Origin of the sequence: Vagococcus acidifermentans (assembly GCF_003987655.1) — a bacterium.
GTDB classification, from domain to species: domain Bacteria; phylum Bacillota; class Bacilli; order Lactobacillales; family Vagococcaceae; genus Vagococcus_B; species Vagococcus_B acidifermentans.
Genome location: NZ_NGKC01000002.1, coordinates 230,686 through 274,586, shown reverse-complemented (window position 1 = coordinate 274,586; position 43,901 = coordinate 230,686). Strand labels below are relative to the sequence as shown.

Annotated in this window: 39 protein-coding genes and 1 pseudogene (1 of these 40 running past the window's edge); 4 read left to right on the top strand and 36 right to left on the bottom strand. The window is 46.1% G+C overall.

Annotated features, from left to right (window positions below; translation table 11 throughout):
* A partial coding sequence (locus CBF27_RS03455; protein ID WP_126812459.1) for an LPXTG cell wall anchor domain-containing protein occupies positions 1 to 839 on the top strand: 839 nt, incomplete at its 5' end.
* 33 nt (positions 840 to 872) lie between these two features.
* Here the strand turns inward: CBF27_RS03455 and CBF27_RS14090 are convergent.
* The 4 genes and pseudogenes from CBF27_RS14090 to ahpC form a co-directional block, all read right to left on the bottom strand.
* Positions 873 to 1,632: pseudogene (locus tag CBF27_RS14090) on the bottom strand (transposase).
* 106 nt (positions 1,633 to 1,738) lie between these two features.
* Positions 1,739 to 1,924: a hypothetical protein gene (locus CBF27_RS14080; RefSeq protein ID WP_170174991.1), complete on the bottom strand. Its 186-nt coding sequence runs from the start codon at positions 1,922 to 1,924 to the stop codon at positions 1,739 to 1,741.
* 176 nt (positions 1,925 to 2,100) lie between these two features.
* Positions 2,101 to 3,636 carry an alkyl hydroperoxide reductase subunit F gene (gene ahpF, locus CBF27_RS03445; protein ID WP_126812457.1) on the bottom strand — a complete coding sequence of 512 codons (1,536 nt, stop codon included), beginning with the start codon at positions 3,634 to 3,636 and terminating at the stop codon, positions 2,101 to 2,103.
* Between the two features lie 11 nt (positions 3,637 to 3,647).
* Positions 3,648 to 4,211, bottom strand: a complete 564-nt coding sequence (ahpC, locus tag CBF27_RS03440) for an alkyl hydroperoxide reductase subunit C (RefSeq protein ID WP_126812455.1) — start codon at positions 4,209 to 4,211, stop codon at positions 3,648 to 3,650.
* A gap of 432 nt (positions 4,212 to 4,643) precedes the next feature.
* Here ahpC and mafR point away from each other — a divergent pair, with 432 nt between their 5' ends.
* Positions 4,644 to 6,098 carry a global transcriptional activator MafR gene (gene mafR, locus CBF27_RS03435; protein WP_126812453.1) on the top strand — a complete coding sequence of 485 codons (1,455 nt, stop codon included), beginning with the start codon at positions 4,644 to 4,646 and terminating at the stop codon, positions 6,096 to 6,098.
* 42 nt (positions 6,099 to 6,140) lie between these two features.
* On the opposite strand, the gene CBF27_RS03430 is transcribed toward mafR, so the two are convergent.
* From CBF27_RS03430 to CBF27_RS03350, 18 genes are all read right to left on the bottom strand, one after another.
* Positions 6,141 to 8,723 (bottom strand): HAD-IC family P-type ATPase, encoded by a 2,583-nt coding sequence (locus CBF27_RS03430; RefSeq protein WP_126812451.1) that lies wholly within the window; start codon positions 8,721 to 8,723, stop codon positions 6,141 to 6,143.
* 104 nt (positions 8,724 to 8,827) lie between these two features.
* Positions 8,828 to 9,556: a hypothetical protein gene (locus tag CBF27_RS03425; protein ID WP_126812448.1), complete on the bottom strand. Its 729-nt coding sequence runs from the start codon at positions 9,554 to 9,556 to the stop codon at positions 8,828 to 8,830.
* A 207-nt stretch (positions 9,557 to 9,763) separates the two neighbouring features.
* On the bottom strand, positions 9,764 to 10,564 hold the full coding sequence (gene proC, locus CBF27_RS03420; protein ID WP_126812446.1) for a pyrroline-5-carboxylate reductase: 801 nt from the start codon (positions 10,562 to 10,564) through the stop codon (positions 9,764 to 9,766).
* A gap of 171 nt (positions 10,565 to 10,735) precedes the next feature.
* On the bottom strand, positions 10,736 to 11,383 hold the full coding sequence (locus CBF27_RS03415; RefSeq protein WP_126812444.1) for an amino acid ABC transporter permease: 648 nt from the start codon (positions 11,381 to 11,383) through the stop codon (positions 10,736 to 10,738).
* Positions 11,380 to 12,225: a transporter substrate-binding domain-containing protein gene (locus CBF27_RS03410; RefSeq protein ID WP_126812442.1), complete on the bottom strand. Its 846-nt coding sequence runs from the start codon at positions 12,223 to 12,225 to the stop codon at positions 11,380 to 11,382. The genes CBF27_RS03415 and CBF27_RS03410 overlap by 4 nt, the downstream gene beginning before the upstream one ends.
* Before the next feature lie 245 nt (positions 12,226 to 12,470).
* On the bottom strand, positions 12,471 to 12,638 hold the full coding sequence (locus tag CBF27_RS14075) for a DUF6903 family protein (protein ID WP_170174990.1): 168 nt from the start codon (positions 12,636 to 12,638) through the stop codon (positions 12,471 to 12,473).
* Complete coding sequence (gene gnpA / locus CBF27_RS03405; RefSeq protein WP_126812440.1) at positions 12,628 to 14,793, bottom strand: 1,3-beta-galactosyl-N-acetylhexosamine phosphorylase; 2,166 nt, start codon at positions 14,791 to 14,793, stop codon at positions 12,628 to 12,630. The genes CBF27_RS14075 and gnpA overlap by 11 nt, the downstream gene beginning before the upstream one ends.
* A 9-nt stretch (positions 14,794 to 14,802) precedes the next feature.
* Positions 14,803 to 15,666 carry a carbohydrate ABC transporter permease gene (locus tag CBF27_RS03400; protein WP_126812438.1) on the bottom strand — a complete coding sequence of 288 codons (864 nt, stop codon included), beginning with the start codon at positions 15,664 to 15,666 and terminating at the stop codon, positions 14,803 to 14,805.
* Positions 15,667 to 15,677: 11 nt separating this feature from the next.
* Positions 15,678 to 16,571: a carbohydrate ABC transporter permease gene (locus CBF27_RS03395; RefSeq protein ID WP_245985932.1), complete on the bottom strand. Its 894-nt coding sequence runs from the start codon at positions 16,569 to 16,571 to the stop codon at positions 15,678 to 15,680.
* A 62-nt stretch (positions 16,572 to 16,633) separates the two neighbouring features.
* Positions 16,634 to 17,962: a carbohydrate ABC transporter substrate-binding protein gene (locus tag CBF27_RS03390; protein WP_126812436.1), complete on the bottom strand. Its 1,329-nt coding sequence runs from the start codon at positions 17,960 to 17,962 to the stop codon at positions 16,634 to 16,636.
* A gap of 92 nt (positions 17,963 to 18,054) precedes the next feature.
* A complete protein-coding gene (locus CBF27_RS03385) occupies positions 18,055 to 18,870 on the bottom strand; it encodes an AraC family transcriptional regulator (RefSeq protein ID WP_126812434.1) in 816 nt (271 codons plus the stop codon).
* Between the two features lie 136 nt (positions 18,871 to 19,006).
* Complete coding sequence (locus CBF27_RS03380) at positions 19,007 to 20,398, bottom strand: oxaloacetate decarboxylase subunit alpha (RefSeq protein WP_126812432.1); 1,392 nt, start codon at positions 20,396 to 20,398, stop codon at positions 19,007 to 19,009.
* A 53-nt stretch (positions 20,399 to 20,451) separates the two neighbouring features.
* Positions 20,452 to 20,595, bottom strand: coding sequence for an OadG-related small transporter subunit (locus tag CBF27_RS03375; protein WP_126812430.1), 144 nt, complete (start codon positions 20,593 to 20,595; stop codon positions 20,452 to 20,454).
* Between the two features lie 34 nt (positions 20,596 to 20,629).
* A complete protein-coding gene (locus CBF27_RS03370; RefSeq protein WP_126812428.1) occupies positions 20,630 to 21,751 on the bottom strand; it encodes a sodium ion-translocating decarboxylase subunit beta in 1,122 nt (373 codons plus the stop codon).
* 44 nt (positions 21,752 to 21,795) lie between these two features.
* A complete protein-coding gene (locus tag CBF27_RS03365) occupies positions 21,796 to 22,203 on the bottom strand; it encodes an acetyl-CoA carboxylase biotin carboxyl carrier protein subunit (protein ID WP_126812425.1) in 408 nt (135 codons plus the stop codon).
* Positions 22,187 to 22,555 (bottom strand): hypothetical protein, encoded by a 369-nt coding sequence (locus CBF27_RS03360; RefSeq protein WP_126812422.1) that lies wholly within the window; start codon positions 22,553 to 22,555, stop codon positions 22,187 to 22,189. The genes CBF27_RS03365 and CBF27_RS03360 overlap by 17 nt, the downstream gene beginning before the upstream one ends.
* 281 nt (positions 22,556 to 22,836) lie before the next feature.
* Positions 22,837 to 23,517 carry an AroM family protein gene (locus tag CBF27_RS03355; protein ID WP_170174989.1) on the bottom strand — a complete coding sequence of 227 codons (681 nt, stop codon included), beginning with the start codon at positions 23,515 to 23,517 and terminating at the stop codon, positions 22,837 to 22,839.
* Complete coding sequence (locus CBF27_RS03350; RefSeq protein WP_126812418.1) at positions 23,507 to 24,454, bottom strand: DUF1177 domain-containing protein; 948 nt, start codon at positions 24,452 to 24,454, stop codon at positions 23,507 to 23,509. The genes CBF27_RS03355 and CBF27_RS03350 overlap by 11 nt, the downstream gene beginning before the upstream one ends.
* 99 nt (positions 24,455 to 24,553) lie before the next feature.
* Between CBF27_RS03350 and CBF27_RS03345 the strand changes: the two genes are divergently transcribed.
* Complete coding sequence (locus CBF27_RS03345) at positions 24,554 to 25,351, top strand: IclR family transcriptional regulator (RefSeq protein ID WP_126812417.1); 798 nt, start codon at positions 24,554 to 24,556, stop codon at positions 25,349 to 25,351.
* Here CBF27_RS03345 and CBF27_RS03340 read toward each other — a convergent pair.
* The 14 genes from CBF27_RS03340 to pcrA form a co-directional block, all read right to left on the bottom strand.
* The gene (locus CBF27_RS03340; protein WP_126812415.1) at positions 25,348 to 27,312 is read right to left on the bottom strand and encodes a S9 family peptidase; all 1,965 of its coding nucleotides are present in this window, start codon (positions 27,310 to 27,312) and stop codon (positions 25,348 to 25,350) included. The genes CBF27_RS03345 and CBF27_RS03340 overlap by 4 nt on opposite strands.
* 10 nt (positions 27,313 to 27,322) lie before the next feature.
* Complete coding sequence (locus tag CBF27_RS03335; protein WP_126812412.1) at positions 27,323 to 28,573, bottom strand: M20 family metallopeptidase; 1,251 nt, start codon at positions 28,571 to 28,573, stop codon at positions 27,323 to 27,325.
* Positions 28,574 to 28,588: 15 nt separating this feature from the next.
* Positions 28,589 to 29,392 carry an ABC transporter ATP-binding protein gene (locus tag CBF27_RS03330; protein WP_126812410.1) on the bottom strand — a complete coding sequence of 268 codons (804 nt, stop codon included), beginning with the start codon at positions 29,390 to 29,392 and terminating at the stop codon, positions 28,589 to 28,591.
* Positions 29,393 to 29,406: 14 nt separating this feature from the next.
* Positions 29,407 to 30,417, bottom strand: coding sequence for an ABC transporter ATP-binding protein (locus CBF27_RS03325; protein ID WP_126812408.1), 1,011 nt, complete (start codon positions 30,415 to 30,417; stop codon positions 29,407 to 29,409).
* A 23-nt stretch (positions 30,418 to 30,440) separates the two neighbouring features.
* Complete coding sequence (locus CBF27_RS03320; protein ID WP_126812406.1) at positions 30,441 to 31,304, bottom strand: ABC transporter permease; 864 nt, start codon at positions 31,302 to 31,304, stop codon at positions 30,441 to 30,443.
* Complete coding sequence (locus CBF27_RS03315; protein WP_126812404.1) at positions 31,304 to 32,260, bottom strand: ABC transporter permease; 957 nt, start codon at positions 32,258 to 32,260, stop codon at positions 31,304 to 31,306. Before CBF27_RS03315 ends, CBF27_RS03320 begins: the two co-directional genes overlap by 1 nt.
* A 141-nt stretch (positions 32,261 to 32,401) precedes the next feature.
* Positions 32,402 to 33,991: an ABC transporter substrate-binding protein gene (locus CBF27_RS03310; protein WP_126812402.1), complete on the bottom strand. Its 1,590-nt coding sequence runs from the start codon at positions 33,989 to 33,991 to the stop codon at positions 32,402 to 32,404.
* A 194-nt stretch (positions 33,992 to 34,185) separates the two neighbouring features.
* Complete coding sequence (locus tag CBF27_RS03305; RefSeq protein ID WP_126812400.1) at positions 34,186 to 34,701, bottom strand: GNAT family N-acetyltransferase; 516 nt, start codon at positions 34,699 to 34,701, stop codon at positions 34,186 to 34,188.
* Positions 34,702 to 34,868: 167 nt separating this feature from the next.
* On the bottom strand, positions 34,869 to 35,897 hold the full coding sequence (locus CBF27_RS03300) for a diacylglycerol kinase (RefSeq protein WP_126812398.1): 1,029 nt from the start codon (positions 35,895 to 35,897) through the stop codon (positions 34,869 to 34,871).
* A gap of 26 nt (positions 35,898 to 35,923) precedes the next feature.
* Positions 35,924 to 37,354, bottom strand: a complete 1,431-nt coding sequence (gatB, locus tag CBF27_RS03295) for an Asp-tRNA(Asn)/Glu-tRNA(Gln) amidotransferase subunit GatB (protein WP_126812396.1) — start codon at positions 37,352 to 37,354, stop codon at positions 35,924 to 35,926.
* Complete coding sequence (gene gatA / locus CBF27_RS03290) at positions 37,351 to 38,823, bottom strand: Asp-tRNA(Asn)/Glu-tRNA(Gln) amidotransferase subunit GatA (RefSeq protein ID WP_126812394.1); 1,473 nt, start codon at positions 38,821 to 38,823, stop codon at positions 37,351 to 37,353. The genes gatB and gatA overlap by 4 nt, the downstream gene beginning before the upstream one ends.
* Complete coding sequence (gatC, locus tag CBF27_RS03285) at positions 38,823 to 39,128, bottom strand: Asp-tRNA(Asn)/Glu-tRNA(Gln) amidotransferase subunit GatC (RefSeq protein WP_126812392.1); 306 nt, start codon at positions 39,126 to 39,128, stop codon at positions 38,823 to 38,825. The genes gatA and gatC overlap by 1 nt, the downstream gene beginning before the upstream one ends.
* An 87-nt stretch (positions 39,129 to 39,215) precedes the next feature.
* The gene (gene ligA, locus CBF27_RS03280; RefSeq protein WP_126812390.1) at positions 39,216 to 41,246 is read right to left on the bottom strand and encodes an NAD-dependent DNA ligase LigA; all 2,031 of its coding nucleotides are present in this window, start codon (positions 41,244 to 41,246) and stop codon (positions 39,216 to 39,218) included.
* A gap of 11 nt (positions 41,247 to 41,257) precedes the next feature.
* A complete protein-coding gene (gene pcrA / locus CBF27_RS03275) occupies positions 41,258 to 43,498 on the bottom strand; it encodes a DNA helicase PcrA (protein ID WP_126812388.1) in 2,241 nt (746 codons plus the stop codon).
* Positions 43,499 to 43,697: 199 nt separating this feature from the next.
* On the opposite strand from pcrA, the gene CBF27_RS03270 reads away from it, so the two are divergent.
* On the top strand, positions 43,698 to 43,901 hold the 5' portion of the coding sequence (locus CBF27_RS03270; protein ID WP_126812386.1) for a GNAT family N-acetyltransferase. 201 nt of this gene lie beyond the right edge of the window; the window shows 204 of its 405 coding nt (coding positions 1-204); the start codon lies at positions 43,698 to 43,700; the stop codon falls past the right edge of the window.

The following is a 43,901-nucleotide window of genomic DNA, read 5'->3' as shown; positions in this document are numbered from 1 at the left end:
ACACTGTCAGTTCTTGGGCGCCATTCCAAAGCAAGTTGCAGAAAGCGCAATCTGTCTTGAAAGATGAGGATGCTACTCAAGCTGAAGTTGACAAAGCTGCCAATGAACTAGTCAAAGCGTTGAGCGGGCTGGTGATAAAACCAGCTGTTGATAATAAAGTCAACAAAGACTTGTTGAAACAAGCAGTAGAAATGAATACTGGATTCACTGAATCTGACTATACACCTGAAAGCTGGGATTCTTTCGCTGATGCTCTAGCTAAAGCAGAGGCTGTATTAGCTGATGAGGAAGCGACACAAGCAGAAGTGGATGCTGCAGCAAATGCTCTTATTAAAGCATCTTCCGAATTGAAACTTATGCAAAATGAAACGGTTCCTAACCCTGATCCAACTGATCCTGTAGATCCGACTGATCCTGCAGATCCAACTGATCCTGCAGATCCAACTGATCCTGCAGATCCGACTGATCCTGTAGATCCAACTGATCCTGTAGACCCAACTGATCCTGTAGATCCAACTGATCCTGTAGATCCAACTGATCCTGTAGATCCAACTGATCCTGTAGATCCAACTGATCCTGTAGATCCAACTGATCCTGTAGATCCAACTGATCCTGTAGATCCAACTGATCCTGTAGATCCAACTGATCCTGTAGATCCTGCAGATCCTGCAGATAGTGCAAAAGCAAAACCTGCTGTCAAAACAACAACAACGACAGTTACGAAAAAAGTGTTGCCGCAAACTAACGAAATTGGCAATTACAAATTAACTGGTCTTGGCGTTGCCTTGTCAGGTCTAGCATTGGCTCTTTACTGGTTGAAAAAGAAAATTGCTGAATAGTAATCAGCACTTCGTCAAATCGGACCGATAGTATCACCTATGAACATCGGAGTAAGGAATAGTTTTCCTTCTCCGGTGTTTCTTTATTTGAATCAACCCACTGGTGCGCATATTGGTAAAGCTCCTAAAGCCATAAGCTATTCGTTTTAAGGTCTTAATATGCGTATGCAGGTTCTCTAAACGCCCATTAGAATACGGTGTGGTAAAGGCTAAGTGAATGCCGCTCTCGTATTTAAAAAAGGCTTTTTTGATATGCTTCAACTCCCCCGGCAGTTCATTTGGCGCGTCTTTAAGTAGATTGAAGAACTGGTCAGCATCTTTGGCATGATAAGCTGCAAAGAGTTGTTGGTAGTAATGATAAGCCGTTTTTAATTCAGAAGAAATCAATAATAAGCGGTCCACGACTTCAGCATCAGTCAAATAACTCCACCCAAAGTTTCGTCCCTTTTTAAATGTGACGTAATCCAACTTATCCGCAGACTTCAAGAGTAATTTGTACAATGATTTTAATTGTCGATACAGTTTGGCTTGGGCAGCATTCGTTTGATCAAGGTGCTTCATGACACGTATCCGAACAGCGTTAAACCCTTTGTTTAAGTGTTGAATCATATGAAACCGGTCCGGCATTTGGGAAACACTCCCTCATCAACGCAAAGTAGAGAGCGTTCATATCTATCACGATATAGCAGACTCTGTCACGCGCCTTGCGGTCAAAGCGCAGGAAATACGCGACCAAGTCTTTTTTCCTGCGGCTCGGTAAAATGTCAAAGAGTTTGCCGGTATCGCCGTCCATGCAGGAGAAGGAGTATTTTCCGTAACATGATGGTAACGAACGGAATTCATCGAATAAGAGACACGTCGGTAACTAGTCTTTCTTCTGGTTAATTTCGCCAGTCAATTCAGATAATGTGCGCAGGATGGTTGTGCTTGACACTTGGCAACGGGCAGCGGTTAAACGAGCGAATCAAGTCAGTTTCAGCAATCATCACCTTCTTCCCTTTGTATACATCTTCATGACAGTTGTGGATTTGGATATATTTATCTTTCACTCCGAGTAATTGTTTGATAGGATGAGATGTCGACATATAAAATCTTCCTTTTTAGATAGTGTTATGGTGATTCTATTCTAACGGAAATTTTGTATGTCGGCTTGTTTTTTTACAAAAATAATGAGACTGATAGAATTTTTCTATCAGTCCCATTATTTATAGCGGCTTGGTTCATTTTTAATACTGACCCAAATTTCTTAAACCTTACTTCCCTATATATTCCTAATCATATAATCAAACGCGCCAAGAGCCGCCGTTGCACCGGAGCCCATTGAAATAATGATTTGTTTATACGCGCTGTCCGTGCAGTCGCCTGCAGCAAACACCCCCGGCATGCTGGTTGCGCCGTGCTTGTCGACCAGAATTTCTCCCATCCGGTTGCGCTCCACAGAATCGCCGAGCCAGTCAGTTACCGGAACGAGACCTATCAAGATAAAGACCCCGTCCAACGCCAGATGTGTTTCCTCGCCAGTCTCGCGGTCAGCATAGGTTATACCGTTGACTTTATCAGTACCGGTAATCTCTTTGGTTTGGATATTGGTCAACACTGTCACATTCGGCAGTGAATACAATCTGTCCTGCAGCACTTTATCAGCTTTTAATTCCGGCATAAATTCCAAAACAGTCACATGGTTGACGAGACCGGCCAAATCGATAGCCGCTTCGATACCCGAGTTGCCGCCGCCGATAACTGCAACATTTTTACCTTCAAACAGCGGGCCATCACAATGCGGGCAGTAAGCCACCCCTTTGTTTTTGAACTCCTGCTCACCGGGAACACCGATATTGCGCCAGCGGGCACCGGTTGCCAGGACAGCTGTCTTGCTTTTAAGTACTGCGCCGTTTTCCAAGGTCACTTCGACCAGGTCTTTTTTCTCAATGCCGGAAACACGCTGCGACTTCATGATATCGACGTCATATTCTGACACGTGCGCTTCAACTTGGGCCATCAGCTTCGGTCCTTCGGTGTATGTCGTGCCGATAACATTTTCGATACCGAGTGTTTCGAGTACTTGTCCACCGAATGTTTCAGCCACTAATCCTGTGCGGATCCCTTTTCTGGCAGCATAGATAGCTGCACTCGCCCCAGCTGGACCGCCGCCGACCACCAATACGTCAAACGGGTCTTTTCCTTCAAATTCTGAAGCGTCCGCCGGTCCTGCTATTTTCTCGAGAATTGCTTCAATCGTTGTGCGTCCGCTTATAAACTCTTCGCCGTCCAGCATCACAGTCGGTACAGCCATGATGCCTTTTGCCTCGACTTCATCTTTGAACATGCCGCCTTCAACCATCGTATGTGAAATATTAGGATTCAGGACGCTCATGATATTTAGCGTCTGCACCACATCCGGACAGTTGTGACAAGTTAAACTGACATATGTTTCAAACGCCAGCTGTTTATTGATTTGTTTAATTTGATCAGCTGCCGCCTCATCAATCTTAGGTGCCCGTCCGCCTACTTGAAGAAGTGCGAGAACCAGCGAAGTAAATTCATGTCCAAGAGGAATGCCGGCAAATACAATGCCGCTGCTTGCCTCGCCTTCCCGATCAACGGCAAAACTCGGTGTCCGCTTCAAACGTCCTTCTTTGACTGTTATTTTAGGTGTCATATCAGCAATTTCGTTGATAAACTCCGCCATCTTTTGCGAATTTTCGCTACCGTCCAGACTGACCGTCAGCACGAGATTATTTTCCAATAAATCAAGATATTGTGCCAATTGGCTTTTTAACCCTGCATCTAAACTCATGGCAATTCTCCTTAAATCTTACCAACCAAATCAATGGTTGTTGTCAATGTTTCTTCGCCCTCTTTCCACTTGGCCGGACATACTTCGCCCGGATGTGTGCGCACGTATTGGGCTGCTTTAATTTTATCAATCAGGATGCTTGCATCGCGTCCGATACCGTCTGCATTGATTTCGATACTTTGGACCACTCCGTCCGGATCAATGATAAACGTGCCGCGCTGCGCGGTCCCTTCTTCTTCGTCCAACACGTCAAATATACGTGAAATTTTATGAGAAGGATCACCAATCATAATATATTCGATTTTACCGATTGCGTCTGAATGGTCATGCCATGCTTTATGGGTAAAATGAGTGTCAGTGGATACAGAATAAACTTCCACTCCCAGTTTTTTCAAGTCATCATATTGTCCTTGCAAGTCCTCAAGCTCAGTTGGGCAGACAAATGTGAAATCAGCCGGGTAAAAACAAACAATGCTCCAGCGTCCTTTAAAATCTTCTGATGAAACGTCGATGAATTTTCCTTGGTGATACGCGTGTGCTGAAAACTCTTCAATTTCTTTACCAATTAATGACATGTAAGATTCCTCCCGATAAATTATTGTTCTTTGCAGAACGATATGTAAAATAACTTACAATATTAATTATGAAGCTTCAAAAAAAGAAAGTCAAGACATTTTTGTAATTATTCCCTTTTTATAATTATTATAATTATACTCCGAGGTACTACGGCTTTATTTTAACATCTTTGAATATAATTATCATAATCATTCTCATTTGCATAAACTAATTTATTACAACTGACAGCAGCTCTTCACTCTTATGCATGATTCACAGATAGTGCGATAATCTTTTAAAAAAACACTTTTGTCAATTTTGTCATGTATAAAAATTAGCCATCATCCTGATTTTTTGATAAAATTTTCTAAGGAATAAAGACTCACTATTTGTGAAAACAAGCACATACCTACACCCTGCTGTGCGGCCTATGTGTGTCTGGAGGAAACACCATGTACTTTTTAGCAAAACAACTTATCACTGAAAAAGATATCCGCAGAAAAATCGCCATCATCGAATGCCTTGTGAATCAAGAAAAAGCCACCGCCAAACAGATTGCTGCGCTTGTCAAGACAACCGAACGAACTGTCTTTAATGATATTTCCCACATGCGGAGCGAACTGCCCGCAGGCTGGGTAATCGAAGCAGAGGGCAACAACGGCATGCAGCTGGTCAATTACGGCAGCACGCCGGCAAATCACATCTGGGAAAATTTCATGAATGATTCCCTCGGTATCCGTATCGTACGGGAATTATTGAAAACAAGTCAAGTGCCGGTCCAGCTGTTCGCAGCCGAAAACGGTGTGTCTTTTGAAACACTGCGGCGCCATATCACCAAAATGAATATGCAGCTTGACTCATTCCATTTAAGCATCCGTTTGACAGCAAAGACACTCTATTGGAAAGGAGATGAAATAAACATCCGGATTTTTTACCACCGCCTGCTGCTGCCGTTTACCCACAACAACTTCTTCTTTGACGATTATCCTGTTCACGAAAGCAACTATCAGTTCTTTTTGAAACAGCTCAGACGAAACGATCTTGACGTTGCAACTGAGACAGTGTTCGGTACTTGCTGGTTTTTCATCAATACGATTCGCATAAAAGCGGGGTGCCGTTTGTCTGATGATATGGCAGCGAATTTCGACGACCCGTTATTCGTGCTCTTTAAACAATACTTGGAGACATTGTACGAGTCGGAGGGGATTTACATAAAAGACGACGAGCTGTTTTTTGCTTTTTTCTGTTTTCTGGAAAGCTGGGGATATAATAAAACACTGCCTCCCGTACTGCAGCAAACTATCGTGTCGCATTACCAGCATCTCATTTCCTACTGCGACGCAACTGCCGGAAAAATCAGCGCACATCTTGGTAAAACCGTTAATTTGACAGCTTTGACTGACGGCCTGCTTTTATTCTTTTTAAAATACGCGGAGTCGCATATACTTGCAGACCGCTTTCTGTTGGAACATCAGGAACTGATTGAATTCAGCCAAGACAAATTTCCTGAACTGTTCCAGTTTATAGATCATCTGATAAACCACAGCAACAGCATAATCAGAGTGGCTGATTCAGCACCTGTCGTCAGCACATTGCTGCTGATCACACAAGACGCATTGCTTTCTGTCAATCAAACATGGTTGACCGCCTACTTTGTCTTTCAAGGCGAGCCTGCCTGGAAAAACTATCTGTATCAGGAACTTCAAGGCTTGTTAGGAAGCCGCGTCGCATTGGCAATGACAGAGCTGGACGAGCTGCCGCACTTGCCCGGCGGTGACAGCGATATCCTTATCAGCAACATGCTGATTGAATCCTCTTTGACATTGCCTGTCTATTATATTTCATCCATCCCGACCCGCAACGAATTAGACCGTTTAAAACGGGCTGTTTCGTCCTTGTATTTATAAAAACCGAGCAGCTTCAGCCATTGGTTAGCTGAAGCTGCTCGGTTAGGCAAGTTTTGTCCTGCTCTTTCTACCCGCCAGATACTTGGTAATCATTTTTTCGGTTTCAACGATGACAAAAAGAATCGCGCCAACCAGTATCAGTTGAATCTGCTGTTCTGCCGACAGCGGGACTGTGCCGAGAAGCGCATTGCCGTACGGGGTATTGACAGAAAAAAACTGCAGTATGAACAACGCGCCAAACGAGATGAATAATGCTTTATTACGGAACATGTTGCGATTGATTGCTGGATGGAGCAGTTCACGGCAGCTGAGCATGTAGCATGCTTGAGACAAAACAATCCCTTGCAGCAGTACTGTTTGTCTGACCGCAGTGTCCTCGAATTGGGAAGCAACAATAAAACAAGGCACAGTAACCAGCAATGACACATAAAAAATCCTGAACAGGCTGTAGCCGGACAAAATCGGCTCGTTCACAGGGCGCGGCGCACGAGTCATTGTATCGCGGGCAGCCTTTTCAAAACCAATTGCATAGGAAAGTGCCACAGTCGTAACCATGTTGACCCACAATACTTGAGTCGGGCTTAACGGCAGCGGCATGTTTGTCAACAGTGCAACCAGAACAACCAGCCCCTGCGCCAAAGAGGAGGGCAGAAAAAAATGAATGGTTTTGGTTAAATTGTCGTACAGGCGTCTGCCTTCTTTGACCGCCCGGGCAATTGTGGCGAAATGGTCATCGGCAAGTATCATATCTGCCGCCTGCTTGCTGACATCACTGCCTTTAATCCCCATAGCAATCCCAATATCTGCTTTCTTTAGTGCCGGCGCATCGTTGACGCCGTCCCCGGTCATCCCGACGATTTCGCCATTTGCCTGAAGTGCATTGACGATTCGCAGTTTCTGTTCAGGTGTTGTCCGGGCAAAAATATCCACCTCTTGTACGAGGCTCTGCAAAGAAGCATCAGACATGCTTTCGATGTCGCTTCCTTCCAGTACGCGGCAAGTATGCTTCATCCCCAGTGTTTCGCCAATGGCCCGTGCGGTGTCCTTATGGTCTCCCGTAATCATTTTCACGGCAATCCCTGCCTGCAAACATTGCTCAACCGCAACGATTGCCTCCTCTTTCGGCGGATCGATTATCCCCGCCAAACCAATCATCTGCAAATCAGACACATCCTCATGCTCAACTGTCTGTCCCGAAAAATCCGGTTTGACGGCAAATCCCAACACACGTCTGCCCTTTTTTGTCAACCGGTCCGTTTGTGTCTGCCAGTAGTGCCGCTCCTGTTTTGTCAGCCGACTTTGGGCCAGCAATTTTTCCGGTGCGCCTTTTACATAGAGGCAACGTGACTTATCCGGCAAATCATGTAGTGTGGCCATAAATTTATGCTCCGAATGAAACGGCAATTTGTCGATTGCCGGTAAAAAATCGCCGGATAGTGGTTCTGAATACATCAGCAATGCCCGCTCTGTCGGATTTCCCGATAACTCAGACAACTTCTGGCAGCTGTCAGTCCGGATGTCCTGACAGCTGCTCATCACTGACAATAAAAGCTGTTCTGCTTTTGTTACCGCGGCACTGGTATCAAGCTGGCCGTTTTTGGTAATCACATCTGCTACTGTCATATCGTTTTTGGTCAGTGTCCCTGTTTTATCCGAACAAATAACAGTCATAGCACCCAGCGTTTCGACCGCGGGCAAATGTTTGATGATGGCATTCTCTTTAGCCATCGTGTTCACACCCATGGATAAAATCATCGTTAATACTGCCGGCAGTCCTTCTGGTACAACCGCCACAATCAGTGCAATCAGCGCTGACAGCAATAAATTAAATTCCATCCCGTACCTGAAGACCGCAAACACGACGACAAAAGCGATTAAAACAAGCAAGCCTTTGACAATCAGTTTATTTAAGTGTGTCATTTTTTTGATTAACGGCGTTGTCTGCTGCGCCACAGATAAAAGTGCCGCATTGATTTTGCCAAGCTCAGTTTTATCGCCGGTAGCAACGACAACACCGCTAGCTGTCCCCGACTGAACAAGTGTTCCTGAAAAAGCCATATTTATACGATCCCCTAAAGCAACATCTGCATCAAACATCATCTCTTTTTTTTCTATAGGAACTGACTCGCCAGTCAGGACAGACTCTTCAATCACCAACTCTGATGTGCTGATTAATCGTAAATCAGCCGGCACAACGTCACCCGAACGCAGCAGTACGATGTCGCCGGGTACCAGAGCCGCGGTATCGACGGTGACTTGCTTGTTCTCTGATAAAATAATGGTTTCCATACCCATCATTTGCTTTAATCCGTCAAGGGACTCTTCTGCTTTCCGCTCTTGAAAGTAGCTGATACACCCGTTAATGAGGACAACTGCAAAAATAATCGCCATCTCAATGTAATCGCCGGTCAGTCCTTTTAAAATTCCGGCTGCAATCAGCACGATGATTAACACGTCGACAAAGTGCTTACCGATTTTTTGCCATGCTTTCAGCGGCTCTTTTTCAGATAACTGATTGCTTCCCGCAGCTTCCAACCGCTCTTTTCTTTCATCAGCTGACAAGCCTTTAAGTGATGTGCCAAACTCGTTTAAGACTGTATCAGTTTCTTTTTGATGCCATGTCACGTGCGTCAACCCTTTCTCTTATCTCGTTACACCAACAGTATAACGCTGTATTATTTGAAAAGATGCGCGGTTTTTTCATAGTTTCATGAAATTTTCTGCTAGATTTAATTATCAGTCTGTTTTTCCGCTGTCTCCAAATAGCTGGCAGGAAATCGCCATTTCAAGTAAAAACACATGAAAAACACCACCGCCAGCAGCGACATACTGTAAGATGACGCCATCATGTATAAGCCTGTCACCAGCTGCAACGACCCGTAAAAACCAACCAGCACAGAGATACCTGCAAACATCGGGATGCTGCCCAAAAGTATTCGGCAACCCCACTTTTTAAGCAGTCGAAACCACTGCTGTCCGCCAGCAGCTTGTCTTTTTTTCATCAGGAAAACATAGATAAAATAGCCCGTCAAACTGAACCGGACGAACAAAAGTATGAAAAACTTGCACAAAGAAACGAGTCCTAAGCAAATAAAACTGCCCGCAAGACCAATAATCAGAAAAAAAAGCATGACTTGCAAAAAGAATATCAATGACTGTGTCAACTCGGACTTGCGTGATTGTTTAAGAAAGAGGAAAAAGCCTGAAAAACTGACAAAAACGACGAGTATGCCAAGTACAAGCAAGTCAACTGTCACTGACGACTGACTCGTGAAAAACAGCCGGTTTAATCCGAACCAGCTAACGCCATTAAGTACAGCAAACACACGATTGATTTGGACAAGCCGTTTTTGCGAAAAACCGGCGATTTTCGCAAAAAGCCAAACACCCTCAAATTCCCGCTGTTCAAATTGAGCCAAGCTGAAAGGATGCAGTTTTTTCAGAATGGTTTTTATCACCGTCAATCTCACCCGCCAGATTCTTTTTCAGCTGAACAACCAGCTGTCTTGCTCCATTGTAAAACTTTTTTTGACTGATTTCTTATGTTTTATTCGTGCAAAAAATGAATTTATTTATAACTGGACAAGCAATAAAAAAACACGCAAAAGCCCCCGAAACAACTCCGTCTCGGGGGAATGCCTGTCATTTTTGATCGTTTCAATCAATTACATGTTTCGGTTCTTTTCAGCAGCCACGCGTACAGCTTCAGCAGCTGCTGCCCGGAAACCATTTTGTTCCAAAGAATTAACAGCCAAAATGGTCGTTCCTCCCGGTGAGCACACCTGATCTTTCAACTCGCCCGGATGTTTGCCTGTTTCCAGCACCATCTTGGCAGAACCCAACACCGTCTGGGCGGCAAATTGATAAGCCATCGGCCGCGGCATCCCTTCAGCCACAGCACCATCCGCCAATGCTTCGATAAAGAGATAGACATACGCCGGCGAAGAACCGCTGACGCCGACAACAGCATCCATCAATTTTTCATCAACCAGTTCCGCTTTGCCGAAACTCTGGAAAATGGCAAGGACCTGCTGCCGCTCATCGGCCGTTAACTGTTTATTCACACTGATGGCAGACATGCCTTCACCGACCAGTGCCGGTGTGTTCGGCATCACACGCACAACTTTATGTTCCGGAGTCAGAATATCCGTCAACTGTGTCAGCGTGATACCTGCCGCAATAGACACCACCAGCTGCTCTTTAGTGATACGGCCGGCGATTTCACCGAGCACTGCCGGCAAGATATTCGGTTTCACCGAGATAACCAGAACGGCACTTTGTTTTGCCAATTCTTCTGTTGAGGACACAGGCGTAATGCCCAATTCATCATGCAGCTGGGTCAATGCAGCCGGATTGACATCAAATACAAAAATATTGGGTGCCTCATATAATCCGGAACTGATTAACCCGGTAATGATTGCCTTGCCCATATTGCCGCCGCCTAAAAATCCAATCGTCTTCTTCATTTTCTCGTCTCCTTCATTGTTTCGCTATTCATTTCTATTATAGCCCAGAACGCTCTGATTTAATATGGCAATTCCAACTGAATTGTCTGAAACAATGAAAATTAGCCGGAGAGATACACACAAACAGGTTTCCGACCATTCTCCCGAAAAGTCAGAAACCTGTCTTGTTTGTTATGAATAGCGGTTTATGCTGATTTCAATCCGTTTCACCAGACGCTCAATCCCGATACACAGCAGCCAATAGATCACGGCAATCAAGACATAGAGACTCATGTAATTAAACTCCCGTCCGCCGATTATTTTAGCTTTTTGGAAAATATCAGGTATCGTAATCATCGCGGCAAGGGATGTGCCTTTCAACAAATCAATCGCCACATTCCCCAATCCCGGCACAGCGAGCCGGAAAGCCTGCGGCAAAATAATCAGGCGCAAAACAGCTGGTTGAGTGAACCCTAAAGACCTTGCCGCTTCCCACTGCCCTTTGTCAATCCCTTGGATAGCTCCGCGGTAAATTTCCGTTAAAAAAGCGGCGCTGGTCAGCGTAAAGCAAATCAAGACTGCCGATAATGCTGACAAGCGTACAGGCAAACCAAAGTAGAGTAAAAACAGCAGCACCAGTGCCGGTATGCCTCTGAAAAAAGACACGTACAGCCGAACGGCAGACCGAATCAGCGGATTTCTCGCATACCCGACAAAAATCAGTACAATGCTGACCAGATTGCCTGTTAAAAAACTGGCAAATGCCAAACCTATTGTATACGGCAAGCCGGTCAGGACAAAAGGCAGCGACTCAATCATTAATTTAATGTCTAATGTCATTTGCTTTCCTGAAGCGGCGTAATTTCTTGAAACTCTCCGGTCAACTCTTGCGACACGTCATCGCCAAAAAACTGCTGCGCCAGTTTGCTCAGTGTCCCGTCATCCTGCATGTCCTTCAATGTTGCATCAATTTTTTTCCGCAGTGCCTGGTGATCCTTTTTAAACAGAAGACCCGACGAAGACGGATTGAAATAAACATCTTCCAAAATCTTCACGGGAATGTCAGGCAGTGCCCCCACCGACATTTTCTGTAAATAATAGTCATTCAGAATCACATCTGTCCGGCCATTTGCCACATCAGTCAAATATTGATCGTTGGTCGCATTATCATAAACCACCAGTTCGGCACCATAACTTTCCGCAAGCTTCATGTAACCGGTCGAAGCTTCCCCGGCTGCCCGCTTCCCTTTCAAGTCTTCCAGCTTGCTGATACCTGAATTATCGCTTTTCCTGACAATCATACTGTCAAAGGAATATTTAATCGGCGTTGACAGGCTGAAACGTTTTTCACGTTCCTTGCTCAAGCCAAAATCATTTGCCGCAAAATCAGCCGTACCGTTGTTGAGGGATTCCAGCTGACCGTCCACATTGTATTCTTTAAACGTGATATCCCAGTTCAGCCGCTTTGCAATCTCCCTGGATACTTCCACATCATAACCAGTCAATTGCGTATCATCATTATAATATGAGCTGGGAAACAACGTCCCCGACGTTGCCACCGTCACTGCTTTCTTTTTCTCCACTTTCGTCAAACTATCGTCTCCTGACGATTGACTGCTGCCGCAAGCTGTCAGCGTTAAACCGATGACGGCAGCTGCAAATCCAAAAAGCACCTTCTTCATAAAAAAGACCTCCACAAGTTTTCTTTGATACGTTGGCATTATAACACCACTTAGGAAGTGCCCTTGTTGCAAACGCCTGTCAATCGGCACAAAACAACTTAATTTGCATGAGAACGCCGGTTTTCCGGGAAATAACGGAGCTTTTTGCATGCTATATAAAAACTATTTTGCTTTTGAAACAAAAAACAACACAGTCAGTCTGCCCTTACTCCAGACTAACTGTGTTATTTTTAAATCAGACACTGTCATTGATAGCGGCGGTTGTAATCCCACAGCAGTACCAGCAAGCCTGACAAACCAGCCAGCATTTGAACTGTTCCGGCATAACCGATATGTTTCTGACCAACGACAATCAGCCCCAAACAAACCAAAAACATTACGACTTTCAAGCCAATCCGCTGTTTAGATGTCATACGATTCCCTCCAGACTATTTCGCCGCCTGCCAAAGTCAAGCGGCACGGAACACCTGCACCGTCAAACACCGTTGCTGTTCGCTCTTCACTTGAGTTATTAATGACAGCAGACTTGCCCGCTTTTGGATAGTAATGCACTTCTACATTAACATCATCACTGTACCATTGTTTTAACATCGCTTCTTTATGTGCGGCAAAGTGAATGCTCCGCAGCAGCAAATCGGCATTTTCTGCACAATAAGGCAACCCGCTGATGTACACACTGCGTCCGGCGCCAATCTCTTTTACCGCAAGATTGACCGTACCGTTTTCATAATGCAAGATAGTCGTGTCGCCGTCGATTGCATATATATTTTTCTGTCCTTCGCCAAAATCATAACGGGTCATATTTTCTGTCAGGAAGTGCCGGTCTGCCGGCTGGACAAAATACTTGTCTGTCGACAAACTGAAACCTAACTCCTTGTCAACGCCGAGTAAAGACGCAAGCTGGAAATATCGGCCATTGCAACTGACAGCCGACGGTTCGCCGATACCGATAAGACCGCCTCCTTCGATTACCCACTGATTGATTTTAGCGATAAGCTCAGCATCCAGCCAATGTGTGCCGCCGGAAAAAGACGTCCCCGCATCGCCAGCATTAATCAGCACATCCACCTCTGCCAGCCGTCCTTCCCTGACATCGTCGAAGCTGAGAAAAACCACCTTTACTTTTTGGCCGGATAATGCTTCAAGCACGCCAAGATAACTGTATGTCTGTTGATACCATAGTGCATGGGCAACCATATGTGTCTGCCAGCTGCGCAATTTTCCCCACGCATTGACAATTCCTACTGTCACACTTGTATACGGCTCTATGTGAGCAATCGTGGCGTAAATTTCTCTGAATTCATCAGCTACTTTGCGGATGTATTCAACAAAATCGGGAAACTGGTTGGCCAGACTCAAATAGCCGCCGTAACCAATCCGGTCAACCGGTTTGCGCATAATGGCACGCCGGGCAGTCAGCCAGTTTTCTTGAGCTTCAACAGTCGGATCATTGCCCTCTCTAAATACATCCGGGAAAAAGTAGGGTAAGAAGCGCCCTTCCGTATAACGGACTGATGGAATCTCGGAAATCATCCGCAGCGTTGTGCCGTTGCCGACACTTCCAACAACGGCATCCAAGCCGATCGTGCTGAAATACTCACCATATGGTTCAGTTCCAATCCAGTTGTCACCTAGAAACATCATCGCTTCTTTTCCGCTGTCATGGACTAAATCCACAAGCGTGCGCGCTTCCTGGGAAACAAATTTCTGGATAAATGTCATGTAATCTAAATACCGCTTGCTGGGCACTCTGAACGTCGAATTATAATACCCTTCGTCCACAAAATCTTCAGCCCTGAGCCGGTATCCGTAAACTTTCTCAAAGTCAGATAACGCCTGAACTGAGACTGTCATACCATAGCCGAACCAGTCCACAAACTTTTCTTTGCGGGCATCATTAAAAAACAGCGTAAAATGGTAGAAGAAAGTCGTAAATCTGACAATGTCCGTTTGGTCATTCTGCGTGAGCCAATCCTTTAAAAAATCAGCCATATACTGTTTAGAATGTTTTTTTCTGACATCAAAGGGAATGTCATGAGGGACATCGCCCCAATCGTTTGTGATGTGGTTGTACATCTGTGTCGGGTCCCAAATCACATACGCTAAAAATGACACTGTGTATTCGTGATAAGGTGTGACACCTGTCACGTTGACCTGTTGTTTTGTCTCATCATACGTCCACGAAGCACTGTCAAGCAGCTCACCGGTAGTGCGGTCAACAACCTCCCAATAAGTATTTGGCGGGTCATCGTGATTCGGTTCGATCTGCTCGCTGAGAAAGCCGGTCATAATATCTATTTGGCATGTGTCGGACGTTGCCATCACCCGTTCGCTCAATAAAAACATCTGCTGGATTTCATCTCTGTGCTGATTAATAAAGTCATTATGATTCCGTGCCACAAAGTAAGTCGTATAAACTTTTTCAGCCAGCTGTTTAATTTCGTCATCAAGTTTTGTCCCGTCACTATCCCTTATCCCGTCTGCTCCCCACAGTTCAATCAGCCGTTTTGTTTCTTCCAAATAACCTGATTCGCTTGGAATCGTCAATCTTCCTCTTTTGCTTGTCATTTTCCTCACCTACTCCTTACTTCCGCCTACTGTCATCCCTTGCGTCAGCTGTTTCTGAACGAGTATATACAGCAGCAAAGTCGGCAGCATGACAATTACTAGTCCGGCATACAGCTGTCCGTAATTTGCAGCTGCTTTCTGTCCGGCCATCAAATTAATCAACCCAACAGGCAGTGTTTTGTTTTCGCCCGGCAGTAATGTCAAGGCGATAATGTACTCGTTCCAGAAACTTAAAAAGTTAAACAAAATCACTGTGATGATACTCGGCTTGGCTAATGGTGCCATCACAAAGACGAGCGTCTTGAAAAAGCCGGAGCCGTCCATGTATGCCGCCTCTTCGTACGTTTTTGACAGCGTCCTGAAATAGTTCGACAGCAAATAGATGGTAAACGGCAGGGCCGTTGCTGCATAAACCAGTGACAGCACAAATAAATTATCTATCAAAACACCCGTTCCGGTAAGCCGTCTGGCTAATTTGTCGCCATCCAGCAACATCAGAAAAATAGGCACAACGATATAATTTGAATTAATGAACAGCCCTGTCATAAACAGTGTGTTCAACAAACCTCTGCCCGGAAATGTAAACCGTGCCAGCACGTATGAGGCCGGCAACGCAACGATAATCAACATTACCAGTGCCAGCAAAGTCACTTTGACCGAATTCAACATATACAGTCCCATATTGGCTTTTTCGAATGCTTCTATAAAATTTTGTACATAAACACCTTTCGGCAGTGACCAGGGATTTCCGTAAAACTCGGCATTTTCTTTGATTGAAGCTAAAAACACCCAAGCGATTGGAATGATAATCGAAACTGCCAGTGCAATCAGTACCAGATAAACAAACAACTTATACAATTTATTGCCCTTCATACTGCTCGCTCCTAAAATTCATATATTGGGCGTTTTGTTATGTTGTTCAAAATTGCCGACAGGGCAAATGAGAACAGAAAAACAACGACGCCGATTGCCATTCCATAACCGTAAGATGAATTGGTGTATGCTTGCTTGTACATGTAACTTAAAAACACTTCCGTTGACCCGTCCGGCCCGCCATTTGTCATGGCCTTCACCAGAAGGAAACTCAAATTGATTGTACTGATGACAAAAAATGTCAGTGTCGTACGGATAGTTGACCAAGTCAGCGGCAGGGTAATCTCAAAAAACTGTTTGAAAGGAGATGCCCCTTCCAGTGCCGATGCTTCATACAAACTTTCAGGAATACTGGCCATGGCAGCCATATACATCACCATATAATAGCCGATTGCCTGCCAAATCAGGGCAAAACTGATGCTATAAATGACGATTTGCTGATTACCCAGCCAAAGCTGCTGGAAGTTTTCCAGCCGAAACACTTTCAGCAAGCTGTTCAAAAGTCCGCTTGTCGGGTCATAAATCGCAGAGAAAATCGCCGCAATCACGACAATCGATAAAATATTCGGGATATAGAAGATGACCCGGAAAAAAGTGACGCCGCGAAACTTTTCCCTCGTCAAAATTGAGGCAAAAATCAAAGACAATGTCAAAGTGACAATGGTAACGATCACGATTAATAAGATAGTATTCTGAAATGATTTGAAAAAGAGTGCATCTTGAATCAGCTGTTTAAAGTTATTAAAGCCGGTAAACTGTTTGTCCGCCGTGTAGCCGCCCCATTTAAAAAAGGACATGAAAAATACATTGACGGTCGGATAAACCATGAATATCAAAATCAGCAGTGTAGCTGGCAGCAAGCAAAAAAAGATAAACAGATTTTTTTGTTTCTTTTCACTCAACATGTTCACACCTCCGTGTAAGTGGCATGGCAAAGGCTGTTACCAGATAACAGCCTTTGCATCGCTTATTTTGCAGCTTCTCTTAATTTATCGGTAGCCGCTACGATATCTTTTTGCCAGTCTGCCACCTTTTTGTCGCCTGATACGATACTGTCTACCGTGCCAAAAAGCGTGTCTCTCAAGTTGACGCCTTCCACAGAAACAACATTTTCCAGTCCGCCCAGAACCACTTTCGCATCGTCGTCATAAATACTGTAAAAGACTTTGTTCTCGCCGTCCAGTTTATCCGATATGCCTTTTATCGGTTGGATAGCTCCGGATTCTTTGAAGATATCTGCCGCTTCATCAGAGTACATGTAGCTGATGAACGCCTTGCCTTCTTCCTTGTTTTCAGCACCAGCCGGCATCCAGATCTGTTCAAAGAATGTGTATGAATAACGGTCACCTGAACCAGCAGCCGGCAATGGCGTCAAACCCCATTTAAATCCGTCGGCTCTAGGTGCATCTTTCATCTCTCCTGAAACCCATGTGCCGTTCGGCATGAAAATCGCTTTGTTATCCAAAATCAATTGTTGATTTTTGGTAAAATCCTGATCGTTAGCATTGGCAACCGTAGTCGGCTCTGTGTAAGAGGCAAGTTTGCCGATGATTTCAAGAGCTTCGGTTGCTGGCTTGGAAGACCAGGCCCCTTCTTTATATGTCATAGCATCTTCAAAAAATTCCGGTCCGCCGGCTACTGACAATAAACTGTACATAAACGAATCGAGATAACCGGTCGTCGGATACGTAAACAAGGCAATGCCTTTCTCTTTTGCTTTGTCACCCAGCTCCCACATCTCATCCCAAGTTTTCGGGAGTTCCCAACCGTTTTCTTCCAAGAGGCTGCTGTTATAAAACAAACCGGTCGGCGAGTAAAACATTGGTGCCAAGTAAGTCTTGCCGTCATTGTACGGATTAGTTGCTAATGTGTCGGTGAAGCCCTCAATCAGCTTCTCGGATACTTTTGTGTCTTCGCCGGGAACTGTCATCTCGAGCACATCTGATAAATCTTCCAAGTTTTTGTCTTTGATAAACGTTTCGGTCAAGCCGGCTTCGCGTCCTGTGGCCAATAAAATGACATCAGGATAATTGCCGGCTTTCATATCCGGACCAATGACATCCTCCAATTTTTTATCGACTGTCAATTCAACTGTGACATCAGGGTTGGCTTTTTCATACGCTTGTTTGATTTGCGACCACATGTCAGCACCGTAACCAGATTCCAGCGCAGCTACTTTCAAAACAGATTTGTCTTTGTCTCCTCCGTCGCCGCTGTCTTTGCTGCTGTTTCCGCAGCCTGTCAACACGAGCATACCGGCAAGCCCTGCGAGCAGAAATGTTGATAACCGTTTCATCCTAAAATCCCCCTATTTATTTTTTATGCCCTCATCATATCAGAAGTGTAAGCGTTTGATTTTATAGAAATTGGTGTTTTTTTTAGAGATATTTATTTTTGAGCTTGACGATAGGCACTCGGTGTCATATCTGTCATTCGTTTGAACACTTGTGAAAAATAGGATTGGGAGGAAAAGCCGTTGATTGCACTGATTTCTTCTATCATGTAGTCGGTGTCTTCCAGCAGACGCTGTGCATTCATGATACGCCTTTGGGTCACGTAGTCAATCGGTGTGGTACCGTACGTGTCTTTAAAATAATGGATGATTTGATACCTGTTCAGATGAAACCGTTCTTCGAGAAACTGAAGTGACAAATTTTCTTTGTAATGATTGTCAATATAGTCCTTTATTAGTTTTAACTGCCGGTTCGTCTGCCTTTCCGGCACATCTTCAATCGGCACGATGCCGAAATTGGTTTCCCGCAACAATCTGATGAGAAAAATTTCGCAAAAATTTTTCAGTACCCGCTCCTTTCCTTTCTTTTTATGCGATATTTCATAAATCGCCGGTTTCAAAATTGCAATCAATTCCTCAGAATAATCGGTCACAACGTGAAACGGGGTTTGCTGGTTTTTTTTGTCGGTCAGTTTGATGTTTGTCAGCCCAATGACCACATAATGCAGCGGTGTGTCATCATGGGATATTTCCGTATGGCTCACGAACGGATCGACGATAATAATATCTTTGCGTTTAATCGTCTGAGAAACATCCTCCCCAATAAATGTCCCTTTTCCGCTCAAAACATAGATGATTTCCGTAAAATAATGAGAATGAAGCCTGCTGTGCCACTCCTTTTCAGAATAGGTGGACTCCCGTATATACAGAAATTCTACTTGTCTGACCATGTCAATAATCGATGTTTCCACTTGTTCACCTCCGTTATCTTTATGCTTATAAGATACACTAAACGGTTGTTTTTTGAAATACCCCTCCTACTGGAAAGTAAAAAAAGAAAGCAGCTGTCTGAATTATCAGTGCTGCTTTCTTTCAGCCTATTGGCGTTTAATCTGCAATGGTGACATTGATTTCCTGAACAGGCACATCATAAAAAGGGTCTTCTCTCCGACCGAGAAAATCGCGTCCCTGTTTTGGAAACATGGCGAACATCAGGACATCTTCTTCAGAAGTCGCATATTCGCTGATTTCTTCAGCGAATACCGGTAATTCCGGCGGCAGCAAATCGGCCGGACGGACTGTCATCACGTCTTCATCGCCGATCAGCAGGTTCTTCATCTCCGGTGAAATAGGCGCAGGTGATTGGCCGTACAGACCGCGGACATAGTCTTTAATCTCATTGGGCACCAGTTTGTAGCGCTCGCCGCTGATGACATTCAGCAATGCCTGCGTACCGACCATTTGCGACAAAGGCGTCACAAGCGGCGGATAGCCTAAATCTTTTCTAACGTTGGGGACTTCCTGTAAGACTTCGATGTACCGGCTTTCCAGATGCTGCTCCTGCAGCTGACTAAGCAGGTTGGACAGCATGCCGCCGGGAACTTGATAAACAAGCGCCTTCGGTTCCGTATCTTTGACACGCGGATTTAACCCGCCTTCGTCTCTGAAGCGGTCGCGTACTGTATTAAAGTAATCTGCCATTTCAGAAATCTGCGACATATCCAAAGAGGTTTCATACCCTAGGTTGTTAAGCGACAACGCCAGCGACTCCGTTGCCGGCTGACTGGTTCCGCCTGAAAATGACGAAATACATGTGTCGATAATATCCGCTCCGGCTTCCACTGCTTTTAAGTATGTCATTTCCGAAATGCCGCTAGTTGCATGCGTATGGATTTCCAGCGGCAGTGCGACTGTCTGCTTGATTCGTTGAACCAGCTGATAGGCATCTCCCGGCGTAAGAATCCCCGCCATGTCTTTGATGCAGATAGAATCCGCCCCCATTTCCTCAAAACGGGACATAAGGTCAACATAATAATCAATCGTATGGACCGGGCTGGTGGTATATGAAACCGCTGCTTGACAATGCCCGCCATACTTTTTAATCGAATCAAGCGATTTTTGCAGATTGCGGGTATCGTTCAGCGCATCAAAAATACGAATAATATCAATGCCGTTCTCTAGAGATTTTTTGATAAATGATTCAACGACATCATCTGCATAATTTTTATAGCCTAAGAGATTTTGGCCTCTTAACAACATTTGCAGTTTAGTGTTCGGTGTGTGCTTGCGGATAGTCCGCAGCCGCTCCCAAGGGTCTTCATTCAGAAACCGGAGACAGGCATCGAACGTCGCCCCGCCCCACACTTCGAGGGCATGGTAACCGGCCTGGTCCATCGTTTTCAAAATAGGAAGCATGTCTTCAATCGGCATACGTGTGGCGAGCTGACTTTGCTGGCCGTCACGCAACACGGTTTCCATCACATCAATCTGCTTTTTCATGAGAAACTCCCTTCATCGTTTTCGGTATTTGCACTGTGTCACATACGCTGACGTCAGTTTGTCTCTTTTTTACCCGGAAAAATTTTTAACAGGATAATCGACACAAGATACAGCAAAAACAGGACGAGAAACACACCGCCCATGCCGAAAACCATCAGCTCCAGAGCTACTCTCAGTGCATTCACATCAATCGACATACTCTTTCCTCCTGTCATTTATTTTATTAATCCTTTACAAAAAGAAGGCCAACAGCAAGCCGCCCGCTATCACAGATGCAATTTGCCCGGATACGTTGGCGCCCACTGCATACATCAGCACAAAATTTTGAGGATCTTCCTCTGTCGCCATTTTCTGAATAACACGAGCCGACATCGGAAAGGCGGAAATTCCCGCTGCACCAATCATCGGATTAATCTTCTCTTTGCGGAATAAATTGAGTACTTTGGCAAACAGCACGCCGCCAACCGAATCCATAATGAAGGCGACCAGACCGAATAAAATAATCATCAATGTCTGAATATTAAGAAACAGCTCCGCCTGCATTTTTACGGAAATCGTCAAGCCAAGTAAAATGGAAACGATATTGACCAGTTCGTTTTGGGCGGTGTTGGACAGCCGGTCCAGCACGCCGCACTCCCTCAGCAGATTGCCGAACATCAGAAAACCGACAAGCGGGAGCGACACAGGGGCGATCAAGCCCGCGACAATCGTAATAATGATTGGAAATAATATTTTCGTCATCTGCGAAACGCTGCCTGCATGATAGGTCATTTTAATCTGACGTTCTTTTTTGGTCGTGACAGCTTTGATGGCTATCGGCTGAATAATCGGGACGAGCGCCATGTATGAATAAGCCGCGACAGTGATCGGGCCAAGCAGGTTCGGCGCCAGCTGATTTGACACAAAAATGGATGTCGGACCGTCAGCTGCCCCAATAATGCCGATAGCGGCTGATTCTTCAATAGTAAAACCCGCCAATACCGCAATAATAATTGTAAAAAATATACCAAACTGGGCCGCAGCCCCAAATAATAGCATAAACGGGTTTTGCAGCAGCGGTCCAAAATCAATCATTGCCCCGATGCCGATAAAAATCAATAACGGAAACAATTCATTGCCGATACCGATATTAAAGAGCACGTCAAAAACACCTTCGGTTTCGGAACCGTTGACTGTCTGAGTCAGTACGCCCGTATTTGGAAAATTGACTAAAATAGTTCCTAAACCCATAGGCACCAATAACGTTGGTTCATATTCTTTTTTAATCCCCAAATACATCAGCAGCATGCCGATCCCCATCATGAGCAGCTGCCCGCCAGTAATCGCTGTGATCCCTTCCAACAATGTTTCCACGTAGTCATCACCTTCCTGAAGTTTGCTTTGTGCAACACGCCGGATTACCCAATCCCGATTAATTTAGTCCCCGCATCAACCGTTTGACCGAGGTTGACAAAAATATCGGTGATTTTGCCGTCTTGCGGTGCCACAATCTCGTTTTCCATTTTCATCGCTTCAAGAATCATTAACGGCTGATTCACTTTTACCGTATCGCCGATCGCCACGAATAATTTTAAAATCGTCCCGGGCATCGGCGACGCCATGACATGTTCAGGCTCCATCCTGCTTGCTGCTGCTTGTACCGGCTCTTGCGGGACAGCGGCTGGCTCCTCCTTTATATCAGGAAGCGGTTGGGACGGCGGCTGGACGGCGGTGGCTTGCGCAACAGGTTGAGAAGAAGCAGTCAATTCTTCCATTTCGACTAAATATTCTTTACCATCCACTGAAATCTTAAACTTTCTTAACATACTGTTCCTCCTGTTTTTTGACTTTGATTGACTTAATGACATATTGACAGCCGGGATTATCAAACGCTGCTACTGCCGATGAGAGAGCCGCAACTAACTGAAATTCGGGATTTCTCGCCCAAATACGTGTGACAGACAACTCTGTTTGCGCTTGATTGCCGGCGGCGATACTGGCTGCCAAAACTGCTACCAGTTCTTTCTCTTTTTCCGGCATAGCCTCCTGAGACCATTCGGGAAGCTCTTCCCACTCAGTCGCCGTTGAATCGGAAGCCGTCACGTCACATGGGCCATGATGATTTGACGGACCTTCAGTACTTTTTTTTCTGCCGAATAAACGGGTGAAAATGGACACTTTTTTCGATACCTCCTTCCTTTTATTGAACCACACCAATGTTATTGATTGCGTTTTCAAAAAGCCGGTCTTTTTTACGAATAATAGATTTAGAAAACGAATTAATCTTTATCTTTATTATACATCAACTAGCAATAAAATGTTTAGACGATTAGATATAAATTGTTCTTTTATTAATTGAATTCTCATTTTCAACACAACTATAGCCGGTTGAACGTATACAAAAAAAAGAATTGGTATGCCGTTATTACAGACCGGCACACACAATTCCGTTTTACCCATCAAACAGTCAGCATCTTAGCGAGCAGGGACGCCGTAAATTCATTGGACAAGACTACCGGCAATCCGGTGTCAGCCATCAATCTTTTTTTCAAAGCGGGCGGATATCCCATACAGTCAAGCAGCACAAGCTGGCAGTTCTCATCTCTGAAGTATGCTGCCACATTTGAAACATCATTGTCCGTATACGCCTCGTAAGGCGACAGACAATCATAGACCACCCGGGAGATCCCTGTAAATTTAGAAGAGATACCGGGAATCTGTTCGGCTAGCGGCACCAAAACACCCAGCGTGTACTGCCCGCGGTTTATTTTTGCCAATATGCCGGCAATCAGACTGTCCGGTTCAATCAACAAGCTGCGGGTCGTCACGATTTCCGGAAAGGTCCCCGTGCACAATAGCCAGATAAATTCACAGCCGTCATTTTCCAGTCTGGTCAACTCTTTCTGCAGCAATGGCAGCAGGCGCTCGCGCGACAACAGCACAGAGCTGCCGTCTCTCAACCGGCTCGTCAGCACGTCTTCCCCCGAAGAAGGAGCTAACGCTAAAATATCTGCCGGCGGCACATCATCCAAAACACCGGTATGCACATAATCCGTGATACCGAGTATCTCTCCAATCGCCGGCATAATATCGGACCGCGGCGCCTGGCCGATAGTCACTATCCCGAGTCTATGCGTCATCGGCTGTTCTCCCTTGCGTCTGGAGTATCTTAAAACTGCCGTATAAATGCTGGAGACGATTGAATTCCGACTCATCATACAACCGGCAGACTCCCCGGCCGAACTCTTTGGCTACTTCCACAGAAAAACGGACCGCCGAAGCCATATCTATTTCATGACTTGCGCCTGTACCGCATCCCGGGACCGCACTTTCCGCCGTGATGGCAACACCGACGACAGGGGCATCTGTTGCCACTGCAGGTTGTAAAATAGAATTGATATGATACACGTCATTGCCGTACGGTGTAATATCCTGCATGGTGACCGGAAATGTTTTCGCCAGACTGCCGGTAGTCATTTCCATAATCCGGACTAAATCCGGACTGACACGCAAAATATACCCAGCCTTGACCGTCGGTGAAATCGCAATACCTTTATGGTTGATTATGTTATTTCCCTTGGTCGTATCAATTGATAAAATGGCATCCATCTCGGCAGACACTTCGTGTTGATTCATCGTCAAAATATCAACCGGCGAGCCCATGAAATCAACAGGTTCATGTTTTTCAGTCGGCGCATCTGGGCAGATATGCGTCGCAACTATCACATCGCCTGCGAGCAAATCACCTTTGGCCCGCATGTCGCATAATTTTAGTGCCGCGGCGAGCGCGGATACCGCACCGTCCGCATCTGAAACCATGCCGATGCGTGACGGACGGGCACCGATGCCGCCCAGTCTGCCGACAATCCCTAAGGTCGGCGACTGTCCGCCTGAAGTTTTTCCTGACGTGCCGGGAATCAAGAGCTGAATGAAATCAGTGAAACCTTTGGCGCCATCGACCCGTTTGACGGAAACAGCAACATCGGAAAACGCTGCGAACAATTCTTTCACAGCCGCACCAGTCACAGCCGCCGCATCCAATACATCCATTACTTCGATTACTTGTTTCAGTACCACTGACATCTCACCTTTTTTAAATTTATTTGTGTTATCAAACACATTGACAGACCTTTGCAATTCCTATAATCTCTTTGTATAAGCTAAGGAGGAGAAACCATGTTGAAAACGTTGAATCAGGCGCTGCAAGTCCTGAATCTTTTTACGAGAGAAACGCCAGTATGGAGTGCAAGAGAAATCGCCGACCATCTGGACTTAAATCAAATCACGGTCTACCGAATATTAGAAACATTTGTCAATAATCAATTCCTGACAAAAAATAATAAAACAAAACAATACCAAATCGATGCGTCTTTGGCCCGGTTTGGTCATTTGTCGTTCGAGCGCTACAATGTGGCTGCGATTGTCCAGCCCATCCTCTATCATTTGATGAAACAAAGCGGTGAATCTGTTTACTTAACCAAGCAGACTGATTTACATGCTGTCACCATCGATGCGTTCGAACCTGAAAACAAAGTCAGCTTTGCGGTTCCCCTTAACCAGTCCATGCCGCTCTATGCTGGTGCTTCGTACTGGTCAATCTTGGCATTTTTGAATCCGGCAGACATTCAGGAAGTCCTGAACACCCCTTTTGACGAATTGCTTGACCCGCAGGCACTGACCGCAGAGCAGCTGGAGGAGCAGTTGGCACATGTCCGCAAGCACGGGTGGTGCGTCAGTCAGGAACTGGTGACTCCTGAGGTAACAGCCATCGCTGCGCCCGTTTTTTCAGCTCAGCAAGTCATCGGCTCACTGACCATCGCCAAACCGATTTACCGAACACAAGAATCCGATATTCAACCCCTTGGCGAACTGGTCCGCTCCAAAGCACAGCAGATTTCGGTCGAACTGACTAAACACGGCCAATCTTTTGACTACTACAGCTTTTTTAAAGAAAATATGACTAAAATCGATTAACTGTTTCGATAAAAAGCAAACCACTTCATCATTTCTTCCAGTCTGATCCGGCGCAGCTGCGGCAGACCGCTGCGGGACAAATCGTGGTCGGACTGGTCGAAGCGGATAAAAGCGGCGTCTTTTCCTAAGTATTTCAGTGCCGCATACCACTGCTCCGCCTGCTCCATCGGACACCGGTCGTCTTGTTCCGAATGCATAATCAACACCGGTGTATTGACCTGTGCGACATAAGCCAACGGTGATTTTTGCCACAAAATATCCGCCTTTAAAATATCCGCCTTATTCTCCTCGACAAAAAAATGATACCCGATATCGCTTGTTCCCACCATACTGACAAAATTCGACATGGAACGCTGTGTCACAGCCGCTTTAAACATATCGCTGTGGCAAATCATCCAGTTGACCATAAAACCGCCGTAACTGCCGCCTGTCACAAACAGATTATCTGCGTCCAGCATCCTGTACTCTGCCAAAACTTCATGAACAGCTGTCATCATATCCGTATAATCTTCTTCGCCGTATCTGCCCAGCACACCGTCCAAATGCTGCTGGCCGTAACCGAAACTGCCCCGGGGATTGACCAGCAAAACGGCGTATCCTGCACCCGCCATCATCTGCACTTCATGATGGAATGTTGTGGCGTGCATCGTGTAAGGGCCGCCGTGGATGTTCACGATTAGCGGTATTTTGGCTGTTTTGTTGTCAGATGGCAGCACAAGATAGCCGGGAATACGTCCGCCGTCTTTTGCCCGATATTCGACCGGCTGGTAGTCGGCAGTTGCCATTTCGGCAAGTGGCTTGTTTGGGTCGACTAATACATGCTTCTCGCCGCTTTCGGTATGCAGCTGCACGATACGCGAAGGAACACCGGGAGTGCTCTCGCAAAACAGCAGCTCCTTTTCACTAGGATGGACCGTAAAATCGGTGATGTGATGAGCTCCCGGTGTCAATTCTTCAAACACGCCTGTGTCAGGGACAAGTTTAAAAATGGATACTCTGCCTTCCAATGAAACAAGTGTGTAAAAGCACTGGTCAGCCGGGGACCATTGAAGCAGCGGGTTTGACTCGCCGGCCTTAATATCGCTGACAGCGAAATCACTGACTTGGCAGTCAAACCGGCCAGTCATATTTTGCAGTGTCCGATTTGCTGTATCATAAAGGAACACACAGAACTGATTAATCGTCTGATATGGTTTATCTGAGCCGACTGCTGCCAAGTAGCGCTGGTTGTCCGACCAAGTCGGTTCGCCGAAACAGCCGGCTGATATTTCCGATAACAGTAATGTTTCAGAAAAATCAGTCAAATCCACTTTAAAAAGCAGCGTATCCTGATTGAAGGGGTCTGCTTCATCTGCCGGTTTTTCAACAATCAGCGCAGAGCCGTCCGGCACCACTGTCCAAGCTTTTTTAAGTCCGTAACCGAGACTGTACGTGCAGACTTCACACCCCTGTTTTTTATCTATGTGCTGCATGACAACGACTTGACGCCTGTCATCGCTCAATAGGCCTTTGCCATTGCTCAAATAATCAAGCCGCCGGGTCACAAACACATTGTCAGCGATAAACGACGAACGCTCTGTCCGCTCTGTCCCGTAAAAAAAATGCACATCATCGACATGCCACGCGACTTGCGCGACATCAGCGTCTTCAAAGGTCAGCTGCTTTTCCTCGCGGCTATCGACATCAAACACATACACCTGATTAGTCCCCGTCCGATTTGAAATAAATAAAAAAGAGTTCCCTGCGGCATTCCAGACCGGAAGGGTATTTTTACTCGGATGGGACACAAGAGATTCTTGCGTCCCAGTTTCAAGATTGTATAGCATAATACGGGACCGGTAAACGTTTTCCCGCTCGCAAATACGGTTGGTCACATACAAAAAACACGAGCCGTCCGGATGATAAACTGGTGTCGCCACTGTTTCAATTAAAAATAAATCAGCCATGGTCACTTTATCCATATCGCAGCCCTCACTTCACATCAAGAAAATCGACTGCAGTCAGAACATATACTTTGGCACAATTGATGACATTGGACACCTGTACCTTTTCGTCAATGCCGTGAATCGTTTCCAGTTCCGCCGGCCCATACTGCAACACAGGAATATCATGCTCCCTGAAATGACGTGCATCGCTGCAGGCCCACTGCAAAACACCATAAGCTTCTTTACCAAGCACCGCAGAAATGTTGTCAACAACGGCTCTGCAGATCGGGTCATCGGCAGGAGTATAGTTGGCTGAACTTTTGAAGCCGAACGGTTTTATCTGATAATCAATGCCCAACTGTTCCAGCTCGCGGTGAATGTAAGCCATCGTATCGTCATACGTGGTGCCGAACGGCAGCCGGCAGTCGACAGCCACTTCACAACTGTCAGGAACGACATTGGCGCTCGTGCCCCCTTCAATTGTTCCGATATTGCACGTTATTTTCTCAAAAATGCCTGTCGTGACAGCCCGTTCATTTTCTACGAGGTAGCGATTGGACACCGACAAAAGCTGGGTCAATTCTTCCGGCGGCGACAGCTCAATATCTGTCACTGTACGAATCCGTTCGATGGCCCGGATAGCATCTATAATCGCGTTAGTTCCGACAAATGGCGCCAAACTCCCGTGTGCAGGAACACCATTGACAGTCAATGTGAACCAGCAGGACCCTTTTTGACCGATAGTCGGATTTAGTTCGCTGGACGGTTCTGCTATCAGGCAGCCGTCTCCCTCGATCAGTTTATTCTCCAGAAGCCAAGGTACGCCGTATTCGCCACCGCTCTCTTCATCAGGCACAACTGCCAGAGTCAGCTCTCCCGGCAATGGAATCTCATAGCGTTTTAAAAGAACCATGGTGAAAATTAGACCGGCCAGACCGGCTTTCATATCGCTGGCACCTCGTCCCAACAAATAGCCGTCTTTGATATCGCCCGAAAACGGCGGAAACGACCATTTGTCAAAATCGCCGACCGGCACAGTATCCGAGTGGCCGCAATAAATAAGTTTTTTGCCGCCGCTTTTGCCGATTGACGCAACAATATTGAAGCGGTGCTTATCAGATTCATAGACAGTCGATTCGATGCCGTTCTTTTTCAGATACTCAACGATAAACGACGTGATTTGACGGGTATCGCCTTCCGGATTTTCGCTCGGTATCCGCAGAAGGTCGGCACAAAGAGCAACCAGTTCATCTTGGTGTTTGTCAACCAGTGCGAGTAATTGTTGTTTATCCAGCATGTATATTATTCTCCTTTATTCATATATTGGTTTTGGGATAGCCGCCAGCAGTTTTCGCGTGTACTGATCTTTAGGGGCGCCGTAGACCTCATCGGACGGGCCGGATTCAACCACTTCGCCCATATTCATCACTGCAATCCGGTCGCAAAAATAACGCACGACATTCAAGTCATGGGAAATGAAAAGATACGTCAGGTGATTAGTCTGCTGCAAGTCCAACAACAGGTTTAATATTTGCGCCTGAATCGAAACATCCAATGCTGAGACCGGTTCGTCGCAAATGATAATCTTAGGCTGTAAAATCAGCGCCCTTGCGATATTCAGACGTTGGCACTGGCCGCCTGAAAACTCATGGGGATACCGAGCGGCGTGGGCTTTTTGCAGACCGACTTGCTCGAGCACGTCGAACACCATCTGTTCGCGTTCGCTTTTCGTTCCGATATGATGGATCGCCAGCGGCTCAGCCAGCAGTTGGAAAACACGCTTCCTCGGGTCAAGCGAGGCATAAGGGTCTTGAAATATCATTTGAATGTCTCTGCGGACAGCCGTCAACTGCTCTTTAGTAAAATTGGTGATATCCTCCCCTTTAAACAGGACCCGGCCGGCTGTCGGCTTAATCAAACACGTTAACAGCCGGGCCAGTGTCGACTTGCCGCAGCCCGATTCTCCGACAATACCCAGTGTTTCACCTTCATAAACGCCAAGAGACACATGATTGACAGCTTTCAGTACGTCACGCTGACCGCCGAAGAAAAATTTTTTTTGGAGTGTGAATGTCTTACTGAGCTGTTTTGCTTCCAGTAAATATGACCGTGTCATTTTGCCACTTCCTTTCATTGATCGCCGCCGGTCTCTTTCAGCCGGAAATTTTTATAGCAGGTGCAGCGCACAAAGTGACCGGGCTCTACTTCTCTCAATTGCGGATTTTTTTCGTGTGCCTCCTCCGGTATCCACGGAATCCGGGTGGAAAAACGGCAGATACCTTTGGGAATATCTGCCAGACTCGGCACATTTCCCTCAATCGTCGGCAAACGTCCTGCCGACTTATTTGCCTTGGGAATGGCATCTATCAATAAGCGTGTGTACGGATGCAGCGGATGATGGAACACCTGCTCTTTCGAACCGGATTCCACCACCTCCCCGGCATACATAATCACCACATCATCTGCGATTTCCGCAATCACTTCCAAATCATGGGTGATAAAAATGATGCTGGTATGAATCTTCATCTGCAACTCCTGCAACAAATCAATGATTTGTTTCTGGACTGTTACATCCAGTGCCGTTGTCGGCTCGTCTGCAATAATCAAAGACGGAATGGATGAGATGGCCATTGCAATCATCACACGCTGCCGCATACCTCCTGAAAATTCATGCGGATATAATTTGAGCCGTTTTTCCGGTTCTTTGATGCCGACCAGTCCGAGCAGTCTGACTGCTTCATCACGAGCCTGTTTTTTAGTCATTTTTTGATGCAGACGAATCGCCTCAATCAACTGATTTTCAATAGTAAACACAGGGTTTAAACTAGTCATCGGGTCCTGAAAAATCATGGCGATTTCATTGCCCCGTATTTTCCGGAGTTCCTTCTCATTCAGCGTCAACAAATCCTGATTGTTATACATGATTTTGCCTTCCGGAACTCTGGCATTCGCCGGCAAAAGCTGCAAAATCGTTGACACCGTCACACTTTTACCTGAGCCGGACTCACCGACGATGCCGAGCGTTTTGCCTTTTCTGACAGTCAAACTGACATCATCGACTGAACGCAGACTGACGTTATCGCTTATAAATTCAACAGATAAGTTTTCTATGGTTAACAATGTTTCATCTGATGGCGCCATTGTTTTGTCCTCCTTTACCACTCTTAAATCCTCGTTTTCGGATCCAGCGCATCCCGCAAACCGTCACCAAAAATATTTAAGCCTAATACGGAAAGTAAAATTGCCAATCCTGAAAACACTGCTATGTGCGGGGCAACAATCAAGAAATCCTTCCCTTCTTTCAGGATATTGCCCCAAGAAGCGGTCGGCGGCTGGATACCCAACCCGAGAAAACTCAATGCCGCCTCTGAAATAATGGCGCCGGCCACACTCATCGTTGCATAAACAATGAGCGGTGTCAGACAATTCGGCAGGATGTGATTGAATAAAATCCGCCAATTACTCGCGCCGAGGGACTCCGTGACTTCAATGAACAGTTCCTCTTTCACACTCAGTACCTGTCCGCGGATCATGCGCGCAAACCCCGGGACATTACCGATTCCGACAGCAATAATCGTGTTGGTCAATCCTGTGCCCAGTACAGTCATCAATGTGATGGCCAACAAAATAAACGGAAATGCCGCCAATGCATCCATCAGCCGCATAATGACTGAATCCAGCAGTCCCCCGAAATAGCCGGCTACCAATCCCAGTAAAATGCCGACCGCCGCACCGACAGCCACCGCACCGAGTCCGACAATCAATGAAATACGGGCACCGTAGATGATTCTGCTGAACAAGTCGCGACCGTAATTGTCTGTTCCCATCAGATAGCCTTCCTGACCGGGTTTTAAAAGCGCTAAATCGGCGGCCATCTCATTCGGGTCTCTGGGAGCCAAAACAGGTGCAAGCAAGGCGACTATCATCATCAGCGTGATAATCAGCAGGCCGATGACGGCAAGTTTATTTTGCAATATTTTTTTGACAAAAATCTTTGTCAGGCTTGGAGCTTCTTTCACTTGCGCCATTATTTCTCCACCTTTCCAAGCTGGACTTTCGGATTAACGACTCTGTAAAGCAGATCAACCAGCAAATTAATCAAAACAAAAAGCAGTGCGAGAAATAAAACAGTCCCTTGAACGACAACAAAATCCCGCTTATTAATCGCGTCCACAATCAGACGGCCCATGCCGGGCCAGCTGTAGATCGTCTCCGTCAGGACTGCCCCGCCGAGCATCGAAGAAATCTGCATGCCGATAACTGTCAAAATAGGAGTCATGGCGTTCTTCAAAGCATGTTTCGCGATAACCATAAAACTGCTTAAACCTTTAGCTTTCGCCGTTTTAATGTAGTTGGACTCCAGCACATCGAGCATACTTGAGCGCGTTATCCGCGAAAAAGTCGCCATAGGAATCGTCGACAACGTGACGCCGGGCAAAATCAAATGACGCATGTAGACTCCCAGACCGTCATCTAAATTGCCGATGCCGGTCGAAGGCAGCCAGCCCAATTTGACACTGAACAGCAGTACCAGCATCAGACCGAGCCAGAAGACAGGAATCGACACCCCGACTAAGGAAACAACCGTGAACACATAATCAAGAATACTTCCCTTCTTTACTGCCGAGATAATTCCCGATACAATACCGACAATTAATGCAATGATGAGTGCAAAAACAGTTAAAATGATGGTATTCGGAAACCGCTCGCTGATCAGTTCCACCACAGGGCGCTTGTATGCTAAAGAATAACCTAAATCAAACCGGAGCAGGTCCTGAATATAGTGTGCGAATTGCGTAGTTTTTGGCTGGTTCAACCCCAGCTGTTCTCTAAGATTCGCAACTTCTTCTACGCTTGCCTGGGGACCGAGCATCGTACTTGCCGGGTCGCCGGGTATCATGCGGGTCACAGCAAATACAATCAGTGCAACTAAAAACAGCGTCGGCAGCAAGTCAAGCAAGCGTCTGGCGATATATTTTAACACGTGAAAACACCCTTTCTATAAAACAAAAGCATATATTAGTCTGAAACTGCCGACAGAACCGCAAGAAGAGCGGGCTGTCGGCTGTTCATTCTTTTATAGAACGGATATTCCATAAAAACCAGCTAATATATGCTAAAGAACTTAGTCTTCCAGACTGACATTCGTCTCATTGGTGACGAGATAGATTGAATTGTCAGGTCTGACGTTGTAGCCTTTGACTTTTTTGCTCAGACCGACAATAATGTCCTGGTCATATAAATCAAGGTGAGGCAAATCATCGGTAATAATGTCAAGCGCTTCTTCGTAAATGGCGGCCCGTTCCTTTTCATCAGTTGTTGTGCTTGTCGCTTTAAGCAGCAACTCGTCGACTTTCGGATTGTTGTAGCCTCCGCCATTTCCCAGCGAACCGATTTGTTTGGAATCAAACAGCTGGTACAAGAAGAAGTCAGGGTCCGGATACCAGCTCCACCCCATGATATAGAGCGGTGCTTTCCCGCTGGAGACAGTGTCGCTGAATGTGCCCCATTCAACGGCTTTAATTGAAATATTGATGCCGATTTTTTCCATCTGGTTTTGCACGATTGTGGCAGCTGCCACCCGTGCCTCACTGGTATAAAGTTCAATGTCGAACCCGTCAGGATAACCAGCATCGGCCAGCAGTTTTTTCGCTTCGTCCACATTCGGACCGCCCTGCTCCTTCACTTTCTGCGCTACTTTTTCGGAATAACCCCATGAACTTCTAGGAAGCGGCAAATAAGCTGTTTTGGCTTCACCGTATTTATAAAATCCTTTCAGCAGTTCGTCTTTATCCAGCGCCAAGTTCATTGCCTGACGGACCTTCAAATCCTTTGTCGGTCCCTCGGTTACATTGAATGACAAGTAGCCAATCGACAAACCGTTCACTTTTTCTAACACTAGATTATCGTTTTTCTCTATCAATTCGACATTTTGTCCGCTGATGTCTGTCGCTACATCAATGTCTCCTGATTGCAGCGCATTTCCCATCATGTTTTTGTCCGTGATAAAACTGAATTTGACTCCCGAAAGATTCGGTGTTGTCAGCCAGTAATCATCATTTCTGACTAACTGGACATAATCATCCGTCAGCCATTCTTTGAAGACAAACGGCCCGGTTCCCACCGGATTTTGCCCAAATTTATCGCCCCAGCCTTCCACTTCTTCATGTGGAACGATGACGTTCCCCATGTCAGTGAGCATCGCCAGAAACGCTGCATATGGCTGCTCCAGTTCAATCGACAACTCGGTATCACTGATGACAGTTATTTCTTTGACATTTCTCAGTCTGTTTAAAGCTGACTCATTCAATGACCTTTCTAAAGAATATTTGACATCGTCAGCCACCATTTTCCGGCCATCCTGATATTTTCCCTTATGAAAATGGACATCTTCACGCAATTTAAACGTATACGTCTGCATATCTTTTGAAATAGTCCAGCTTTCAGCTAATTCAGGTACAATTTCCTGCATATCTTTATCATAGCTGACAAGCGTGTTGAAAACACTGCGCATAATATTTGATTCATACACAGCGGTATATGAAATCGGGTCCAACGAAGCAATGCTCGAAGACAAAGCAATTTTTAATTCGCCGCCTCCTGACGCGTCCTTCTTACCATCTTTTCCACCTGAATCCCCTCCACCAGAACCACAGGCTGCCAATAAAAACAGAGCAGCCACCGAGACTAGAAACAGAGCTAGTTTCTTTTTCACATCAGTTCCTCCTTTTTCATAATGAGAAATAAAATTTCACATAGTGTAATTATTAGAATTTTATCAGTTTTCTAATCGTTTTACAACCGTATTATCATAATTTTTTTAATTAGCGGGCGATTGCAAGTTTTTTCAAATGGAAATACGCGGGAATGTTTGGCGGACAAATGATGAAAATAAACGTCAGAAAAGGGTTATTCGGGCAGCAATTGTTTTGACAGGTACAGTACCAGACTGTCGTCATTAATACAAGGAGCATTTACAGGAAGCAGCTTTTCTTGATACCAGAGTCCGGAACCATCTGGAATGTAGCCGCGTTTGACATATAGTCTTTGTGCAGGTCCATAACCCGGGTGCATCCCGACTCCTAATGTCACAACATCAGAAAATCGGGAAACGATTGCTTCACACTGCTCCATGATTTGATTGCCGATTCCTTTCCGCTGATAGTTAATAAATACATTGAAATCAGCGATTTCCGGGTAGCCGCTGCCGCGGAACGGGCCATTTTCCGGCTCTTTCATGATTGTCGCATAACCGGCAAGCTGCTGGTTACACTCTGCAATGACCACATGACGGCTGCCTTCCTGCTGTTCACGATAGTATCTTTCAAACAAACTTTTGTCTCTTTCCCATTCCTGCATGGCAAATGCTGCGTGCAGCGATTCGATGTCCTGAGCTGTCATAGACCGCATGACAAGTTTCGTCATTGGTGATTCCTCCTTTAAGCATTACGTTCATTTTGTTACGTTTAATATAATATAAAACAGAAAATTAAAAAATAAGCAAGCGGATAAACACAATACTTGCGCCAGAGAATTGCCAAAAAGCAATAAAAAAAGGAGCAGATTTCTCTACTCCTAAGCCCGACTATTGTTTAGCCTTCATTAACTTTGCCATCCCCGTCAATGTCTTCATGTGTCAGGACTTCTACTTCCTTGATAAATTTCGTGGTTGCCTCATCCAAATCAGCAGAAATGGCTGCTTCGGGAATGGCATCCAGATTAGCATATATTTCGATATGCTGCTTCAAATTAGTGAACGTCATTGGTGCATCGCCGCCGTAATCACCGTCAAGATTGATCATCATCCGGTAATTATCATCCAGCGTCTCCGCATAAAAACTGGATGTTTTTGTGTAAATAATCCGATTGTCGTCAACATGTTTACCGCCATTAATCATCAATGCAATCAAATGCATGATTTCGATGATATTGGCTGTTTTGACGATAATCAGCGAAAATTTCCCGTCATCCAGCTGAGCATCAGGTGAAATATACTCAAAACCGCCCATGGAATTCGTCAGGCCGAGAAAAAACATGGATGCTTTGCCGATGTATTCACCCTCATCATAAACCAGCTTCATGTTGATCGGCTTGACACGCGGCAGCATTTCAGCTCCTTTGACAAGATATGCCAAATAGCCAAACATGCTTTTCAGCTGGGACGGCACTTCATATGTCAGCTCCGTCAGGTAGCCGCCGGCAGCAATGTTCATAAAATATGTGTCATTTGCCTTGCCGATATCTGTTTTGATTGTTTTATTTTGCAAGACCACTTCTGCTGCTTTTAGTAAGTTATCCCTTGGAATGTGCAGTGCTCTGGCATAATCATTGGTAGTACCAGCCGGGATAATCGCCATTTTAGGGCGTCTGTCCTCCGGCAGGGGCGCAATCCCGTTGATAACTTCATTGATTGTACCGTCGCCGCCAGCAGCTACAACCAAGTCGAACCCGGCTTCTCCCGCCCGGTTCGCTTCTTTTTTAGCAGAAAAGGGGTCTGCAGTGGTGGCGAAAGCACTCGCTTCATATCCAGCTTGTTCCAGAATAGCCAAAATATCCGGCACATTTTTTTTGATAAGTTCTTTTCCTGATGTTGGATTATAAATTAACCGCGCTCTCTTCACACCAATACCTCCGTTTTCTCTTGACACTAACGTTTAGCCAGCTCTTCCTGGATTAATTTATTCACAACACCCGGGTTGGCTTTGCCTTTTGTGGCTTTCATAATTTGGCCGACTAGGAACCCGACAGCACGGTCTTTACCGTTTTTAAAGTCTTCCACTGACTGCTGATTGTTGTCAAGTACTTCTGAAATAATCGGCAGAAGCTGTGACGGGTCGGAAAGTTGCACCAGTCCTTTTTTCTCAACCACTTCTTTTGCATCGCCGCCGTGTTCAATCAACTCTTTGAAAACTTTTTTCGCTATTTTAGAGCTGATTGTACCGTCAGCAACCAGCTGAATCATGCCGGCCAGATTGTCCGGTGTCAGCTTCGTGTCATGCAGCTCAAGTTTTTCGCTGTTAAGATAGGCCGACACTTCACCCATCAGCCAGTTTGACACTTGTTTGGCATCTGCACCGTGAGCCAACGTTGCATCAAAGAAATCAGACATCTCCCGTGTCAGAGTCAAGACCATTGCGTCGTACTCAGGTAATCCTAATTCTTCGATATACCGTTTGCGGCGCGCCTGCGGCATTTCTGGCAATGTTTGACGGACCTCTTCTACCCACTCGTCGGAAATCTCAAAACGCGGAATATCCGGTTCCGGGAAGTAACGATAATCGCTTGAGCCTTCCTTTGTCCGCATCAACAGTGTTTCCCCGGTCACCTCATCAAAGCGGCGTGTTTCCTGCTGGATTTCTCCGCCTGACAGCAGTACACGTGCCTGGCGTTTTTCTTCATAAGCCAGACCGCGCTTGACGAAGTTTAAAGAATTCAAATTTTTCAGTTCTGTTTTTGTGCCGAATTCTTCTTGTCCGTAAGGGCGTAATGAAATATTCGCATCACAGCGCATGGAGCCTTCTTCCATTTTCACGTCACTGACACCGGTAAATTGGATGATTGAACGGACGGCTTCCAGATAAGCGTAAGCTTCTTCCGGCGAGCGCATGTCTGCTTCAGATACGATTTCGATGAGCGGAGTGCCTTGTCGGTTCAAGTCGACAAACGAATAGCCGTCTGTGCCGTGAACGTTCTTGCCGGCATCTTCTTCCAAATGCACCCGCTCGATTCGGATGCGCTTCGTTTCCCCGTCCACTTCGATATCCACCCAGCCGTCATGTCCGATCGGCTCATCAAACTGTGAAATTTGGTACGCTTTCGGGTTGTCAGGGTAGAAATAGTTCTTCCGGTCGAAATGAGTGTGCTGGGAAATCTGACAGTTCAGTGCCAGTGCTGCTTTCATCCCGAATTCCAGGGCGCGCTTGTTCATGACAGGCAGTACACCCGGGAAGCACCAGTCCACCACATTCGTGTTCGTATTCGGTTCTGCACCAAAATGTGCCGGCGAGGAAGAAAAGATTTTTGATTCCGTTTTTAATTCAACGTGAACCTCCAACCCGATTACTGTTTCAAAATTCATTCGTCTGTCCCTCCTAAAATTGCCGGTTTTTGTTTATGAAAATCTGTTGCTTGTTCAAAAGCATAAGCTGCCTGATACATTGTTGCTTCGTCAAAATGTTTGCCCATAAGCTGCAGGCCGACAGGCAGACCGCCCGCGAATCCGCATGGGATGGACATCCCCGGAATACCTGCCAAGTTGACTGGTATCGTCAAGATATCCCGCATGTAAGCTGTGACCGGATCATCCGCATCTTGCCCAAAATCAAAGGCAACTGTCGGCGATGTCGGCGAAATCAGCAAATCATACTCGTTGAATACGCGGTCAAAATCCTCTTTGATCAGCGTCCGGACTTGACCCGCCTTTTTGAAGTAAGCGTCGTAATAGCCGGAACTTAATGAGAAGGTCCCCAGCATGATACGGCGTTTGACTTCCGGTCCGAAACCTTCTGAACGTGACATGACATACACATCATCCAGTGTTTTGGCTTCCGGCGAGCGGTAGCCGTAGCGGATACCATCAAACCGCTGTAAATTAGACGACGCCTCAGACGACGCAATAATATAGTAAACTTCTACACCGTAAGTGGCATTCGGCAGACTCACTTCTTCCACTGTCGCGCCTAAACTGCGGTAAGTTTCAATCGCGTTCAGCACTGCCTGGCGAACTTCGGGCTGGATGCCCTCGCCCATAAATTCTTTCGGCACACCGATTTTTAAGCCTTTCACGCCTTCAGCAATGTTGGCTGTAAAATCAGGAACCGGCAAATTCGCACTTGTGCTGTCTTTCGGGTCGTGGCCGCACAGTGCTTTCAAAACCAATGCGTTGTCAAACACGTTGCGTGTCAATGGCCCGATTTGGTCCAGACTGGAGGCAAACGCAATCAGTCCGTAACGGGAAATGCGGCCGTAAGTCGGTTTCATGCCGACGATACCATTGAATGACGCAGGCTGGCGGATACTGCCGCCGGTGTCGCTTCCCAGTGAAACCGGTATTTGTCCGGCTGCAACAGCCGCTGCCGAACCGCCGGAAGAACCGCCGGGAACCTTTGATGTGTCCCACGCATTTTTGGTTTGTTTGAAATAAGATGTTTCCGTCGTGCCGCCCATGGCAAACTCGTCCATGTTTAATTTGCCGACAGGAATCATCCCGGCAGCATAAAGGTTTTCTATAACGGTTGCGTCATAAATCGGTTCAAAATTTTCAAGCATCCGGCTTGCAGCAGTTGTGCGCAGTCCGTTAGTCACGATGTTATCTTTTATACCAATCGGGATACCTGCAAGCACTGCGTCTTCTGAAATACCCGACTCATCAAGACGGGCTGCCTGTGCCAACGCTTTTTCTTCATTAATTGTGATAAAAGCACCGATAGTATCTTCTGTTTCCTTTATCCGGTCAAGTGTTGCACGCACAATGTCTGTGGCAGTGATTTCTTTGCTGACCAGTTTTTCATGTAATTCTGATAATGACAACTCATACAGCTTGCTCATTATGCACCAGCCTTTCCATTTTCCATGATTTCCGGCACTTTAATAAAGCCGTCTTCGGATTCCGGTACATTTTTCATCAGTAGTTCCCGGTCTGTTCCTTGGTCTGCGATGTCCTCACGCATCACATTTATATCAAGCAGGACATTCGATGTGAACGGCACACCTTCAGTGTCAACTGTTTCTAAACGGTCTACCATTTCGATGATTTTACCCATCTGGTTAGTAAACTGTTCCAATTCCTCCTCTTTAAATGACAACTTGGACAATGCCGCCACACGTTTGACTTCTTCTTTGCTAATTGCCATGTTTCCCCTTCTTTCTAACCTTTCATTTTATACACTATTCTATCATAAAAGATGATTTGAATTGTACTTAACTTTAAAATACTCGGCTTATTCTTGCGAATATTCATCAAGCACTGCCACCATGTCAGCTTCTGTCCAAACAGTAATGCCCAGTTCCTGCGCTTTTGTCAGTTTACTGCCGGCATCTTCCCCGGCAATTACTATATCTGTTTTTTTAGACACACTGCCGGTGACCTTGCCGCCAAGCGATTCTATTTGCGCTTTGGCGTCATTGCGTGAATAGCGTGTCAATTTACCCGTCAAGACGACGACTTTGTCTTTAAAAGGTGATTCGACTGCTGCCAGTTCAGCGGTCGTCTTGCCAAGATAGGTCAAATTGACGCCGGCCTCCCTCAGCTCCGCAATCAGCTGATGTACTTCCTCGTTTTTGAAATACTTGACCACACTATCGGCAATAATGTCGCCGATGCCGTCAATTTCCAAAATGTCTTCCGCTGTTGCCGATATAATTCCATCAATTGTCATGAAACGTTCCGCAATCAGTTTGGCGGCTTTGGCTCCGACGTGGCGGATACCCAGACCAAACAGCAGTCTTTCAAGGGAATTCGGCTTGCTTTTTTCGATTGCCGTCAAAATATTGGTGGCAGATTTTTCTTTGATTTTATCCAGTGTCAGCAGCTGGTCCATCGTCAAATAATAGAGTCCTGCCACATCGTGTATCAACTCCTTTTCATACATCTGTTCCAGCACACGCGGGCCAAGCCCTTCGATGTTCATCGCATTACGGGACACGAAATGTGTCAGCCCTTCTTTGATTTGTGCCGGACACATCGGATTCAGGCACCGCAATGCCACTTCCTCATTGAGGCGCGCCAGTTCGCCCCCGCACGCAGGACAGGCGGCCGGTTCTTCATAAGGGACGCTGTCTGCTGGTCGTTTGTCAAGCAGCACACGTGTCACCTCAGGGATGATGTCCCCGGCCTTATGAATCATCACAGCATCGTTAATCCGGATATCCTTCTCCGCAATCAAATCCATGTTGTGCAGACTGGCACGGGCGACGGTCGAGCCGGCCAGGAATACCGGATTCATGATAGCCGTTGGTGTCACAACTCCTGTCCGCCCGACAGTCCACTCGATGTCATTGACGACTGTTTCTGCTTCCTCTGCTGGAAACTTGTAGGCAATCGCCCATTTCGGCGCTTTGACCGTATAACCGATATCTTCCTGAGCCGAAAAATCGTTGACCTTGATGACAATGCCGTCAATTTCATATTCAAGGGTATGCCGCTTGTCTTGAAAAGCTTCGATATAGTCCCAGACTTCCTCGATTGTGCTGCACAACTTGCGTTCTTTGTTTGTTCGTATGCCGATTTCGTCAAGCATTGCCAGTGCTTCCGCTTGCGTGCCGGCTGCCAGACCATCAAAATCAGCCACTTGATACAGAAATGTATTTAATTGCCGTTTGGCTGCCACTTTGGTATCCAGTTGACGGAGACTGCCTGCCGCAGCATTCCGCGGATTGGCAAAAACAGACTCGCCGTTGTTCTCCCGCTCTTCATTTAACCGGATAAACGATTTTTTCGGCATGTAGCACTCGCCCCGGACTTCGATGGACACCGGCTGCTTTAATCTCAACGGAATCGACTTGACCGTTTTTAAATTTTCAGTGATATCTTCGCCCGTGACTCCATCGCCGCGAGTCGCCCCTTGAACAAACAAGCCGTTTTCATAGCGTAAACTGATTGCCAGACCGTCGATCTTCAATTCGACCATGTATTGAAGCGGTTTGTCGGTCAGCTTGCGTATCCGTTTATCAAAATCCAGCAAATCCGACCGGCTGGTAGCATTTCCTAAACTCAGCATCGGGATGCGGTGTGTGACTTTGGCAAAGCCTGCCAAGACCCGTCCGCCGACTTTTTGTGTAATGGAGTCCGGTGTTACCAAGTCGGGAAATGACTGTTCAAGAGATACCAGCTCACGGTAAAGCTGGTCATACTCAACGTCTTCGACTGTCGGGCTGTCCTGTACGTAATATTCATACGCGAGACGGTTCAAAGTCTCCCGTAATTCAAGGATGCGTTTTTCAGCTATTTTTTTACTTGCCTCTGAACTCACTCAATCACTTCCTAGTCAACTTTTTTTATCGGTGCGAAAGCCGCCAGCAATCGTTTGATACCTTGAGCCGGGAAAGCAATATCCAGCTCCAAATCTTGTTGACTGCCGCTGACTTTGACTACTGTGCCGACTCCCCAAACTTTATGCTGGGCTTTATCGCCCGCCTGCCAAAGAGCCGTTTCGCCGCCAGTTGCCACTTTACTGCTGACGACCGGCTTTGCCGGCTGTCGGTAAGCCGCTTTGTGGGATTTGCTTTGCGGCCGGGCTGTCCGCGGCTGTTGTTCCGCTTGCGGTATCATGAGTACCTCGTCATCGATTTCCTTCACGAACCGTGACGGCCGGTTGTACTGTGTTCTGCCGTACAGCGTTCTCGAAAAAGCATGAGTCAAAAATAAAACTTCCTCTGCCCGCGTGATGCCGACATAGGCCAGACGGCGTTCCTCCTCCAGTTCAGCTTCTTCCATCATCGCCCGGGAAAGCGGGAAAACCCCTTCTTCCATGCCAATCAGGAAAACAACCGGAAATTCCAGTCCTTTGGCTGCATGAAGCGTCATCAGCGTCACTTGCGAGGCGTCCTCTTCAAGACTGTCAATATCAGAAACGAGCGCCAAATCGTTTAGAAACAGTCCCAGTTTGTTGAGTGAGCTGTCAGTGTCATCGTCGTACTCGCCGGCTTCAAACTGCTTGTCAAACTCCTGTGTCACTGTCAGAAACTCTTCAAGGTTTTCCAGCCGCGACTGGGCCTCCAGCGTGTTCTGATTTTTCAAATCCTGTTCATACCCGCTCTTGTCCAGTACTTCCCTGACAAGTTCTGTCACAGACAAAAATTCGCTCATCTTTGAAAAGTCCTGAATCATCGCACCAAATCCGGCCAGCTCCTTTCGTGCCTTGCCGGTGATGTTCGTCAGATCAACGTCGATTGCCGCCTGCAGCAGCGGCCACTCATGCATTTGCGCAAACTCCCGCAGTTTTTCAAGCGTCCCGCTGCCGATTCCCCGTTTTGGCGAATTAACAATCCGCTCAAAACTAATCGAATCCATATTATTGGAAATAATATTCAAATAAGCCAGAATGTCTCTGATTTCCTTACGGTCGTAAAACTTGTGCCCGCCGACCATTTTATAAGGGACGTTCGCTTTTACCAACGTTTCCTCCACCACACGAGACATGGCGTTGGTCCGGTACAGTACACAGAAATCGCCATAACGGCGCTGATTGTCAGTCAACTCTTTTTGAATCGTCGACACGATAAAACGGGCTTCATCGCGTTCCGTTTCTGCCTGATACAGCACAACTTTCTGACCCTCGTCATTGTCTGTCCAGAGTTTTTTTTCTTTCCTGTTTTTATTGTTGACAATCACACTGTTGGCCGCCTGCAAAATATTTTTCGTTGACCGGTAGTTTTGTTCAAGCAAAATCGTCTTCGCCTTCGGGTAATCCTGCTCAAAATTCAGGATATTCTCCATGTCAGCGCCGCGCCAGCCGTAAATACTCTGGTCCGCATCGCCGACCACGCACAGGTTTTGAAAGCGCTCGGCCAGCATCTTGACAAGCGTGTATTGGGCATGGTTGGTATCCTGATACTCATCCACATGAATATAGTGGAATTTATTCTGGTAATAAGCCAGTGTTTCAGGGCTGTCCTTAAATAAACGAATCGTCAGCATAATCAAATCATCAAAATCCATTGACTGATTGAGACGCAGTTCTTTTTGGTAACGGCGGTAACACGTGGCAACGATTTTCTCGTAAAAACCGGTGTACAGCTGTTCATAGGCTTCCGGTGTCAGCAGTTCGTTTTTCGCATTGCTGATGGACCCGATAATCGAGCGCGGGTCATATTTTTTCGGGTCGATATTTTCTTCTTTTAAAATCCGCTTCATCAGTGTCAACTGCTCGGACGTATCGATGATTGTGAAATTGCGGTTATAGCCGATGACATCCACATCACGCCGCAAAATTCTGACACACATGGAATGAAAGGTGGAAACCCACACATCCTCGCTGCCGTTCGCCAAGATACGGCTGACACGTTCTTTCATCTCCTTGGCAGCTTTATTGGTAAATGTAATCGCCAAAATATTCCATGGATTGACATTTTTTTCTTCAATCAAGTAGGCGATTCGATGAGTCAGAACCCGTGTCTTGCCGCTGCCTGCGCCTGCCATAATCAGCAACGGACCTTCCGTATGCAGCACCGCCTCAGCCTGTTTCGGATTCATTTCTTTCAGTAAGTTATCTCTTATTGACATGTGAATAGGCATCCTTTCTTATCCAATCTCACCTATTATAGCAAATCTCTTGAAAAATTTCTTTTGAGATGCAAGGAAAATCAAAAAAGAAAGAAAATTTCTTTCTTTTAAGCGATTTCCATTTTAAAGAATCATTTGCAACGGCTCAGGAAACATGTATCATGGACTTAAATAAGATAGAGTCGAGGAGGCATGCACCATGACTGAAGAACTGATGAAAGACATTTTTTCACTATACGAACGTGTCGGCTGGACAAATTACACACAAGACCCCGAGCGCCTCGCCAAAGCGTTCAGCCGTTCGCAATACCTCTTAAAACGTAACGAAGCAGGACATGTGATAGGGGTAATACGCTGGATCACCGATTTTGCAACGATTGCTTTTATACAGGATATTCTGGTC

Bases quoted from the DNA above. Each gene is read 5' to 3' on its own strand.
- CBF27_RS14080 (WP_170174991.1), bottom strand. From the start codon at position 1,924: ATGTCGACATCTCATCCTATCAAACAATTACTCGGAGTGAAAGATAAA.
- ahpF (WP_126812457.1), bottom strand. From the start codon at position 3,636: ATGAGTTTAGATGCAGGGTTAAAAAGCCAATTGGCACAATATCTTGAT.
- ahpC (WP_126812455.1), bottom strand. From the start codon at position 4,211: ATGTCATTAATTGGTAAAGAAATTGAAGAGTTTTCAGCACACGCGTAT.
- mafR (WP_126812453.1), top strand. From the start codon at position 4,644: ATGTACTTTTTAGCAAAACAACTTATCACTGAAAAAGATATCCGCAGA.
- proC (WP_126812446.1), bottom strand. From the start codon at position 10,564: ATGAAGAAGACGATTGGATTTTTAGGCGGCGGCAATATGGGCAAGGCA.
- CBF27_RS03415 (WP_126812444.1), bottom strand. From the start codon at position 11,383: ATGACATTAGACATTAAATTAATGATTGAGTCGCTGCCTTTTGTCCTG.
- CBF27_RS03410 (WP_126812442.1), bottom strand. From the start codon at position 12,225: ATGAAGAAGGTGCTTTTTGGATTTGCAGCTGCCGTCATCGGTTTAACG.
- CBF27_RS14075 (WP_170174990.1), bottom strand. From the start codon at position 12,638: ATGACATCTAAACAGCGGATTGGCTTGAAAGTCGTAATGTTTTTGGTT.
- gnpA (WP_126812440.1), bottom strand. From the start codon at position 14,793: ATGACAAGCAAAAGAGGAAGATTGACGATTCCAAGCGAATCAGGTTAT.
- CBF27_RS03400 (WP_126812438.1), bottom strand. From the start codon at position 15,666: ATGAAGGGCAATAAATTGTATAAGTTGTTTGTTTATCTGGTACTGATT.
- CBF27_RS03395 (WP_245985932.1), bottom strand. From the start codon at position 16,571: ATGTTGAGTGAAAAGAAACAAAAAAATCTGTTTATCTTTTTTTGCTTG.
- CBF27_RS03390 (WP_126812436.1), bottom strand. From the start codon at position 17,962: ATGAAACGGTTATCAACATTTCTGCTCGCAGGGCTTGCCGGTATGCTC.
- CBF27_RS03380 (WP_126812432.1), bottom strand. From the start codon at position 20,398: ATGAAAAAGCAGATTGATGTGATGGAAACCGTGTTGCGTGACGGCCAG.
- CBF27_RS03375 (WP_126812430.1), bottom strand. From the start codon at position 20,595: ATGTCGATTGATGTGAATGCACTGAGAGTAGCTCTGGAGCTGATGGTT.
- CBF27_RS03365 (WP_126812425.1), bottom strand. From the start codon at position 22,203: ATGTTAAGAAAGTTTAAGATTTCAGTGGATGGTAAAGAATATTTAGTC.
- CBF27_RS03355 (WP_170174989.1), bottom strand. From the start codon at position 23,517: ATGACGCATAGACTCGGGATAGTGACTATCGGCCAGGCGCCGCGGTCC.
- CBF27_RS03345 (WP_126812417.1), top strand. From the start codon at position 24,554: ATGTTGAAAACGTTGAATCAGGCGCTGCAAGTCCTGAATCTTTTTACG.
- CBF27_RS03340 (WP_126812415.1), bottom strand. From the start codon at position 27,312: ATGGATAAAGTGACCATGGCTGATTTATTTTTAATTGAAACAGTGGCG.
- CBF27_RS03335 (WP_126812412.1), bottom strand. From the start codon at position 28,573: ATGCTGGATAAACAACAATTACTCGCACTGGTTGACAAACACCAAGAT.
- CBF27_RS03330 (WP_126812410.1), bottom strand. From the start codon at position 29,392: ATGACACGGTCATATTTACTGGAAGCAAAACAGCTCAGTAAGACATTC.
- CBF27_RS03325 (WP_126812408.1), bottom strand. From the start codon at position 30,417: ATGGCGCCATCAGATGAAACATTGTTAACCATAGAAAACTTATCTGTT.
- CBF27_RS03320 (WP_126812406.1), bottom strand. From the start codon at position 31,304: ATGGCGCAAGTGAAAGAAGCTCCAAGCCTGACAAAGATTTTTGTCAAA.
- CBF27_RS03305 (WP_126812400.1), bottom strand. From the start codon at position 34,701: ATGACGAAACTTGTCATGCGGTCTATGACAGCTCAGGACATCGAATCG.
- gatB (WP_126812396.1), bottom strand. From the start codon at position 37,354: ATGAATTTTGAAACAGTAATCGGGTTGGAGGTTCACGTTGAATTAAAA.
- gatA (WP_126812394.1), bottom strand. From the start codon at position 38,823: ATGAGCAAGCTGTATGAGTTGTCATTATCAGAATTACATGAAAAACTG.
- gatC (WP_126812392.1), bottom strand. From the start codon at position 39,128: ATGGCAATTAGCAAAGAAGAAGTCAAACGTGTGGCGGCATTGTCCAAG.
- pcrA (WP_126812388.1), bottom strand. From the start codon at position 43,498: ATGTCAATAAGAGATAACTTACTGAAAGAAATGAATCCGAAACAGGCT.